General features: G+C 43.6%; 47 protein-coding genes and 1 other RNA gene (1 of these 48 running past the window's edge). 16 read left to right on the top strand and 32 right to left on the bottom strand.

The window, feature by feature from the left end; translation table 11 throughout:
* A protein-coding gene (locus N0824_RS03755; protein WP_108935768.1) for a serine/threonine-protein kinase crosses the window boundary here: on the top strand, positions 1–300 show its 3' end. 1,239 nt of this gene lie to the left of the window's left edge; only the last 300 of its 1,539 coding nucleotides appear in the window; its start codon lies beyond the left edge, outside the window; it ends in the stop codon at positions 298–300.
* A gap of 72 nt (positions 301–372) precedes the next feature.
* Here the strand turns inward: N0824_RS03755 and N0824_RS03750 are convergent, their stop codons facing one another.
* Positions 373–1,962, bottom strand: a complete 1,590-nt coding sequence (locus tag N0824_RS03750; protein WP_002748569.1) for a glycoside hydrolase family 57 protein — start codon at positions 1,960–1,962, stop codon at positions 373–375.
* A gap of 147 nt (positions 1,963–2,109) precedes the next feature.
* On the opposite strand from N0824_RS03750, the gene N0824_RS03745 reads away from it, so the two are divergent.
* Positions 2,110–3,264 (top strand): histidine kinase, encoded by a 1,155-nt coding sequence (locus N0824_RS03745; RefSeq protein ID WP_108935767.1) that lies wholly within the window; start codon positions 2,110–2,112, stop codon positions 3,262–3,264.
* Here the strand turns inward: N0824_RS03745 and N0824_RS03740 are convergent.
* Positions 3,242–4,069 (bottom strand): alpha/beta fold hydrolase, encoded by an 828-nt coding sequence (locus tag N0824_RS03740; RefSeq protein WP_108935766.1) that lies wholly within the window; start codon positions 4,067–4,069, stop codon positions 3,242–3,244. The genes N0824_RS03745 and N0824_RS03740 overlap by 23 nt on opposite strands.
* A 348-nt stretch (positions 4,070–4,417) precedes the next feature.
* On the opposite strand from N0824_RS03740, the gene rnpB reads away from it, so the two are divergent.
* Positions 4,418–4,944, top strand: an RNA gene (rnpB, locus tag N0824_RS03735) — RNase P RNA component class A.
* Between the two features lie 269 nt (positions 4,945–5,213).
* Positions 5,214–5,918, top strand: coding sequence for a ribonuclease III (rnc, locus tag N0824_RS03730; RefSeq protein ID WP_108935765.1), 705 nt, complete (start codon positions 5,214–5,216; stop codon positions 5,916–5,918).
* A 16-nt stretch (positions 5,919–5,934) separates the two neighbouring features.
* Here the strand turns inward: rnc and N0824_RS03725 are convergent, their stop codons facing one another.
* The gene (locus tag N0824_RS03725; protein WP_108935764.1) at positions 5,935–7,005 is read right to left on the bottom strand and encodes a WD40 repeat domain-containing protein; all 1,071 of its coding nucleotides are present in this window, start codon (positions 7,003–7,005) and stop codon (positions 5,935–5,937) included.
* Between the two features lie 87 nt (positions 7,006–7,092).
* Positions 7,093–7,386 carry a hypothetical protein gene (locus tag N0824_RS03720; RefSeq protein WP_108935763.1) on the bottom strand — a complete coding sequence of 98 codons (294 nt, stop codon included), beginning with the start codon at positions 7,384–7,386 and terminating at the stop codon, positions 7,093–7,095.
* 352 nt (positions 7,387–7,738) lie between these two features.
* On the opposite strand from N0824_RS03720, the gene N0824_RS03715 reads away from it, so the two are divergent.
* A complete protein-coding gene (locus N0824_RS03715; RefSeq protein ID WP_108935762.1) occupies positions 7,739–9,979 on the top strand; it encodes a glycoside hydrolase in 2,241 nt (746 codons plus the stop codon).
* A 143-nt stretch (positions 9,980–10,122) separates the two neighbouring features.
* Here N0824_RS03715 and N0824_RS03710 read toward each other — a convergent pair whose 3' ends face one another.
* Positions 10,123–11,316, bottom strand: coding sequence for a HEAT repeat domain-containing protein (locus N0824_RS03710; RefSeq protein ID WP_108935761.1), 1,194 nt, complete (start codon positions 11,314–11,316; stop codon positions 10,123–10,125).
* Between the two features lie 41 nt (positions 11,317–11,357).
* Here N0824_RS03710 and N0824_RS03705 point away from each other — a divergent pair, with 41 nt between their 5' ends.
* Together N0824_RS03705 and N0824_RS03700 are read left to right on the top strand one after the other, a co-directional pair.
* Positions 11,358–11,609 (top strand): DUF6883 domain-containing protein, encoded by a 252-nt coding sequence (locus N0824_RS03705; RefSeq protein ID WP_108935760.1) that lies wholly within the window; start codon positions 11,358–11,360, stop codon positions 11,607–11,609.
* 20 nt (positions 11,610–11,629) lie between these two features.
* Entirely contained in the window at positions 11,630–11,851 is a 222-nt protein-coding gene (locus N0824_RS03700) for a DUF4926 domain-containing protein (RefSeq protein ID WP_108935759.1), read from the top strand.
* A gap of 128 nt (positions 11,852–11,979) precedes the next feature.
* Here the strand turns inward: N0824_RS03700 and N0824_RS03695 are convergent, their stop codons facing one another.
* The 4 genes from N0824_RS03695 to N0824_RS03680 form a co-directional block, all read right to left on the bottom strand.
* A complete protein-coding gene (locus N0824_RS03695; RefSeq protein WP_108935758.1) occupies positions 11,980–12,762 on the bottom strand; it encodes an energy-coupling factor ABC transporter ATP-binding protein in 783 nt (260 codons plus the stop codon).
* 14 nt (positions 12,763–12,776) lie between these two features.
* Entirely contained in the window at positions 12,777–13,550 is a 774-nt protein-coding gene (gene cbiQ, locus N0824_RS03690) for a cobalt ECF transporter T component CbiQ (protein WP_108935757.1), read from the bottom strand.
* A gap of 101 nt (positions 13,551–13,651) precedes the next feature.
* Positions 13,652–13,975: a PDGLE domain-containing protein gene (locus N0824_RS03685; protein WP_108935756.1), complete on the bottom strand. Its 324-nt coding sequence runs from the start codon at positions 13,973–13,975 to the stop codon at positions 13,652–13,654.
* Positions 13,976–14,003: 28 nt separating this feature from the next.
* Complete coding sequence (locus tag N0824_RS03680; RefSeq protein WP_108935755.1) at positions 14,004–14,732, bottom strand: energy-coupling factor ABC transporter permease; 729 nt, start codon at positions 14,730–14,732, stop codon at positions 14,004–14,006.
* A gap of 428 nt (positions 14,733–15,160) precedes the next feature.
* Here N0824_RS03680 and N0824_RS03675 point away from each other — a divergent pair, with 428 nt between their 5' ends.
* Positions 15,161–15,697 (top strand): dCMP deaminase family protein, encoded by a 537-nt coding sequence (locus N0824_RS03675; protein ID WP_002743086.1) that lies wholly within the window; start codon positions 15,161–15,163, stop codon positions 15,695–15,697.
* 652 nt (positions 15,698–16,349) lie between these two features.
* Here N0824_RS03675 and gyrB read toward each other — a convergent pair.
* From gyrB to N0824_RS03640, 7 genes are all read right to left on the bottom strand, one after another.
* Positions 16,350–19,016 carry a DNA topoisomerase (ATP-hydrolyzing) subunit B gene (gene gyrB, locus N0824_RS03670; protein ID WP_108935754.1) on the bottom strand — a complete coding sequence of 889 codons (2,667 nt, stop codon included), beginning with the start codon at positions 19,014–19,016 and terminating at the stop codon, positions 16,350–16,352.
* A 474-nt stretch (positions 19,017–19,490) separates the two neighbouring features.
* Positions 19,491–20,201: a response regulator transcription factor gene (locus tag N0824_RS03665; RefSeq protein ID WP_108935753.1), complete on the bottom strand. Its 711-nt coding sequence runs from the start codon at positions 20,199–20,201 to the stop codon at positions 19,491–19,493.
* 153 nt (positions 20,202–20,354) lie between these two features.
* Positions 20,355–21,704: an ABC transporter substrate-binding protein gene (locus N0824_RS03660; protein WP_108935752.1), complete on the bottom strand. Its 1,350-nt coding sequence runs from the start codon at positions 21,702–21,704 to the stop codon at positions 20,355–20,357.
* An 11-nt stretch (positions 21,705–21,715) separates the two neighbouring features.
* Positions 21,716–22,435, bottom strand: a complete 720-nt coding sequence (locus N0824_RS03655; protein WP_108935751.1) for a PspA/IM30 family protein — start codon at positions 22,433–22,435, stop codon at positions 21,716–21,718.
* Between the two features lie 107 nt (positions 22,436–22,542).
* Positions 22,543–25,152, bottom strand: coding sequence for an ABC transporter substrate-binding protein (locus N0824_RS03650; RefSeq protein ID WP_108935750.1), 2,610 nt, complete (start codon positions 25,150–25,152; stop codon positions 22,543–22,545).
* 32 nt (positions 25,153–25,184) lie between these two features.
* Positions 25,185–26,549 (bottom strand): DUF1822 family protein, encoded by a 1,365-nt coding sequence (locus N0824_RS03645; protein WP_108935749.1) that lies wholly within the window; start codon positions 26,547–26,549, stop codon positions 25,185–25,187.
* Between the two features lie 22 nt (positions 26,550–26,571).
* Positions 26,572–27,714, bottom strand: coding sequence for a sigma-70 family RNA polymerase sigma factor (locus N0824_RS03640; protein ID WP_108935748.1), 1,143 nt, complete (start codon positions 27,712–27,714; stop codon positions 26,572–26,574).
* A gap of 244 nt (positions 27,715–27,958) precedes the next feature.
* On the opposite strand from N0824_RS03640, the gene N0824_RS03635 reads away from it, so the two are divergent.
* The 3 genes from N0824_RS03635 to N0824_RS03625 all read left to right on the top strand — a co-directional run bounded on the left by N0824_RS03635 (position 27,959) and on the right by N0824_RS03625 (position 31,259).
* On the top strand, positions 27,959–29,053 hold the full coding sequence (locus tag N0824_RS03635; protein WP_108935747.1) for an acyl-CoA desaturase: 1,095 nt from the start codon (positions 27,959–27,961) through the stop codon (positions 29,051–29,053).
* 182 nt (positions 29,054–29,235) lie between these two features.
* Complete coding sequence (gene pgsA, locus N0824_RS03630) at positions 29,236–29,751, top strand: CDP-diacylglycerol--glycerol-3-phosphate 3-phosphatidyltransferase (RefSeq protein WP_108935746.1); 516 nt, start codon at positions 29,236–29,238, stop codon at positions 29,749–29,751.
* 155 nt (positions 29,752–29,906) lie between these two features.
* On the top strand, positions 29,907–31,259 hold the full coding sequence (locus tag N0824_RS03625; protein ID WP_108935745.1) for a calcium-binding protein: 1,353 nt from the start codon (positions 29,907–29,909) through the stop codon (positions 31,257–31,259).
* Positions 31,260–31,455: 196 nt separating this feature from the next.
* Here N0824_RS03625 and N0824_RS03620 read toward each other — a convergent pair whose 3' ends face one another.
* The 4 genes from N0824_RS03620 to N0824_RS03605 all read right to left on the bottom strand — a co-directional run bounded on the left by N0824_RS03620 (position 31,456) and on the right by N0824_RS03605 (position 37,178).
* A complete protein-coding gene (locus tag N0824_RS03620; RefSeq protein WP_108935744.1) occupies positions 31,456–33,708 on the bottom strand; it encodes a PBP1A family penicillin-binding protein in 2,253 nt (750 codons plus the stop codon).
* Positions 33,709–33,806: 98 nt separating this feature from the next.
* Positions 33,807–34,331 (bottom strand): acetolactate synthase small subunit, encoded by a 525-nt coding sequence (gene ilvN, locus N0824_RS03615; protein WP_046661561.1) that lies wholly within the window; start codon positions 34,329–34,331, stop codon positions 33,807–33,809.
* 161 nt (positions 34,332–34,492) lie between these two features.
* Positions 34,493–36,112 carry an ABC transporter substrate-binding protein gene (locus tag N0824_RS03610; protein WP_108935743.1) on the bottom strand — a complete coding sequence of 540 codons (1,620 nt, stop codon included), beginning with the start codon at positions 36,110–36,112 and terminating at the stop codon, positions 34,493–34,495.
* Positions 36,113–36,638: 526 nt separating this feature from the next.
* Entirely contained in the window at positions 36,639–37,178 is a 540-nt protein-coding gene (locus N0824_RS03605) for a pentapeptide repeat-containing protein (RefSeq protein WP_108935742.1), read from the bottom strand.
* A gap of 69 nt (positions 37,179–37,247) precedes the next feature.
* On the opposite strand from N0824_RS03605, the gene N0824_RS03600 reads away from it, so the two are divergent.
* Positions 37,248–37,865 carry a DedA family protein gene (locus N0824_RS03600; RefSeq protein ID WP_004161440.1) on the top strand — a complete coding sequence of 206 codons (618 nt, stop codon included), beginning with the start codon at positions 37,248–37,250 and terminating at the stop codon, positions 37,863–37,865.
* A gap of 220 nt (positions 37,866–38,085) precedes the next feature.
* Entirely contained in the window at positions 38,086–38,856 is a 771-nt protein-coding gene (locus tag N0824_RS03595; protein WP_108935741.1) for an FkbM family methyltransferase, read from the top strand.
* A 28-nt stretch (positions 38,857–38,884) separates the two neighbouring features.
* Here N0824_RS03595 and N0824_RS03590 read toward each other — a convergent pair whose 3' ends face one another.
* The 4 genes from N0824_RS03590 to menB all read right to left on the bottom strand — a co-directional run bounded on the left by N0824_RS03590 (position 38,885) and on the right by menB (position 43,035).
* Entirely contained in the window at positions 38,885–39,970 is a 1,086-nt protein-coding gene (locus N0824_RS03590; protein WP_108935740.1) for a glycosyltransferase family 4 protein, read from the bottom strand.
* A 734-nt stretch (positions 39,971–40,704) separates the two neighbouring features.
* Complete coding sequence (locus tag N0824_RS03580; protein ID WP_108935739.1) at positions 40,705–41,007, bottom strand: RNA-binding protein; 303 nt, start codon at positions 41,005–41,007, stop codon at positions 40,705–40,707.
* A 272-nt stretch (positions 41,008–41,279) separates the two neighbouring features.
* On the bottom strand, positions 41,280–41,918 hold the full coding sequence (locus N0824_RS03575; RefSeq protein ID WP_108935738.1) for a PEP-CTERM sorting domain-containing protein: 639 nt from the start codon (positions 41,916–41,918) through the stop codon (positions 41,280–41,282).
* A gap of 283 nt (positions 41,919–42,201) precedes the next feature.
* The gene (gene menB, locus N0824_RS03570; protein WP_108935737.1) at positions 42,202–43,035 is read right to left on the bottom strand and encodes a 1,4-dihydroxy-2-naphthoyl-CoA synthase; all 834 of its coding nucleotides are present in this window, start codon (positions 43,033–43,035) and stop codon (positions 42,202–42,204) included.
* 187 nt (positions 43,036–43,222) lie between these two features.
* Between menB and N0824_RS03565 the strand changes: the two genes are divergently transcribed.
* The gene (locus tag N0824_RS03565) at positions 43,223–43,396 is read left to right on the top strand and encodes a type II toxin-antitoxin system HicB family antitoxin (protein WP_108935736.1); all 174 of its coding nucleotides are present in this window, start codon (positions 43,223–43,225) and stop codon (positions 43,394–43,396) included.
* A 48-nt stretch (positions 43,397–43,444) separates the two neighbouring features.
* Here N0824_RS03565 and N0824_RS03560 read toward each other — a convergent pair whose 3' ends face one another.
* From N0824_RS03560 to bchD, 6 genes are all read right to left on the bottom strand, one after another.
* Positions 43,445–44,386, bottom strand: coding sequence for a glycosyltransferase family 2 protein (locus tag N0824_RS03560; RefSeq protein ID WP_108935735.1), 942 nt, complete (start codon positions 44,384–44,386; stop codon positions 43,445–43,447).
* A 54-nt stretch (positions 44,387–44,440) separates the two neighbouring features.
* Positions 44,441–45,124 (bottom strand): 2-C-methyl-D-erythritol 4-phosphate cytidylyltransferase, encoded by a 684-nt coding sequence (gene ispD / locus N0824_RS03555; RefSeq protein ID WP_108935734.1) that lies wholly within the window; start codon positions 45,122–45,124, stop codon positions 44,441–44,443.
* A 173-nt stretch (positions 45,125–45,297) separates the two neighbouring features.
* Positions 45,298–45,696, bottom strand: a complete 399-nt coding sequence (locus N0824_RS03550) for a DUF1824 family protein (RefSeq protein ID WP_108935733.1) — start codon at positions 45,694–45,696, stop codon at positions 45,298–45,300.
* Between the two features lie 364 nt (positions 45,697–46,060).
* Positions 46,061–46,951: a hypothetical protein gene (locus N0824_RS03540; protein ID WP_108935732.1), complete on the bottom strand. Its 891-nt coding sequence runs from the start codon at positions 46,949–46,951 to the stop codon at positions 46,061–46,063.
* Positions 46,952–46,961: 10 nt separating this feature from the next.
* A complete protein-coding gene (locus N0824_RS03535; protein ID WP_108935731.1) occupies positions 46,962–47,465 on the bottom strand; it encodes a hypothetical protein in 504 nt (167 codons plus the stop codon).
* A gap of 715 nt (positions 47,466–48,180) precedes the next feature.
* Positions 48,181–50,178, bottom strand: a complete 1,998-nt coding sequence (gene bchD / locus N0824_RS03530) for a magnesium chelatase ATPase subunit D (RefSeq protein ID WP_108935730.1) — start codon at positions 50,176–50,178, stop codon at positions 48,181–48,183.
* A 190-nt stretch (positions 50,179–50,368) separates the two neighbouring features.
* On the opposite strand from bchD, the gene N0824_RS03525 reads away from it, so the two are divergent.
* Positions 50,369–52,051 carry a hypothetical protein gene (locus N0824_RS03525; protein WP_108935729.1) on the top strand — a complete coding sequence of 561 codons (1,683 nt, stop codon included), beginning with the start codon at positions 50,369–50,371 and terminating at the stop codon, positions 52,049–52,051.
* Positions 52,052–52,311: 260 nt separating this feature from the next.
* Here N0824_RS03525 and N0824_RS03520 read toward each other — a convergent pair whose 3' ends face one another.
* Together N0824_RS03520 and ltrA are read right to left on the bottom strand one after the other, a co-directional pair.
* The gene (locus N0824_RS03520) at positions 52,312–53,595 is read right to left on the bottom strand and encodes a TldD/PmbA family protein (protein ID WP_108935728.1); all 1,284 of its coding nucleotides are present in this window, start codon (positions 53,593–53,595) and stop codon (positions 52,312–52,314) included.
* 280 nt (positions 53,596–53,875) lie between these two features.
* Positions 53,876–55,720: a group II intron reverse transcriptase/maturase gene (gene ltrA / locus N0824_RS03510; protein ID WP_108935726.1), complete on the bottom strand. Its 1,845-nt coding sequence runs from the start codon at positions 55,718–55,720 to the stop codon at positions 53,876–53,878.
* 883 nt (positions 55,721–56,603) lie between these two features.
* Between ltrA and N0824_RS03500 the strand changes: the two genes are divergently transcribed.
* Positions 56,604–57,119 (top strand): type IV pilin protein, encoded by a 516-nt coding sequence (locus N0824_RS03500; protein WP_108935724.1) that lies wholly within the window; start codon positions 56,604–56,606, stop codon positions 57,117–57,119.
* Positions 57,120–57,671: the final 552 nt, after the last annotated feature.

Here is a 57,671-nt window from a genome sequence, read left to right as displayed (position 1 = left end):
TTGCCCTGTTATTTGGACTTAAAAACCCCCCAGGGTCAAAAAATGACCAAAACCCTCGGCGAAACCGGTCAATACTGGATTTTATTTTTCTCCCTCCAAGGCGGCCAGATCTGCGAAAATGTGATCACCGCTAATATTCCTCCCAATCAATGCCAAATTTTGCAGCAATGGGTGAGAGATAGTCAATTAGCCCCAGTGGGCAGCCCGCAAATTAGCAAGCGGACGTTAAAACGGAAACTTGATGAACTTAAACCCAAAATTCTGGCCAAATTAGCCTCAGAATTAGCCCAAGACACATAAATTTAACTTTCTAAAAAATCAAATCGGGGGGGTATTAACTAACCCCCTTTTTATCTATACTACTCACCCAGATTACAGAGGTCGATAGACGCGGTAATCAATATTGGGGAAAATATTGTCGATTTCCTCGACTTTTTCCAGCCAACCAGAGTCAATCTTCTCGGATTTTACATCTTCATAGATTTTATTTAACCGCAGCAGGTGGGAACGAGTACGCCGGACAGCATAGGGAACCATCGTACCGGTTCGCATAATAAAAGCCCAGTCAGAAGATTGTGCTAATAATAACTCCCGGGCCGCCTGATTTAAAGCCCGTTCCTGTAATTCATCCTCCGCTTCATGATGACTTAATTCAATCATCCGTTCCGTGCCTTTGTGCAGGTGAGGATAGATCCAGGCGTTAGTTTCATTTAGCCAGTATTCATGGAAACCCTTATAACCCCAACTGGATTGGGAAGGACGACAAACCTGCTGGGTCGGGTTAGCCCGGAGATAATCGGCTAAATGGGTCATTTGGTAGATATTTTGGTCATACCAGGACTTGCGGAACAGAAAATCAATAAACCAGGGTCCCTCATACCACCAGTGACCGAATAACTCGGCATCGTAGGGAGAAACAACCAGGGGGGGACGGCCCATAATTCCCGCTAAACTCTCCACTTGTCGCTCGCGATTATACATAAAATTGCCCGCGTGTTCGGCGGCTTTTTCTTTGGCCCAGTAGGGGTCATAAAGCCCTTTTTCCGATAAACCGCCGTCCCGGCTAGTAATTTTGTGGTATTTAATGCCTATATTCTTGCGTTGACCGTTGGGCATGATATAGGGCTTAATATACTCGTATTCCGCTTCCCAGCCCAAATCTTTATAGAATTCCCGATAAACTATATCCCCCGGATAACCGACTTGGGAAGACCAGACCTGTTGGGAAGATTCGTGGTCACGACCGAAAGCAGCCACCCCAGTTTCCGTGAAAATGGGCGCATAACTGCCGTAACGGGGGCGAGGACGACCGTAGAGAATACCGTGGCCATCGACGAGGAAGTAACGAATGCCCGCATCGGCTAACATTCTCTCTACCCCTTCGTAGTAGGCACATTCTGGCAACCAAATGCCCTTGGGACGACGACCGAAATTTTCCTCGTAGTGTTGACAGGCCACCTCAATTTGCGCCCACACCGCTTGTGGGTACATTTTCATCAGGGGCATATAACCATGAGTCGCACCACAGGTGATAATTTCTAGGTTATTACTGTCGAGGAATTGTTTAAAAGCTTTGACCAGATCTCCATCGTATTTTTCCCAAGTTTGTCGGATACTTTGGAAGGATTCAGCGTAATATTCGGCTAAGTAGCGAATATGGCCATTATGTTGATTATGGTCGATTTCTTTAGCAATTAATTCTTCTAACTTGCCTAAGTGTTCTTCATAGCGCTCTTGCAGTAACGGATCCCGCAGCATCGACACCAAAGGCGGAGTCATGCTCATGGTCATTTTAAAATCGATACCGTCCCGTTTGAGACCTTCAAAAACTTGCAGCAGAGGGATGTAGGTTTCTGTGATTGCCTCGTATAACCATTCTTCTTCGAGGACGTAATCGCTTTCGGGATGGCGGACGAAGGGGAGATGAGCGTGGAGAACTAGGGCAACATAGCCAAAAGCCATAGGATTTCTTCTTAGAATTAAGGAATAAAACTTTAAGATTAGGTTGAGTAGATTTTATACTATCTTAAGCTTCTACAATAAAGAATATGATAAAAGTCGATCGATGATCGATCGATCTCGTCAATCCCTAGGTTTACTAATTTTCCGATGCTCCCATCTAACGAGGCACTGACTGCTTTAGGGAGAGAGACGATAACGCCTCTCTCGATTCAACTTTTGCTGTTTGTTGATGACCGTCCCAGTTCTCAAGAAATTATCCGTCAAATTCAGGCCTATCTCCAGTCTTTAAGGTCTGATTACCCGATTGACCTACAGATCATCGAAATTCGCCAGGAACCTCATTTAGTCGAACATTTTCGCCTTGTAGCTACCCCTGCCTTGGTCAAAATTGCTCCTGGTCCCCGCCATACCCTCGCGGGCAGTAATCTGGTGGAACAGTTTAAAAAATGGTTGGTACGTTGGCAAAAAGCGATTAAAGAGGAGGTCAAAAATAATCACGCTGAGGATGCACAACGTCAAGAGATGGAACATTCGGGCGAACTCATCCGCATCGCCGATGAGGTTTTTCGTCTCAAACAAGAAAAGGAAGAATTATTAGAACAATTAAAATTTAAAGACCAAATTTTGGCTATGTTAGCCCACGATTTACGCAGTCCTCTTACCGCTGCTTCCATCGCTGTGGAAACCCTAGAATTAGCCTATCATCAACCGGATACGGAGCGCAGTCTGCAATTACGAGAACAACTGCACCAACAGGCCCGCAAACAGTTCCGGATTATGAACCGTTTGATCACGGATATTCTGCAAGCTTCTAAGAGCATGGCGGCGCAATTCACTCTCCACCAGAGTAAATTTTATCTTCAAGCTCTTTGTCAGGAAATTTTGTCTCAATTTACCGATATTTTTCAGGAAAAGACTTTAACTCTCCAAAGCGATATCCCCCAAGATCTGCCCCCCGTCTATGCTGATGAGGAGTTAATCCGACAGGTGATTATTAATCTCTTGGAGAATGGCATCAAATATACTCCCCCCGGCGGCGAAATTACCCTTTCTGTCCTCCATCGTACTACTCAAAAAGTACAAGTGAGCATCAGTGATACTGGCCCCGGCATTCCCGAAGAAAAACAAGAGCATATTTTTGAGGGTCATGTGCGTCTCAAACGGGATGAGGGTAAAGAAGGTTATGGCATCGGTTTATCGGTCTGTCGTAAGATTATTCGCGCCCACTACGGTCAAATTTGGGTGGATAGTGTCCCTGACCACGGCAGTAGTTTTCACTTCACCCTGCCAGTTTATCGCTAAAATGCTCCGCTAACCAAGCATCAATGTCCCCTAAAACTAAGTCCTGGATTTCCCAGGGGAACAAATGGGCCGTATCTGGGTAACATTTCCACTGAGACAGTTTTAGTTTTTCGGCTGTTTCTTGGCTAGAAGCACTGGTAATATGGCGATCATTTGCCCCCGCCAGAACCAAGCAGGGAATTGTGATTTTGTCAAGAGATTTTAAACAATTGTAACCTTTTTTTAAAGCCCGATTTAAAGCGCGATCGGCAAAGGGAGAAGTGCCTAAGTAGGCGGGAACAGCATCTTGAGCGAGATAGCGATAGGATATCGCTTGATGTTGTGAAAAAAGGTACTGAAACAGGGAACGACGAGCAAAAGTATCAATATTCCAACGCCATCCCGGTTTGATCTGATTGAGAATTGCCGCCATCCCCGTCAAGATCAGAGCCTTGGTGGTGATAGGAGGATGACTACCCCAAGGCCGCGCGGCCGAGGCCACGAGAATTAAACCAGGAAAGCGATCGGGATGCCGCAATACTAATTCCAGTGCGATTATACCCCCCAAAGACCAACCGAGAATTAAACATTGCTGGATTTTTTGGCGATCGAGCAGCTCGATTAAATCCTCTAGATGTTCTTCTAGCTGAAAATCGCGGCGATAACGACTTTTACCGTAGCCGCGCAGATCCGGGGCCAGGGTTTGCCAGCGTTGGCAAAAATGATCGGTAAATACAGACATACTCGCTGCCGAACCGGGATGACCGTGCAGACAGAGGATCGGATAGCCATTACCTTTGATATTAACGTTTAGAGCGATCGACATTGAGCAGTTATCAGTTATCAGTTATCAGTTATCAGTTATCAGTTAAGCTAAGACGTATTTAAACCGCTTATTCTTAGATTAGCCGAATCTCCTCCAATTCCTTTACTGTTGCAAGAGTGCAAGAGCGCAAGAGCGCAAGAGCGCAAGAGTGCCTCGTCTCAACAAGCAATTTAAATTACGAACAGCTTAAGCGAGCAGTATTAAATAGCAGTTTCCTACTGTCTTTTCACTGTTCAGTTCACTGTTTACTGTTTACTGGACGGCTACGCCGTGCCTTTGGCAACACTGATTATTGACCGGGATATATGAGCGATCAAGTCTCTGGTAAGTCATACTAGAGAATGGGAGAGAGTTGGTCTAGAGGTTGCGGGATCATTTGATCAATGATTCCGAGGAAAGTCCGAACTCCTGAAAGACCACACTTGCTGGATAACGTCCAGTGCGCGTGAGCGTGAGGATAGTGCCACAGAAAAATACCGCCCCCTTTTTTCAGTGTTGCCAAAGGCACGGCGTAGCCGTCCAGTAAACAGTGATCAGTAAACAGTAACGAAAGTAAATTCACTGATAACTAATAACTTTCCACTGATAACTTTCCACTGATAACTTTCCACTGATAACTGATAACTGATTGGGGGTAAGGGTGCAAAGGTGCGGTAAGAGCGCACCAGCAGTATTGAGAGGTACTGGCTCGGTAAACCCCGGTGGGGAGCAAGGTGGAGGGACAAAGGTTGGTCTTTTTCCTGTCCCGTTCTTAGGAACCGCTTGAGGTAATTGGTGACAATTATCCCAGATAGATAACCTCTATTCCAACAAAGGTAAAAGCAATTTTACTGCTGTTGGGAAATACAGAATTCGGCTTATGTCTGACTCTCTCCTTTATCAGTTATCAGTTATCAGTTTACTGATCATTGAAAAAAAGCTCCCCAATTCATAATTCAGGCTCTACCGAACCTGTCATGCAAAACTATCAACAACTTATGCTTGTAAAGCTTGTACAATAAGGCTTTGAGTTTTTGTTAGATTGATATTTATCAACTTTAGAACATTGCTGGACAGAGAGGGAGCTTGGGGACTTTTCTACAGTGTAAGTTCGGAAGAACCATAATTCATAATTCATAATTCATAATTTATAATTCCCGCTCCCATGTCCTTAAGTGATCCGCGTCGCCAAAAACAATTAAAAATCCTAGTGGAAAAGCTGGGTTTATCGGCTGATGTCCCCGTCAGATGGGATTTATTAGATTTGGCCCTAACTCATCCCAGTGTTTCCCGTGATAAGAATTATGAACAATTGGAATTTGTAGGCGATTCTGTGGTAAGGCTCGTGGCGGCGGAGGTATTGTTAGAAACCTATCCGGAGGCGCTAGTGGGAGAATTTGCCGCCCTGCGATCGATGATGGTTAGCGATCGCACTCTGGCGGAATTTGCGGATCGCTACGGTTTCGAGCGTTATTTGTTGGTATCAAGTAGTACGAGTATTGATCAAGCGGGGCGAATTTCCCGACTAGCAGACGCTTTTGAGGCGGTCTTGGGAGCATTATATCTTAGTACGCATACTATGGTTTTAGTGCGTTCTTGGTTAGATGAGCCGCTACGGGAAAAAGCGGCCGAAATTCGTCGAGATCCGGCCCGACAGAATTATAAGGATGCCTTGCAGGAGTGGACACAAGCAAAATACAAAAAACTGCCGCAATATTTAGTAAAAGAAATCAATGGTTTAGATCAAGAGCGTTTTTGTGCGGAAGTGTGGTTAAATGAGCAGAAATTAGGAGTGGGAACAGGGAGAAGCAAAAAAGCGGCGGAACAGGCAGCGGCGAAATCGGCTTTTCTAGAAGTGGTTAAAGGCTAAATGCGGGCATTTTTGCCTAACGAACGAATTGCCAGAGGCGAATTTTAAAATCATAATTACCACTAGCCAAATACTGCCCATCGGGACTAAAAGCTAGGGATTCCACCCAGTCGGAATTATTATCAAACCAGGCCAACTGTTTACCCGTCGTCACATCCCATAAACGCACACCGTCATTACTGGCACTAGCGAGAATTTGTCCGTTAGGATGGAGTGCCAGGGAACGGATTCGGTCCGTATGACCGATGAGGGTAAATAATAACTTATTATTGCTCGTATCCCAGATTTTAATCGTGCGGTCTAAACTACCCGTAATTAAATTTTTACCGTCGGGAGTGTATAAAAGCTTGCTCACCGCTTGGGGATGGGCAGCAAATTTCGATAAAAATTTGCCCTCGCGGATGTCCCAAAAATTTACCTCACCGTTTTCATGACCACTAGCAAGGGTGAAACCATCGGATTTCACCCCTAGGGAATAAACAAAATTACCCACCCAATTTAAACGATAGAGGGGACGGCGGGGGGGTTGCACTGTCCAGAGGCGAATTCCTTCCAAACCGCCACTAATTAAAGTTTTACCATCGGGAGTAACGGTGAGGGCGAGGACAGTATTACCGTGTTCGAGGGCAATTCCTAAATACTTCCCTTCCACCAGATTCCAAAAATTAATCGAACCATCTAAACCGCTACTAACTAATAATCTTTCGTTGGGACTAATGGCTAAAGCTTTGACGCTGGTTCTTTGGGCCCGAGTTTGGGAGACTTTTTCTCCTGTTTTTACTGACCAAATTCTCAGGAGAGGATCCGTATCACTACCACCGGCGAGAACCAATTGGTTATCGGGGCTGAAAATCACAGCATTAGGGGTGGATTGTTGCCCTTCTAGGGTTTTAGCGAGGGTAAGTCTGCCTAAACCTTCTACTAGGATAGTTTCCAGGGTTTTTTCGCCACTTGCAGCCGCGGGTTTAGGGGGGGCAATGGGACTTTGGGCCTGACTAAGCTGATGTTGCCCGATTGTCAGCGTGGTTAGAACACTGACCACAATTGCCCCGACAAGTTTCTCCCCACCCATAAATCGGAATTTCATAAATTTAGTTGAATATTAACAAATGAACGGTGCTATAGATTCTAGCCTTTGAGGGGATTGATTGCCAAGCAAGGTGGGATTTTTGAGCTAAGAAGGTCGATTTTTTTCGTTTTTCAGGGTTGGTAAAGCTACTTGACCCGATTGGGGCGGTAAATAATATCTTGCTGCTTCTTCTCTGTTGATTTGCTCGGTTTTTTGGCCCTGTTGCCACCGGGCGAATATAGCGATCGCCATAATCGTTGCCCCTAAAGATAGCAGTGTCCATCTTTGTCCTAGAACCCCGATGATGACATCTACTGCCGCTACGGTAAAGATAAAGCTAGTTATTGGTTCTTGACGGTAAGCTTTCTTGAGAAAACGCGGCCAGAGGAGATTACTCATTTTATCTATTACTTCTACGGTTTCGATAATTCCAGCTTATCCTATCATCCTAAAAAATGTTGTCGATCGAGTGATGGGGGGTTTTTCAGTGAACAGTAATCAGTAAACAGTAAACAGTAATCAGTGAGGCCGAATAATATTAGAGATTCTACTGCTGAACTGCAAATAATCACCACTAGAGGAGCCGATCCTTTAACAAATACAAAGAGACGATACCCCCTGAAAACCAGTTGATAGGATTATGGTAGTGACCGAAATCAACTTTTAAGAATCTAGAATGGGCTTTATTGTCCATTATTATCTAATATAACGGCTTTAAAGCCTGTTATATGCACTTTTCCTCGGTATTATCATGGCCTATCCTCTCTACGTCGCTTTTATTTGGCATCAACACCAACCCCTCTACAAATCCTCTCAAACTCGCACCGATGCTTCGGGACAATATCGCTTACCCTGGGTGCGACTGCATGGGGTGAAAGATTATCTCGATTTAATCCTGATTCTAGAACGTTTTCCCAAATTACATCAAACTGTCAACCTTGTCCCCTCTTTAATCCTGCAATTAGAGGATTACGTCAACGGACTAGCTATAGACCCCTATCTTGCTCTCACCGTCACCCCGGAAGCGCAATTAACCCTGGCACAAAAACACTTTATCCTCGAACACTTTTTCGATGCTAACCATCGTACCCTGATCGATCCGCACCCCCGTTACGCCCAATTATACGCACAGCGTCAAGAAAACGGTCATAGTTGGTGTATTAGTCATTGGAATCTCCAAGATTATAGCGATCTCTTGGCTTGGCATAACCTCGCTTGGATCGATCCTATCTTTCACAGTGACCCAGAAATCGCAGCCTGGTTAGAACAGGGAAAAAACTTCACTTTAAGCGATCGCCAGCGCATTATCTCCAAACAGCGTCAAATTCTGCGTCGTATCTTGCCACAACACCGGTTAATGCAGGAAACCGGACAACTAGAAATCATTACCAGTCCCTACACCCATCCAATTTTACCCCTGCTGGCCAACTCGGAAGCCGGCCGGGTAGCGGTGCCGAATATGACCCTTCCTCGTCAATATTTCCACTATCCTGAAGATATTTCGCGCCATCTCCGGAAAGCTTGGCAAATCTATATCGATCGCTTTGATAAACATCCTCGAGGACTTTGGCCCTCGGAACAATCCGTTAGTCCCGCGATTCTCCCCGCAATCGCTAAACAGGGTTTTCAGTGGTTATGTTCCGATGAGGGGGTGTTAGGTTGGTCCCTGGGACATTACTTTCATCGCGACGAAAAAGGCAATATTAGCGAACCGGAATTGCTTTATCGTCCCTACCGTCTGGAAACTAGCAACGGCAATTTATCGATGGTTTTCCGCGATCATCGTCTCTCGGATCTGATCGGATTTAGCTATAGTGGCATGAAAGCGCAAGAGGCCGCTACAGACTTAGTTAAACACCTAGAAGCGATCGCCGAACAACTGAAAACCAACGCAGAAACCACGACCCTAGAAAAACCCTGGTTAGTTACCATTGCGCTAGATGGCGAAAACTGCTGGGAAAACTATCATCAAGACGGTTTACCCTTCCTAGAGAACCTGTATCAACTTTTAAGCGACCACCAAGCGATCGAATTAGTCACCGTCTCCGAATATCTCGATCGCTTTCCCGCTAATGCAAAAATCCCCAGCCATCAACTTCATAGCGGGTCTTGGATCGATGCCAATTTTACCACTTGGATCGGCGATCCCGCTAAAAATAAAGCGTGGGAATATCTAATTTTAGCCCGTCAAACCCTCGCTAATCACCCGGAAGCGACGGAAGATAATAACCCCGACGCGTGGGAAGCATTGTATGCAGCGGAAGGTTCCGATTGGTTTTGGTGGTTTGGTTATGGCCATTCTTCCAATCATGACGCAATTTTTGATCAACTTTTCCGCGAACACCTGATCACTCTTTATCAAGCTTTAAATGAGCCAATTCCCTCCTATTTGCTCGAACCGGTGGAAGAACACGGGGATAAACAAGGTAATCGTCCACTGGCCTTTATTCACCCCATTATCGACGGTTTTGGGGACGAACAGGATTGGGATAAAGCCGGACGGCTCGAAATTGGCGGCGCCAGTGGTACAATGCACCAGACTTCCTTAGTACAAAGGCTGTTTTTCGGTTGGGATCATCTCAATTTTTATCTGCGTTTCGATTGGAAACCGGGGGCAAACTTAGGAGAAGAAATTCCCGCAGAAGTGCATTTATATTGGTATTATGACGAAGTCCATCGTCTGCAAAGTCCAATTACCCTAGCAGATATTCCCCCTCGATCGCCCCTCGATTACGGTTATCATCATCATCTGGGAGTTAATTTAATCACGGAATTTACTTGGTTAGAAGTTGCTCAAGAATATTTTACTTGGCAACGAGTTCCTAGTAGTGCCAAAGCTTCTTTTAATCAATGTTTGGAAATTGCTGTCCCCTGGGAAGGATTACACATTGAACCCGATGCTCGTCTCCATTTAATCGTAGTTTTAGCCAATCAAGGTCAATACGATGATTTCCTCCCCGTTGAAGAATTAATCTTCCTGCAAAGACCTTAAATCAGTGAGCAGTGATCAGTTATCAGTTTTTTAGTTATCAGTAATCAGCTTCTGAAGGCAAGAGGCAACAGGCACTCGTGCAAAAGACAGGCTCTGGCAATTCTCCTACTTGGGGTTTGCGGCAAAAAGTTTTTCAGCCAACCCTATATAGTCCCATGATCTAGCTTTTTTAGGGCGCTGAGAGCATGGAGACGGACAATCGCCTCCCCATCGGCTGCTAAAGTCAGCAAAATACTTTTATTGTCCCGATCTAATTCTCCTAAAGCGATCGCTAAAGACTGTTTAACTCCTGTATCAGCGAGGATCGCGGGATGGGAGTGATAAAAATTACCGAGAATTTCCCCTGCTTGTCGGCGTAATTTCTGGGAGGTTTGCCGGCCGAGAATAGCGATTATTTCCCGACAAATCAAGACATTTTCGCTATATAAAGCCTTTTCTAAGTAATTTAAAGCTTCTCCGTCCTCGATCCAGCCCAAGGCTCGTACTACAGTTAATTTTAAACTATCGGGAGTTAAGGAAGATTGCAGCAGTGGATTTAAAGCTTTGGCTGAGGTTGCTGTGCCGATACGACCTAGAGCGATCGCCGTTTCTTGACAGATCTCGAGGTGGATATCGAATAAGAGCGGTTGCAGATGGTTAACTAAATCTGCTTGGGGATAACTTGGCGCTAGGTAACTACTAGCTTTAATTGCTTCCCGTCGCACCTCGATGGCTGGATCCTGTAAAGCATCGAGGATAATCGCAGTAATCTGGGGATGGTGAAAACTGCTTAAAGCTTCGATCGCCATGGACCGAATGGCACTAGATTGATCCTTAACTACGGTTAAAAGCGGTTCGATAATTTCTGGCCGGCGAATTTGTGATAAAGCTTGTACGGCTAAAAAACGCGTCTTCGAGTCGGACAGTAATTGCCCTAAACTAGAGATCGCAGAACTGCCGATATTGGCTAAAGCTGCCGCAGCCATTTGGCTGAGTTCCTCCTCCTCCTCCGATCTTTGCAATAATTGACTGAGAGCGAGAATACAGGCTCGATCATCAAATTGACTGAGAATTCTCGCCAGAAACCAGCGCATTTCCCCATCTTGCTCCTCGGATTCTAACAGGGCAATTAAAGGTGCGATCGCCGATTGACCGATTTGAGGAAATAGTTTCGCTATCTCCCATCGCTGTTGAAAATCACATTTTTGTAAAGCTTCTAGGGCTAAATCGAGGATTTCATCGTTAATAATTGGTTCAATAGCATCTTTTTGGGTTAAAAGTCGCTGTATGCTGGCGTTTACTGTCTCCCAGTCCTTTTTATTCAACGCTATCTGAGCTTTTTCTAGCAGAGCTTGCATCGTGAGAAATGGCCTCGATTTTCGTGCTACCTATCCTAAGAATGTCAGACTTTCTTGCTTTTGTCTTCTCTTCTATGCAAGAAACCGATAATAAATCTCAAAATTGTGCATCAGACATCAGTATTTACTCAGGCAAGCTATCCACAGACTTCTTGCAGAAGTGGGAATATGGACAAAAGTATATTATTGACTTTCCCCTGAATCATCAAAACAAAACGGCTATTATTCCCAGTGTTTGGATAATCAGAAATGATGAAAATTTTCCCCGTTTAGTTACTTGTTATGTATTTTAAGGAGATAAGGAGATAAGGAAATGAAACTCTTAGATGTGGTTGCTTTATTAGAAGACTTACCCCAATTGGGATTATATCGCGGGCAAGTGGGAACAATTGTAGAAGTCTATGAGCCAAATGTTTTTGAAGTTGAATTTAGCAATACTTCTGGCCTTGCTTATGCTATCGAAATATTACAAGAAAATCAATTAATGTTATTACATCATTCTCCCTTAGAATCCCAAAAATTAACCGCTAAGTAGCGGTAAGCTGTTGACTATCTCAATTACTCGTTAAGACTGTCTATGAGAGGGGAAAAGGGAGCTTTTTTCAGTGATCAGTCAAGAGTAATCGGTGAACTGAAAACTCACATCTGATAACTGATCACTGATCAGTGATCACTGACTTGTGAGGGCGCATCAGCGATCGCACAGTAGGGACGACTATAACAAAGGGGTGTTTCGAGGTCGTGTTGTTCCAAAAATTCCCGATTACTTAAAATCTTAGCGGTTTCTCCCGCTGCTACCACCTGACCACGACTTAACACCACCGTGCGATCGCACAACTCTAAAGCCAGATCGAGATCATGGGTGGCAATCACTTGGGTTTGGGGTAAAGTGGCCAACAGTTGTATTAATTGCCGACGGGACCGGGGGTCCAGTTGGGCGCTAGGTTCATCAAAAACTAAGACCTCCGGCAACATGGCTAAAACCCCCGCAATTGCCACGCGTTTTTTTTCACCCCCCGATAGATTCTGACTATTTCTCTTACTGTAATGCTGGGAATCCAATCCCACCGCGTGTAAAGCATGATGACAGCGATGGTTTAAATCCTCTCCCCGAATTCCCTGATTCATCGGGCCAAAAGTGACATCTTCCCAGACAGTGGGCATAAATAGCTGATCGTCGGGGTTTTGGAAGACTAAACCGACAAAATTGCGGATATTTTCTAAATTCTCCGGTTTAACTTCGTAGGGACCGACGGTGATTCTACCGGTTTGCGGCGGGAGAATACCGTTAAAATGCAGTAATAAGGTGGATTTTCCCGATCCATTTGCCCCTACCAACGCCACCTTTTCCGTAGCTTCAATGGCTAAATTAATACCTTTTAACGCTTCTGTGCCGTCAGGATAGGTATAAGCTAGGTTTTCAATAAAAATCGGGTTGTGGTGCATGAAAAACGAGACTTTTACCTGAGTAGATGTACCATTTGACCCCAGAGGATCAGAATTACTATGCCAATTATAGCTAGATAATCGTTCAGCTTGTTTTGGGGAACCTGTACAGAAGGCAAGGAACCAGTGTAACCCCTCGATAACATGGCTTGATAAATGCGATCGCCACGTTCGTAGGTACGGATAAATAAAGCGCCGATCATGTGTCCCACTAGCAACCGTTGCCATCGGGGACTACTCATTAAATTGCGCGCAATTGCTGCCCTTCGCATGGAATTAAATTCAGCGATCAAAACAGCTAGATAACGGTACATAGAAGCCAAAATTGCCACCAATAAAGGGGGAGTTTTCAGGGTAACTAATGCTTGCAACAGGTCGGGAATTGCTGTGGTTAAAACCAGAATATTGACCGTACAAAGACAGAGAAAAGCTTTTAGGGCGACACTGCCTAAAACTAGCAATCCCTCGCTAGTTATCCGCAAAAATCCCCAAGACCAAAGAATTTCCCCGCCATCGCGAAAAAGGGTTCCTAATAAAACCACACCGATAAAGACAAATTCGATCGCTACTCTTCGTAAAAGTATGGGAATAGTCACCCGACTGATCAGAATTAAAATAATTAATCCTAATGCGTAAATCCCCCAAGTTTCCCAGCTACCATTGGGAGTTAAGGCTGTGGCAAAAACTAACAAAAGAGTAACTAAAACCCTGGTATGGGGCGCAAGTCTCTGCCAAAAACCAAAATTTTGGCAATCATTTTCGCGAGAAAAAGTAGCAATATGTAGCATTTATTCAGTTATCAGTGATCAGTTATCAGTTATCAGTGATTTAGGGGTTTAGGGATTTGGGGAAATTTCAGCTAAATGCCCCACTCCCGACTCCTGATTCCTTACTCCTGATTTTGGGATTTTGGAATGACTAATTTACCGATACCCCAAGCAATGCCGAAAGTGGCAAGAGTTCCCAGAAAACCGGCGAGGGGAGTGGCCACACCTTGGGGAACACCTTTGAGGGCATAACCATCAAAAATTCGGGCGAAGGGTAATTGACCACCGAGGGCGTTAGGGTCTTCTTTTTCGCTAAATTGCAAGTCTTCCGCCACTCGATCGAGTCCGTCGGGATCGGGACTGGCAAAGGGAGAAAGAAAAACGGCGATAATTAGGGATAATACTAAGCCAATAAGAAAAAATTGGCTATTTCTGCGAATATTCATCGACTTAATTGCTTTATTGACGAGAAGCTTAGGAAGGGGAAACAGAAGTATTAACGGAATGGGGCGGATCGTAGAGGAGATCGGGACGGGTTCGCCAGATATAACCGACAGCGAAAACGGTAATCACCGCTTCCCCGATACCGATGAGGATATGCCAAGATAACATGGCAAAAAGGGCGACTAAAGGCGGTACAGTACCCGATAAAGCCAATTGCAGGGCGCAAAACAACGCGGCTACCACCACACTTGTCCAAGCGGCCAGGGCAACAGCGATCGCCATACTGCGCCAACGATGAAAACCGAGGGCTTTTCTAATCCCCAGATAGAGATAATAACCGCCAAACGTGCCGATCAGACCCATATTGACGATATTCGCCCCTAAAACCGTTAAACCGCCATCTTGAAAAAATAAAGCTTGCACGATAAAAACCACCGCCATCACCAGAGAACCCGCCCAGGGACCGAGTAAAACTCCCGCGAGAGTCCCCCCTAACAAATGTCCGGAGGTTCCCCCCGGAATGGGAAAATTAATCATCTGGGCGGCAAAAATGAAGGCGGCACAAACTCCCATCAAAGGTACAGCCCGTTCAGCGTAGTGACCGCGCACTTTTTTGAGAGAAAAGCTAATCAGGACAACGGCAATTATCCAAGTAAATAGACTCACCGATGGACTCAAAAAGCCGTCGGGTATATGGAGGGCGAGATAAGGGGTCAGCAGAGGGTGAAACAAACCAACTCCTAGAAAATTAACAGACATTAAAACTCAGTCTCCTTGGCAATTTGGGTTAAAGATTTCAAGAGAATTGTTTGGCTGGGACGGAAAAGTCCTCTCTTCTAGTAGATAACTAACCGCTTCATTCTACAATGCTCTCTCTGGGGATTTAACCCCTTTGGCTTCTTAAGAATTTCTGTTATTTTTCTGGTTGTCAGGGTTTAGCTATCGGCCAAAATCTCAATTATTCTCAAGCAGTCAAATTATTTAAATTATTATTAACTTTCGAGTTTTTTGTCGTTTTTATGCTACTCCTTAATCAGTGAGCAGTTATCAGTTAGAAGAGGCTGGTGACTACATTGACTACGCGATCGGTAGTCAGGGCAGTGCTTTAATTGGTTTAGAGGTCATCTAATGATAAGCTATCAGAGATAACTCCCTCTTTTTCGCTTTTTCTAGCTTGGTATAAAACCGTGATCAACTCTGAAGAAAAAAGACCGACTTGGGACGAATATTTTTTAATGATCGCTAAATTAGCCGCCACCAGATCCACCTGTTTAGCTTTTCCCGTCGGTGCGGTAATTGTCAAAGATCGGCAGGTTTTAGCTACGGGGTACAATGGTTCCCCATCGGGAACGGTTCATTGTACTGCCCAGGGTTTTTGTTATCCCGGTTTGGGAACCTGTCGAGAATCTGGAGAAATTCCCTCTCGGGCAATTCATGCTGAAGCTAATGCGATCGCTCAAGCGGCTAAACACGGTATTTCTACCCAAGGTGCTAGTATCTACGTTACCTTAGAACCCTGTATTTCCTGTTTAAAACTAATTATTTCTTCGGGAATTAAAGAAGTTTTTTATGAGGCGGACTTTAATAGTGGGACAAAAGCCATTTTAAGGGATTCTTTTCTAGAAACGGGGATTATTAAATATAAAAAGATTTATTTATCGGAAGAAATGGCTAGTCATGCGGCCTTATTTTTATTAAATCCCATTTCGATCGATCCCAGGTAGTTCTCGTCATCAGGCTAATTAGCAGCAAAACTCTCTCAGTTGTTGACTATCTAAATTACTCGTTAAGACTGCACCAGAGTGCCGGAGTTGGGAGCAAGGAGAGAAAGTTCAAGCATTTGTACTAAAATTCTCGATACACAGTTTTAAGTCATTGCATCTTACACAATTCTGGCTTTAAGTCAATACCCTTTACAAAACTTCAAAAATTGCCTCACAAAAAAATGTCACCTTTAGCGGCTTTTTTTGGGGAAGGGAATCGATACAGTCCCCTGATTGTCTTGGTTTTCCGTTGATTTGACGTTTAACGCTTAAACTAAGCCCACAGCATACCACGATCATACAATATTAATAAATGTAGTCAATCCCGATTTACAGCCAAATTTTGGCAAATTCTGGGAAAACTTAGATATGGCAGCTTCATTGTTACATTTAACTAATTGGCTAAAATATTTAAATATTTTAATTGTTTATTGATAAAGCTATAATTTTTACTTATTCTTGGCGACTGATTAACTAGGGTTGGGCAAAAAAGCTTGTAAGCTATATTTCAAGTCAGTCGAATCGGTAATGAATAATCAATCTTTCGTAACTGGATTTAGGGATTTTATCGGGGGCTGTATTAGCCTAGACTAACACAGCCCAAAGTTACGGTTTAAATGTCCAAATCCGTAAGATTTAAACGCGGTCCGTGGGTTTCGATAAATTCTCGCCGGGGGGCAACTCGATCGCCCATAAGAATGGTAAATAATTCCTCTGCTTTGGCTGCATCTTCGATTTCCACCCGTTTTAAAGTGCGAGTTTCGGGATTCATGGTAGTATCCCAAAGTTGTTGGGGCATCATTTCTCCTAACCCTTTAAAACGTTGGATTGTGTAGTTAGCATTAGAGGGAAATTCCGCTATCTTTTGCTGTAATTCTCGATCGCTATAGCAGTAGGAATGATTTTTACCGCGTTCCAATTTATAGAGAGGAGGACAGGCGATATATACATAACCTTGGTCAATTAAATTCTTCTGATAACGATAGAAGAAAGTTAACAACAAAGTTCGGATGTGGGCGCCATCCACATCAGCGTCAGTCATTAAAACAATGCGATGATAGCGCAATTGTGAGGGGTCGAAATCTTCTCCTTTAATTCCTAAACCGAGGGCTGTAATTAAGGATTGAATTTCCGTATTTTTGTAGATTTTGGCATCATCGGTTTTTTCGATATTGAGGATTTTTCCCCGCAGAGGTAGAATCGCTTGAAAACGACGATCACGCCCCTGTTTGGCACTGTTATGGACGAAAACGCCGGAAGCAAGGGCAAAGTTATGGGTATGAGGAACCTCGATATCATAGACATCGAATCTTGTTTCTAATCGCTCGATCGCCACAACTCGATGATTGTAATTAGCCGCCGCTTCTAAGGCTTTATTTTTATCACCATCAAAGTAGCGATCGCAGAAAGAATCAAATCGCAATATTGATTTATCCCGCGTCTGAAGCCGATATTTTTGATAAGCTTCCAAATCAATATAACCTCGATCGATCTCAATTTGTTTTAAGGTCGCTAGGGTTTTTTGATAGTAAGTTTTCTTGATCGTGTTAATTCCCTGCCAACGATTATACCAATCAGCGATCGCATGAGTGAACAACCAAGAATCGGAAGCGGGATTCCAGACCATTTCATAACCGTTAATGGTGATTCCGGGGTCACGAAGAGCGGACAATTTGCGATACAAAGGCATTAAAGCATCTTCTGGAGTTAAAGCCGCAGCAGGTTTATAGCTACCATCTCTTAACAGGAAAAGATGGTCAGGAGTACAAATAATCGCTTCACCATGATCGAGAGTAATTTTAATTACTTCTGCGTCTTTTTTGGTGATGCGGGCATTAATAACTCGTTCAACCCCGATCGTGCCATTGTCGCGAATGGTATAACAAAAATGTTCCTTTCCTTGGGCTTGTTCGGTCACTAGCTGTTTAAAACTGAGGTTGCGTCCATCGACAAGGGCGATTTCTGTATCACCATGAAAACAACCGCCGGCGCTGTCCCCTTCAACGATGTAAATTTCTGACTTTTCTGGGTCTCTTTCGCTACAATCAGCCAATTTACCAGGTAAAGGTGAGGATTCCAGAACCGATTTCCGTCGTACTAAGTCCCGGGCCCGACGGGCCGCTTCCGCCGCTTTGTACGCTTGTACTGCTTTTTCGATAATCGTGTCGGCCACTTGGGGATTTTGTTCTAAGTATTCGTTGAGAGTTTCCCCCACCAGCGAATCAACAATACCCCGGACTTCAGTGTTACCTAATTTGGTCTTGGTTTGTCCCTCGAATTCCGGTTCGGGGACTTTTACGGAAATAACGGCGGTTAAACCCTCACGGACGTTTTCCCCCGCTAGATTAGGCTCGTTTTCTTTAATTTTATTGCGTTTACGAGCGACATTATTTAAAGTACGAGTTAGGACTGCCTTTAATCCTTCTAGGTGAGTTCCCCCGTCAATGGTGCGGATATTATTAGCAAAACCGAGAATATTGTCGCTATAGGCATCTATACACCACTGAAACGCCACTTCGATATTAATTCCGTTCTTTTCCCCCGATACATAGATAATATCTTTGTGCAAGGTTTCTTTTTCCCGACACATATAGGCGACGTATTCTTTAATACCCCCCTCATAACAATAGGTTTCGATGTGGGGTTCTTCGGGACGGTAATCGCTAAAGGTGATTTTAACACCGGCATTTAAGTAGGCTAGTTCTCGTAAACGTCCGGAGAGGGTACTGTAATCAAATTCGATGCCTTGGCTAAAAATTTCGGTGTCCGGCAGGAAATTAACCCTAGTTCCCGTTTTTTCCTCTTGACTGGGACTGCTGACCAATTCTGTGACGGGGATACCTCTTTCGTAGCGTTGGGTATGTACTTTATGATCGCGCCAGACGGTGACATCTACCCATGCAGAAAGAGCATTAACGACGGAAATCCCGACTCCGTGTAACCCTCCCGACACTTTATAACCACCACTGCCAAATTTACCGCCAGCATGAAGTATAGTGAGAACGGTTTCGAGGGCAGATTTACCCGTGGTGGGGTGGACATCGGTGGGAATACCCCGGCCATCGTCGGTGACGCTGACGGAACCATCGGCCTTGATATCCACTTCGATATGAGTACAGTAACCCGCTAGGGCCTCATCGATCGAGTTGTCCACCACTTCATAGACTAAATGATGTAGTCCCCGCGGCCCAGTCGTACCGATATACATCCCCGGCCGCTTCCTGACTGGTTCTAACCCTTCGAGAACTTGTATCTGTTCCGCGCCGTAGTTACTTGTCATAAAATTTCCCTGAAAAGGCTGTGATCCCTGATTGAACCTAAATGAATGGCAAAATCTTCAAAAATTCTAGCACATAAGGGTTAAAGACTGCTTAAATGCCTTTAGGGAGAATTTTTTATTGGGGTTGGGGTGTGGGGTGTGGGGTGTGGGGAGGGGAAATTATGAATTATGAATTATGAATTATGAAGTGGGGAGAGGGGAAATGGGGAGAATAAATAAAAGCCATCTCCTAAGTAGGTAGGCGTTAAAAATTATCAGACACCACCCTTATCAAGGGGGGACTAAGGGTAGGGTTGATTCATGAATCAACCCTACTATGAATTCACCCTAGGACTAAGGGGGGATCGAACCTAAAATCTATTTTTAATTTAATTATAACCAGCTACTGATCTCCTGAATACTGCCGACCGTCTCCTGAATACTGACTCCCGACTCCTGACTACTAACCCCACCAACAAACTTTTTCAGCAGCTCCTAAATAATGTCATCCTCAAATTTATAACCGACACCGACTACAGTTTTGATAAAGATCGGATTAGCAGGATCGGGTTCTACTTTTTTGCGTAAGCGTCGGATATGGGTATCTACTACCCTTTCATCGCCAAAAAAATCATTTCCCCAGAGATTATCGATTAATTGGGTGCGACTCCAGACGCGATTGGGATAACTGACAAAGGTGGCTAATAAATTAAATTCTAAGGTGGTTAAATCGAGGGTTTCCTCTGGCATTCCCTCTAATTTACGAAGAGCAGAATGTTGATCCAAGTCGATAATAAAATGACGGCTGCGATGGAGTTGTTGGGGTTGACTATCGTGTCTTAAACTACGTCTTAATAAGGCTCTTACGCGAGCGGTTAATTCCCGGGGACTAAAGGGTTTGACCATATAATCATCGGCTCCCGTAGATAGACCGATAATGCGATCAATTTCTTCTCCCCTAGCGGTTAACATTAAAATATAGGGGTCTTTTGCCCCGGGTTTTTGGCGAATTCTAGCACACAATTCTAGGCCGTCTAATTCTGGTAACATTAAATCTAAAATCACTAATTCTGGTTGCTTTTGATAAAATAGTTCTAGTCCTACCCTACCATTATAAGCCAGATGACAAGTAAATGATTCCCGCTCTAAAGTTTGCTGAATCAAATGGGCGATTTCAATTTCATCCTCGATAATAACGATATCCATACAAAGGAAAAAGTTTACAAATATCTAGGCATATTTTAACATATTAGCCATTCATTTCTTACTCAAGCTTGAACATTGAAATAATCGTAATTTTTGATCATTTTTTGGGGGGAGAGTTGGCAACTCTCCCAACTTTTGTGGACTAGGGACTTTTTACGGTAAAGGGACAAACTGCTCACCGGAGGGAGTTGATTGCACTTGAATTAAGACCGGTTGACCAATGCGATCGCCAGTATTAGGATCAAAGCTAATTTTTCCGGTGGACCCTGTTTGATGAAAACTGCTGGAGCGCAGCAGGGATTGTAGGCCCTGACGATGGGTATTTTCCCTTAAACCGGCAATAATCACCCGTGTAGCGTCAAAACTGGTGGCTGTGCGCCAACTAACTGGACCGCGCCACTGTTCCTGCATAAGATTAGCAAAAGTCTGGTTAACCGAGGGGTGCCAGGGTGCGGCAAGGGTTAAACCTTGGGCGTTTTTGCCGCCATCTTCGAGGGTGCGAATATTGTAGAGGGTGGGACTACTAAACAGAGGCAAACGCTGACGATTGGAGCGAATAACCTCAAAAACGGGATCGAGACGATCAACATGAGCGACGACAAATAGACCGTTAGCACCCCCAGAAATCGCCTGATTAAGGGCTTGATCGGCCTTAAAATTGGGGACACTCAGATCGCAGACAATCAGCACAATTTGACCGCCTTTTTTCGCCACATTAGCCATCAACTCATCTTTAAAGGAAATATTATCGGGAGCTTGAGAATCGTAGCAAAAAGCAATTTTCTGGACTTTAGCAGTATTTACTATGTAATTTGCTAAGGTTTCCGTAATTTTGCCGTTAGAAGCCACCAGACGAAAGATATAATTTCCCGCACCAGAGAGATTATTAGCCAGGGAGGTGGGAGAAATCATCACCAAACCGCCTTTTTCGTAGATGGGAGCGGCGGCTAAACTGGCATCGGAGGCATTATGACCGATAACGGCGATAATATCGGGATTTTTGACTAATTCACCAGCTACCTCTTTCGATATCTGTGGCTGATTATCGTCATTAACCACGATAACCATCAGTTTTCTGCCGTTGATCCCTCCCTGTTGATTGATCTGGGTTTGTGCGCTGGCGACTCCTCGCAATATTTCCTGAGCGACGTTGGGATTAGTTGTCGCCGGCACAACAACGGCGATTTTAAAGGGATTTGAGCCAGTTTGCAGGTTGCTGAGATAAATTACGCTTTCGGGATCGTTGGGATGTTGAGCGAGGGATTTTTGCAGGAGTTGCTCTGCTTCTTGGTGATCACCTTGAGCAATGGCAGCGATCGCTGATTCTTTGGTGGTGTTAGAATTAGTTTTGATCAGGAGATGATTGCCGTAACTCATGCGGGGATTATTATCGGCTTTTGGGGCAAATATTGCCAATATTTGGGGAAAAAGAAACCAACCGATCAACCCCAGTAAAACATAGGAAATTGGCGGTAAACCCGCTTTTTTGCCAGTCTTTGTCATCGCTTTACTCCTTAACTTTGCTGATTTAATTCAGCTAAACGGCGGTTAATTTCGTCATCAAGGCTTAAGAAATCGATTTCTTGAGCTAATTTCTCGCTATAGTTCTCGCTTAATTCACTATAGGCGTTTTCTTTTCGATAACGGTCTTTAATCGCTTCATTGGCATCCTCAAAGCGATCGCGGGAGTTATTGAGGTTGAGACTACTATCAAATTCGTTTATTTTGCCTAAAGCCTCATTCATGGAACTAATCGCTTTTAAGTTGCTCATTTCTAATTTATAATGTTCGATTTTTTCCTGCTCTTTACGAAGTTTTTCCTTAGCAGCAATGACCACTTTTTCGGCATTATCGACCCGATCTTTCATGGCGGGTAGAATTTTTTCTAGGGAGAGAACCTTAACCATAGCTAGTCTTGCCGCTTCTTGAAGACCTTTTTTTTGAGCGGTGACAGCCTGTTGCAAGTAGTTTGTGTGTTCCTGTTTTTTTGCCTCGTATTGTGCTTGGGCTGATTGCTGGGCTGCTACTACTTGCGCCACCGATTCTGTTAATTCCGCTAGGGATTTTTGCATCGATTCTAGGGATTCTCTGGCCGATTCTACGGCAATTTTGCCGCCGGATTCGATGGGAATACCCCACAACCAATTCCAGATCGCTAGGAGAGAATTTCCTGCCTTATCACCGATCAGCCAAAAAATCAAGGCTTTTGGGGTTAATTTTTTTAACAATTTCATGCCGTTTGTCTCCTAGAGGTATTACCTGTTAATTAGGAGCGATGGCTAACTTTGATGCAGTGGATAAGGTTAAGTTTTGTAAAAAGTCTTGACAAGGATAGGAAGGTTTAGACTGGACCGGCAGATTTAATGGGAGCGAGGGGGACAAATTGACCATTTTTGACCTGTAGAATCAAGTAGCGGCGATCATCAGGATTATTATTCATGTTGCGGACACCATTCTCATCGAATCTAACAGTGCCAGTCATTCCTTCAATAGAAAAATCGTCTCTTAAAACTTGATTTAATGATTCTCGATCGAATTTTTGTCCTTGTTGGGATAACTGTCGCAAAGCGTTGAGGATAACTTTGGTCGCATCGTAGGCCATGGGAGTGCGCCAAACATTGATCTTATTTTGCCAAAAACTGTGGATATAATTATCTTCTTTGAGATCATACCAAGGCACGGTGATAACTAAATTTTCTACTCCTTGTTTACCTTCTGCAAGGGTGAGATAACTTTGAAAGGTGGGGGAACCTAAAAGCACTAAGTTTAACTGTTGTGCGGGACGTTGCTTAAAGATACTGACGGCTCTTTTCAGATCGTCAATATAGGGAGCAACCATGAGAATATTTACTTGGTATTGAGCGATTTTTTGATAAATTTCCTGTTCATATAAATTATTTTTTGGTTCGATATTGCAGTCAAAATCTGCATCTTTAATGACTTTTTGAAACTGTTGACCGAGAAGAATGTTTTTATATTTTTTAGCGAAGTTATAATTATCCCCAGAGCGATTATCATAACAAATTAAATTAGTGGGGTTTTGGATAATTAGCTTGTCAGTTTGTTCGCGGATATATTCACTTAAGCTTGTGGCAAAAGTTTCCAGATCGGGAACCATCTTATATACATAGCCATTGCCAGAGATTTTCGAGGAAAAGCTGGTGGGAGATAGGGCAACAATTTTCCCTTGTACATAGATATCTTTGGCCGCTTCACTAGCAGCAGAAGCATTATGACCAACCACTGCTATGATTGACGGATCTTTAACAAATTTTTTGGCTCGATCTTCGGCATCTACGCCACTATTATTATCATTAGCTACCACTACCTGTAGAAAGTGAAAATCGGGGTTGTTGGCCTGTTCATCATTTAACTCCTGTTGCAATAAAGCAATACCTCGTAAAATTTCTTGAGCTATTTCTGGATTATTACCAAGCGGAATACTGGTGGCAATTTTTAAGGGATTTCTGTCTTGATAGGCCGCACGAGCGTTATTATAATAGATGCGAATCTCTGGATTATTGGGCAAGCGATCAAGGGATTTTTTAAAAAGCTGAATTGCTTGTTTATATTCTTTGTTTTTAAAAGCTTGTCTTCCCCGTTCAATAATGTTATATTGTCGGTTTGTCTTTAATAATATTTCTTCACCTAAGCTAATTTCTGGGTATTTACTAGCATCATCGGAAAATACTCCTCCCCAATATAAAACTGATAAAGTTACCAGAAGACTTAAAATAAATAACAGAGCTTGTTTCCAGCGACTAGATAGACGTGAAGGCCAACTTTGCTCATAACTATTTTGGTGATTTTCCTCCGTATTTTCAGGGGGTAAAGGTAAAATTAACGGTGGTTCTTCAGGATTTTCTATCAAACGAGGCAGTAAAGAAGAACTAGCAGCATCCACCTCAAATTCGTGTAATCTTAATTCTTGTCGAGCGATTGTTAAGGATTTTTGTAGGGATTTATGTTCAAGAAAATTGGGAAGAAAAACTTCTAGAAATCTCAAAGCAACCCGCACGGCGATGGGTTCTTTCATAACAATAATATGAGGTACTCCGATATTAGCCAACTGACGACCAATACCCAACCCATCGCAGGAATTACAGATCACAAGTTTTAAGCCTTTTTTAACAGCTATTTCTAGGGAATTTCTTAAGTTATGTGCAGGAGATAAAGCCGTATCATTATCAATGATAAAAACTCCATCGTGACCGTCGCTACTGGTTTGACTATGACCTAAATAAACTACAATATCCCATTGATTTTTGATCAACTCATTGTGAATATTTTTCGTTGAAAGAGGAACTTCTGAACTGGGACTCAATATTTTCATAGAAACCTTATCTTGGTTTCCTAGTGCTGTTTGCAAACTGGATAAACACAGGGAAGTCTGCTCGCTTTCGATGTCAATATTACCCAAAATTACTAAAATATTAATCGGAGAAGTCAGGTTAATTATCGGAGGATTTCTCTGGATAGTAAGAGCAATTTCCACATCAGGACACCATTGGTGTAAAAAATTCCAACACTCCCAGGGAATTTGTTGTAAATCAAAGTGGGTAGTTTGGATAAAAAATCTTACTTCTGACTTAGTACCTATATGGAACAAGATATGATTTTGTATCGAACTCAGATAACTAGAGTTTAGCCATTCATTTAGGCTATCTGTTAAAGTTTGAGTAGCTTGTCTCAGGTTGTCTCTAGGATCACCTACCGCTGCATGGGTGATCATACTATGAGGAACGGTAATTCCTAAACTGGGTTGACTTGCTACCCAATGATAATAAGCTCGACGATAATTTTGCAAAGCGTCAGCAATGTCAAGGTTAGGGACTAATTTACCCTCAGCAAAAGGCGCTATCAAGAGATGATTGTCACGAATTTCTAGAGTGACGGAAAATCCCGTTGCAAAATTTCCCTCCCCAATTTTCAGAATCACAACTCTGCTCATGTCTTTATCCTTGACATTTTCTGCTATCTCTATTAAATACTAAACTGTTCGGTAATGCTACTATCCCCTAAACTTAGGTTAACATTAAAGTGATCGTCGGTATCAGCTAGAAAATAAAGTTGCAGATAGCTATCTAAGGGTTTCTCCCTTGCTATTGCCTCTAAACTGGGGATTAATTGGCCTATTTCATCGCTAATTTGCAAAGATAAACCGGGGGGTAGCTTGGCAAAATTGTCCATGGCATAGGCACGAATTAAGACAGCAATTCTCTGGTCACTGGTCGATAAAACTCCCACCATTAAAGCAATTTTATAACCCATTAATTGACTACCCACATCGAGCATTTTACGGATAGCAGCATTGGGATAATGAGGATCGATATTCCAGAGATATTCGGCCGCTTGCCAGCGAATAGTTTCATCTTGGGTTTGATGTTGTAGTTTTGCTAAAGCTTCCTCTGGGGTTAAATGTTCCGAAAATTCCACCTCTTTTTGACTAGCATACAGTTGTCTAATTTCTCGCTGAATATCTGTCGGAGATTCTCGGCTGCTGATTTTTTCGGCAGCCAACAAAAAACCCGGATTAATTGGACGATAACTGTCGATAGTGTTGAGGATTTCCTGCCATTTCTCTGTAATAATTCCCTGCAACCATTGACTAAGTTTAGTGGTGATTATTTCTAGACGCTGCTGATAAATTTGTTCTCGCCATTGCTGATTATTCAACAAAGCTAACCACTGCTGACAACTAACATCTAATCTCGGAGAATAGGGTGAAGCTTGAGCTAACTTTTTAATTAAATTTTCTGCTGTTGCTGGCGATAAATTTGCTAAAGATTCCAGCTTTCCTTTTTCACTCTCTCCCTCTAAACAACTCTGCCAAAGAATATCTAAATCATCAATTATTTGCTCACTATCTAAATAATATTGATGGTAAATTGAATCGTATTCTGCGAGATTTTTAACATCTTTTCTAGATATAAAACCCCAGATATTGAGGAATTTTTCTGCTAAATCTACCTGCACCGCTAGATAAAAATCCGCCGCTAAATCGGGAATATCAACCCATTCTTGCTCTATTGTTAATCCCTCAATGTCAATCGCTTGACTGGGAATAGCAGTAACCTTTTTGTCTTTAATTTGCCAAGTAAACCCGTTAATAAATTCCCAAAGATACTGATGGTTTTTAGGTGTTATTTGAAGGGAACAATCAAAATTATCTTTTAGCCAATTGCTTAGGCATATTTGCACTAAGTAATTAATCAAAGCCTGATTTTTGGCGGTTTGATTAGAGTATTGACCGAGAATCGATCGAGCTTGTTTAATCTCTGTTTCCGAAAAAGTTAGCCAAAGGGATTTCGGGTTAATTTGTTGCAAAATATCGAGGTTGACTTTCATGGTATCTCCTAACAGATTAGATTTAAGTTAAGTAGGACTGACAAAAATATTCTAGATAAGCATCGATCTCTTGTTTTTGCCGAGATTTTAATTTAATCTCATTTAACAACTTAGGACAATCTTTGCCTTCCCTTGCACAGAGTAGCTGATAAATTTTTTTACATAATTGGGTTATTTCTCGACTAATAGTAGATGAATGGACTCCCAATCGATTAGCAATCTGTGTTTGCGTCATCTTTTGATGATAGTAACAATATACAATCTGTTTAACTTCCTCCTCAAGAGTGATTAATAACTTATTAATATCTTCCTGGATTTCTTGTTGTTGTAGTAAGTCTTGACTTGACTTTTTGCTGGGGAGATTTTCCCAAAAGTAATTGCTATTATGGTCATAATTAGTAGGCTCAAATTTAGAGTAAGAAGGATCGATATGATTACGCATTATCTCCCCTATTTGATTCAGTTTTGCCTGCACTTCCTCAATGGTGAGAATAACTTGCGGTTGTAACTGCCGTAGGCGATCAATTACCTGTTGCCAATCCTCCTCTTGCCACTTATCCAATGATCGAAAAGAAGCTTTTTTTACCTCTCGAAAACAGTTAAATATTAGCAGATAATTCTCGTTAAAGATACCTGATGTTCGTAAAACTTTTTGAATTTTATTCGCACTAAAAAGACTGACTATACCGAGATTAGTCCTGCCGATAGTTTTATACTCTCCTCGCAGGAAATTATAGAGAGTATTTCTTAATTTTTTATCTGTCCATTTTTCTAAGATTAAGCGAAAAAATCCCGGTTTGGTCTTTTGCTCCTGAAAATTACCGTAAAAATTGCTAGGATTATTGATAATTGCTGTGGCCAGCAAATTCAGCAAATAGTAGAATAGGGTTTCATAATCAGCATCGATCCGATGGCCAACATTTTGATAGACCCTTTGCGTTACCATACAGGAGCGATATTGTAAAAAAACCATCCAATGGGACTTGACTAATTGGTTATTAGGATCATTCTGTAACAATTGCCACAGATCAAGATACACCGCTTCGTCATTTGCCACCTTTCCAGCGATCGCATTAATCGATCTTCTTAATTGTGGCACTTCGTACCAGAAAACTCGATCGCCTTCAATGGTCTTAATAGTAGTATAAAAGTACCTAACGCTCATCTCTATCACCGGCTACAGGTATCTGCTATCTGATTAGGTAAAAACCGAGGATTTTCTGCAAGAGTAGCAAAGAAATTGAGCGATTGCCTTGCCAAGCGCACCTCTTTCTCTGACAATAGATGAGAGACTGATGAGAAACTATCAGTTATAGTGAGACAGCCTTAGCAAACCAGCAAAAGACTCATAAATTCACTCTGAGCTGCTACAAATTGCCGTCATACCAACTTCTAGGACAAAAATAGGAATGCGAGTAACTTTTACCGAAAATCAGGGTTTTAGAAAGGAATTGAATAAACGGGTTGATGCTTATTTTACCGAAAACGGCATCCCCACCAGAGATAATTCTGCCATGTACGTGAAGACGATCACGATTTTAACTTGGGTAATTGCCGCTTGGCTTTTTGTGCTTTTTGGTCCGGATATCTGGTGGCTAAAAATTATCGGTTGTCTGGTTTTAGGAGCGGGATTAGCAGGGATTGGTTTTAGCATTGGTCATGATGCCAACCATGGCGGCTATTCTAGTAAAAAATGGGTTAATTCTCTCCTTGGTCTGACCTACGATTATATCATTGGTACTTCCAGTTATCTCTGGCGTTTTCGTCATAATTATCTCCATCATACCTACACCAATGTTTTGGGGTACGATGTGGAAATTCACGGCGATGGTGTGGTGCGAATGACTCCCCATGCCGAGCATAAATGGTATCATCGTTATCAACATTTATTTATCCCGATTCTCTACGCTATAATTCCTATCTATTGGTCATTTTCCGATGTGCGCTCCATCCTCTTTCGTCATCGTTTTGGCGAAATTAAAATCCCCAATCCTAAACCGATCGATCTATTCGTTTTATTGAGCGGGAAAGTTGTTTATCTCTTTTGGTTTATTGGCATTCCTCTCTTAGTTGGTTATAGTCCCCTAGAAATAGCGATCGGTTTTCTCATTGCTTTTATGACCTATGGATTGCTTGCCTGTCATGTATTTATGTTAGCTCACGTTTTGGAACCTGCCGAATTTATTCAACCCTCGGAAACCAACCAAATCGAAGACGAATGGGCAATTTTTCAAGTGCGAACTACCGTAGATTTTGCTCCTAAAAATATCTTTTTAAATTGGTATTTGGGGGGATTAAATTATCAAGTAGTTCACCATCTTTTTCCGCAAATTTGTCATATTCACTACCCCAAAATTGCCCCAATTTTAGCGGGAGTTTGCCAAGAATTTGGCGTTAATTATGCCGTTTATCCCACCTTCTGGGGGGCTTTAGCTTATAATTATCGTTGGCTCAGAAAATTAGGCAATAAACAGAGTAATTTCGATCTCAAATTAGCCAGCTAAAATCAGTTATCAGTTATCAGTTATCAGTTATCAGATATAAGTTTTAAGTTAATTAGTTAGTTAGTTATCTTTATCTTTATACCTGTTTACTGTTTACTGATCACTATTTACTGGTCACTGATTACTGATTACTGTTTACTGTTTACTGGACGGCTACGCCGTGCCTTTGGCAACACTGAAAAATGAACCTACCCAACTCGATTACCCTATCGCGACTCTTGGGACTGCCATTGATATTATACTGGTTGCACCAAGGCACAGACATCGATCGCTGGTTAAGTTTAATTATCTTTCTGATTGCTGCCAGCACCGATTGGCTCGATGGTTATCTAGCGCGAAAATTGAATCAAATCACCGAATTAGGTAAATTTCTCGATCCTTTGGTCGATAAATTGCTGGTTCTCGCTCCCCTCTTGGCTCTCATTGAAATGGATTTAATTGCTGCTTGGGGAGTCTTTTTGATTCTTGCCCGCGAATTAGCGATCGCTGGTTGGCGAATTAATCCCAATTTAACGGGAAATAGCGACATAAAAGGGGCTAATTGGTGGGGAAAAAGCAAAACAGTCAGCCAGATTATCGCTATCGCTCTCTTAATTGCTCCCTTGCCCTCTGAATACAATTTGATTGCTCAGTTCGCTTTTTGGCTATCGGTGACATTAACTTTAATTTCTGGTGTGATTTATGTCACACAAAATTGATAAAAACTTGACAAAATGTAAAATAACGAACATTAGCAATAATTTGCGGAAACAAATCGAGAAAAAGGGGTTGCATTTTTTTTTCTTGGTATATAATGGTCGGGAGAAAGATTGTCAAAATCTTCGAGTGCAAACATACCATTTAAAGAAAAACTATGTCCACCCCAATCATCACTATCACTGCTTTGCCTCTCAACACTGGTCTTACTTTCACTGCTGGTGAACACGAGTCAGTTAATTCCCTATTGGAAAACACTCCTAATATCTCTGTTTCTATCCAGACTACGACCAGTGCCAGTGGATATAATCTCACTTCCATGGGCGTTATTCCAGGCGGTACGTTTTGGAGATTACGCAACGGAACGGGCACTACTGCCAACGGAACCTTTTCCGCCTACAAGTCAAGCCTACCCTTTTCTACGCCGGTTACTCTGCTGGCAAATACCGATACCTATATTTCATCTCCTATTGCATCTACTCCAACTAATCCCGCCGCCACTCATATACTAGAAATCGGCACTACCAAAATCCCAAAAGCCGCCAGTCAGTCCACAACTACGGTAGGAATATCCACTTCTGGCCAACGCTATAATATCACAGGTAGCACTTTCGCCGATAACATAGCTGGCGGCGAACTAGAAGATACCCTATTTGGCGGAGACGGATCTGATACCCTAAGAGGTAACCAAGGAAACGATAGCCTACTTGGTGCTAGCGAAAATGATAGCCTACTTGGTGGCGACGGACTCGATACCCTACTTGGTCACGACGGATTAGATACCCTACTTGGTGAGGGCGGAAACGATAGCCTAGATGGTGGCGACGGAAACGATAGCCTAGATGGTGGCACGGAAAACGATACCCTAATCGGTGGACTCGGGAACGATACCCTACTTGGTATCAGTGGCAACGATAGCCTAGATGGTGGCGACGGGAACGATAGCCTCAATGGTGGCACGCAAAACGATACCCTAATTGGTGGAATCGGGAACGATAGCCTAATCGGTGGCACGGAAAACGATAGCCTAGATGGTGGCACGGGAACCGATACCCTAGATGGTGGTTCGGGAATCGATACCCTACTTGGTGGCGACGGAAACGATAGCCTAACTGGTGTTGCGGGAACCGATAGCCTAGTTGGTGGAGACGGAGACGATATCCTAAATGGTGGCTTGGATGCCGATACCCTAACTGGTGGCGCTGGTGTTGACCGTTTTCTTTACACTGCTTCCAGTCACGGTAATGACCTCATCACCGATTTTGACGTCGCTGTCGATTTCATCCGAGTTTCTAGCGCTGGTTTCGGTGGTGGACTGACTACCGTTGGCGGTACTTTGAGTCCTACCCTATTCGGGACAACTGAAGGCGGTGGTGTCAGATTTATCTATAGTGGCGGTGTTTTATCGTTTGACTCAGCCCCTGCTACTAATGGTACTACTCTGACTACAATCGCAACCCTTACTGGTTCGCCGCTCCTAACTGCAGCCAGTATTGAGGTTGTTGCCTAATCTATCCCTGTCCGTCCCCTGCGGTGGGTTGGGCAGTTGTGGATTTTTAGTGTAAAATCAGGCTACCAGAAATAATCTCTGCGGGTGTGTTAGCTAGAGCTAGGACACCCTTATTACTTTAATGGTGAGGTGGGAAGTCTCTGGTTTGAGGGAACTCTGGAACAGGCAACGGGAACAGTAGCTAGTCCTATTGGGATTAGTTTTGTGTAGTGATTAACTGACGGTGATAATCGCCCCATAACTTGGCTGCCTGTTGACTACTGCCGGAAGTGGGGGAATTGTTATCATTCCCTAACCAAATGCCCGTCACCCAGTGGCGACGGGGAAGATAACCGATAAACCAGAGATCCACATAATTATTAGTAGTTCCCGTTTTACCCGCTTCTCCCATGCCAATACTGGCAGCGCCTCCTGTACCATTGGTTATCACCCCCCGCAATAAGCTATTCATCGTCTCGGCGGTTTTAGGGGAGATTACCTGCTGATTTCTCTCGCTATCGTCGCCATAGTCATAAATAACCCGACAGGTACTCAAATCCTCCACATTTTCACAGTCGGAAGCGTCGAGAATGCGTTTAATGGCGTGGGGACGATTCCAGCGCCCACCGTGGTCAAAAACCCCATAAGCGCCGGTCATTTCCAAGACATTTACCTCGCTTTGCCCTAAAATTAGCCCCGGTACAGGATTTAAAGGTGATTTCACCCCCAAACGTTCCGCCACATTGACCACATTACTTAATCCTGCCTCGCGAGCAATGCGAAGGGCAACGCTATTTTCCGATTGCGCTAAACCTTGAAACATATTGACTCCCCCGCTACTGCGTTCACAGGGAGAATAGGACTGTCCTTGCCAAGAAAGTCCAGCGCAGGTATAGGTTTTATAGGGCGATATTCCCTTTTCTAAGGCGGCAGCATAAGCAAATACCTTAAAAGTGGAACCGGGTTGACGTTTAGCTTGGATAGCGCGGTTAAATTGGCTTTTTTGATAATCAACTCCCCCGACTAAAGCGAGAATTTCCCCGGTTTGACTGTTTAGGGTAACTAAAGCCCCTTGGGAGTATCGATAGCGGGGTCCTTGGTTTAAGACATTATTTTTTAAGCTTTTTTCTGCGATCGCTTGCAGCCGGCGGTCTAAACTGGTTTCAACGATAAAATTGCCTTCTTTCGCCACTTCTTCCCCTAAAAGGTCCCGTAATTCCTCGAAAACGTAACTATAAAAATATGGTGCAATCGTACTAGATAGGGATTTTTTGGCTTGGGGACTGATTTCAATGCGGGATCTGCGGGCGCTGGCCGCCGCTTCCGGGGAAATCATGCCTAATTGGGCCATGCGATCGATGACACGATTGCGATATTGTACGGAAGTGTCGTAATCTTGAATGGGATTGAATAGATTCGGGGCGGGTAACATAGCCACAAGGGTGGCAGCCTCGGAGATATCTAAATCTCTAGCGGATTTATCGAAATAAAAGCGGGCCGCATCTTCAAAACCGTAACCGGCCAAACCGAGATAAACTCGATTGAGATAGGTTTTGAGAATTTCATCCTTACTATACACCGCTTCTAATTGTAGGGCGACCACAGCCTCCCGGAGTTTGCGATCGGCAGTATTTTGGCGACCGACTTCGGGGAATAAACTACGCGCTAACTGTTGAGTTAGGGTACTGGCCCCTTGACGAATGCCTTGACCTTGCCAATTAATCATAACAGCCCGGACAATCCCCAAAGGATCGATGCCAAAATGCCAGTAAAACCGACTATCTTCGGAAGCGACAACCGCCTTGGGCAAATAGGGAGAAAAATCGCCCAGATTATCTAATTCTCGGTGAGTTTCCTGTCGAATGGGATTGAGGGGAGTTTGACCATCCCTAGCATAAACCACCACCGGACCGCTCACCCCGGAAGGGAGTGGATAAACATTAACTCTACGACTTTCCCAGATAATCCCTAGAACTAATAAACCGAAAATACCACCCGCACCATAGAAACCATAGCGCAAAAGTCGCGCCCACAGGGGAGGGGGACAATAATAGGAAATGGTGACACAATTGGCTAAGTCTGGGGGGGCCAGGGTAAAAGTATCACCATGACGCAGGGAAACGCTTTTCAGACGACGTTTACCCATATAAACCCCGTTAGTGGAGTTTTCATCTGTGAGCAGGAAATTATGGGGATTTTTCGGGTCACGCTGTAGGGAACAATGAATCTGACTCACCACGCTATTACGGATAGTAATATCACAGGAACTGGAACTACGACCTAACAAATAGCGATCGCCAATGAGGGGATATTTGCTTTCCCCGCTGCCATTCTCGTTTTTAAGGCGTAATTCAGGAACTCTCGCCCCTTTTTTGAGATTTACCGCCTGAAAATTCACCTTTCCTTGCAATTTCTGCACGGCAACGGTGACAAGTTGACTAATTTGGGTTTTTGGCGACTGGTTAGACATAGTTTTTATCAGCTTCTGAAGGCAATAGGCAAGTGGGGAAGTGGGGAATTGCAACTAAAACCCTAACACCCCATCCCCCTAATTCACACCCAATATCCCTAAATTGACATTTTAGCCTCTAAAGCTTTCAGGTATTCCGTATTGACTCCCGACTCGCGAATCAGAGCAATTTTACCGGTACGCGCCACCTCGCGAATGCCAAATTTATTCAGCATTTGCATAATCGCCACCATTTTACCCGGATCCCCCACCACTTCGATGGTCAGGGTTTCCTCAGAAATATCCACAATCCGGGCCCGGAATACCTGCGCTAATTCGATTACTTCGGCCCGGCGCTCGGCGGTAGCATTAACTTTAATCAGCATTAATTCCCTTTCCACACAAGGGGTTTGGGTGATATCCTGCACCTTGAGGACGTTAATTAATTTGTAAAGTTGTTTGGTTAACTGTTCGATGCTGTTCTCGTCCCCCGGTACTACCATCGTAATCCGAGAAACTCCCATCTGTTCGGCAGGACCGACGGCTAGACTTTCAATATTAAAGCCGCGACGGGCGAATAATCCAGCAATACGGGTTAAAACTCCCGCTTCATCTTCAACTAATACGGATAATGTATGTTTCATGGCGATTTATCTACACAACCTATATTTAACCATTGTAAGACAGGAGGCAAGGCCAGAACAGCTTGTTTTCACCTCACGACGACAAGAAATTTTAACAGATAAAACCCCCCCAGCAGCAGGGCGAGCCGGGGAGCAAAAGCTGACGGCTAACTCATAATTAATTATCGGGATTTTTTGGCGATTGTCCAGAAGGGAAAAGTTTGACTGGGATTGATGATAACTCCCGTGATGCCATGGCGAGCAAAAGCATATTCTTTGGTTTGCCAAAGGGGAATATAGGGAACTTCATCGGCGAGAATTTCTTGAATTTTGCCAAAGATTTGCTTTCTTTTGGCTGGGTTACTTTCCTGACGGGATTGGGCGATTAATTGATTCATTTCTTGACTATAAAAAAATGATCCTTGACTTTGTGATCCTCCCTCTTGGCAGCCAGTTTCTGGGGAACCTTTAGCACAATCTAAAAAGGGATAAATATAGTTATCTGCATCCAAAAAATCGGGATACCAATTAGATAGAGCAGTGGTATAAAGTCCCCGGCTAATATTACGGAAAAAGGCCGCTCCTAGGATACTATTGGGTTCAAATTGAATCATATTATCTAAATCCCTTTTCGCTAGAGCTTTCATCACTGCCGCCACGCTGCTGGAAGTGATCGATCCCGAGGAGTGCCAAACTTCTACAATTGCAGGGTTTTCTGGACTATAACCGGCGGTTTTTAGTAATTGTTTGGCTTGCTCTATGTTATGATTGCCATAGCGCTCTTTAAACACCGGTTGTGACTCGGAAAAAGTAGTAGGAATCAGACTAAAAAGAGGGATGCCTTGACCTTGTAAAATGCGATCATTAAGTAAATCTCGATCAACTAGAGAAGCAATTGCTTGTCGCACTAAAATATTATCGGTGGGTTCACTTTTGAGATTGACGCTCATAAAGTTAATTGCTGCCCCAGAAGATTCGATCGCTTGCCATTTTCCCTGGGCTGCTTCTGTGCGTAATTTTCTCACTTGAGGAGGGAGTAAAGATTGATAGGCAATATCCACCGCACCCGTCTGAAAACCGTTAAATAAATTGGCAGGATTCGAGAGATAAATTTGCACATTAACTCCCTTATTTTTGGCTGGTTCTCCCCAATAGCGATCGAAGGGTTCTAAACTAAAAGAATCGCTAGTAACTGCCTTTAAGCGATAATGTCCTGTGCCGATAAATTCTTCGGGTTTAAATTTACCCTCGCCAATTTGATAAAATTTGGGTGAAACCGCACAGGCTCCGGGATAAGCTAAAAGAGCAGGAAAAGCGGCAAAAGGTCTGGTTAATTTAATAGTAATTTCGTCTTCTTTGCTGGCGGTAATTTTATCAATTGTATCCTGGAGAAGAAAGGAAGGTTCACCACCATTTTTGATAAATCTTTCTAGGGAAAACTTCATCGCCTCTGCGTTAAAAACCGTGCCATCATGAAAGATAACTCCTCGACGTACTGGGATAGTATAAGTCAAACCATCGGGGCTAATTTGGGGCAATTCCGTGGCAAGGAGAGGCTTTAAATTAGTGGTTCCTTCGGCGTAGGTGTAGAGAGTTTCACCGAGATTATAAATAATAAAAAGTCCCGCTAACTCATAACTATCAGCAGGATCGATCGAGCGTGGTTTTAGGGTTGTCCCAATTATTAGGCGATCGCTATTCCCCTGGGGTAAATTGGAATTAGTGGACTGACAGCCCACGATCAGAAGAAGACAGAGGCAAAATAAACTTAAATAGCGGTAAAGTTGGCGTAAAGATCTCATCGATGGGGATTAACGGCAGCTAGGTATCGATCGATCCTATCATTTTTGTGCATAATCTTTTCTTCTAGGTTCCCTGAAGGAAGTAGGTTAATTGCTTAATTGGTCGGGTAAAATTATTCAATAGCCGGACTGATTACCCCGACAATTAAATTAAATTTTCTGGTGGAGGATGGCAAAAACTTGATAAATTTAGCCAAGAAAAAGACCCAGGGCAGCAAAGGGGTTAAATGGTTCAGAATAGCTGGAGCTATGGAGGCCGATAAACAGGGAAATGGTCAAGATTTTTCAATCTAGAGCAGGTGACAGCAACTGATTAGAAACTCATCTTCTTTTATAAACCTCTTGCATAATTAATTTTTTCAGAGTTCAAAAACGGCATAAATGAGGATTAAATGGCATAAAGTCTATAAATAGACCATTTAACTGATTATTGTTCATTCTTAATTCTCCTGACTCCTGACTACTGGCTATTGACTCCCAACCCTAACAACAATTTTTGATTTTTACAAGAGGTCTTATCAGCCATTTAGGTTAATCCTGTCCCCTCTAAACAAGCTCGATCGAAAATTGCCCCCGTGGTTACTGCCGAGGCTAAACTAGCACAAAGAAGATTGGCATCAGTAAAATTTGTTCCGCGTAAAATCGCCCCGAAAAAAATTGCTTCCTCTAAATCGGTGGCCGATAGATCTGCCCCGGACAGATTAGCGCTAGTAAAATCCGCGTGGGTTAAAATCGCCCCGACAAAACTCACTCCCCGGCCATCGACACCGCGAAAATCCGCCCCGGACAGATCTAGATGATTAAAAACCGCCCCGGCTAAAAAAGCACCGGCCAAACTTGCCCCAGTCACGATCGCATCGAGGAGAATTGCCCCGCGTAAATCGGCATTACGAAAATCTGCTCCCCTTAAATTTGCCCCCGTCAGGTCAGCACCGCGCAAATTTGCCCGTAAATTCGCCCCAGCTAGGTCTGCACCCGCTAAATCAGCCCCTGACAAGTTCATGCCCGCCAAATCTTTTATCTCACCCTGACGAATTGCTAATAAATCAATACTGGGAAAAGTCATGTTCAGCCACGGTTAAATACTGTAAAAATATCTTAGAATATTCGTAAACCTTTGTTAAGAAAGCGCTCCATGTCCCTAGAGCTATTATCCCTAGAAAATATTGAAGAAATCGCCCACCAATACGGATACTGGGCAGTATTTATCGGCATCACCCTGGAAAATATGGGGATTCCCATCCCGGGAGAAACCATCACCATTGTCGGCGGCTTCCTTGCCGGTAGCGGTGATTTAAACTATTGGTTAGTTTTAGTCAGCGCAATTACAGGAGCAGTTTTAGGCGATAATTTTGGCTATTGGCTCGGTCGCGCTGGAGGTTGGCCGTTTTTGTTAAAAGTTGGCAAATTCTTTCGGATTCCGCCTCAAAAACTAGAATTAGCCAAGGATCAATTTAGTAAAAATGCACCCCGGGCGGTCTTTTTCGGTCGTTTCGTGGCTTTGTTAAGAATCTTTGCCGGTCCCATGGCGGGAATTGCCCGAATGCCCTACGGTCGCTTTTTCCTCTGTAATCTCGGTGGAGCGACGGTGTGGGCGACGATTATGGTGACATTATCTTTCTTTTTAGGCCGTTTGTTCCCCTTGCACCAGTTAGTTAGTTCTATGGCTCGTTTTGGTATCTTGGCTTTAATTATCGTCCTAGCCTGGACAATTATTCACCCCATCCTTGAGTCACGGAAAAAGGTGGCTTAAGTCCGTCATTTCAGTTATCAGTTATCAGCTTTTGAAGGCAAGAGGCAAAAGACAGAATCTGACAATTCTCCTACCTAAAAAGAAGGTTAAAAATTAGAAACTAGGCACATCAAAGCTTTTAGCTATCCCCCAGAAAGGGAGGCTTGTCACCTCATTCTTGACGGGGAGCGATTCATGGTGTTAATATAATTTTGTCCAAGATTACAACTATACATCGACGGTGATTGCCAAAAAAATTACTTTTTCTAATGGATTGGAATGTTACTACAGTAGTAGCAAAGAGGAAACAGAATACATTTTTTCGGAAATATTTACTGAAAGGCAATATGAAGGGCATGATATCGTCATCAAAGAAGGCGATGTGATCTTTGATGTTGGAGCCAATATCGGTCTATTCTCTATTTTTGTCAAGGGAGTTGAACCAACAGCAAAAGTTTTCGCCTTTGAGCCAATCAAGCCAACTTTTGATGTGTTGCAAAAAAATATTCATTTGCATTCTTTAGAGGATGTTGTTTTATTTAACTGTGGATTAAGTTCAGAAAATAACCCAGCAAAAATCTTTACTTTTTATCCGAATATGTCTGCTAATTCAACCACAAAGCCAGAGGATACCCTGGCTGAATTAGAAGATATTCAAGTGGATCAGAATTACCCAAAAATAGAAAATTTGTTTGAAGAGTTTTTCCAAGAAAAAGAACAAGTAGCCTGTGAAGTAAGAACTCTATCCTCGGTAATTAATGAACTCGGTATTGACTCCATCGATTTATTGAAAATTGATGTGGAAGGAGAAGAATACGAAGTATTTGAAAGCATCGAAGCTAAAGACTGGCCAAAAATTAAGCAAATAGTGGCTGAAATTCACGATAAAAAGGGGCGCTTAAAACAAATAAGCCAAATGCTGGCAGATAATGGCTTCAAAATTCAACTAGAAAAAAGAGACTTGCTACCTTCGACATTCGTGGATATTTTCCATTTATACGCTGTGCGTTAGGGGTTAAATTTTTATTGTCAAAGTTAATCTATTTTTCCAGAAAATTGGTTAATAACTGACTGAAGCGTTGGGCAATAATCGGTGCATCAAATTCTGAAACTTTCGCTCTACCTGCCTTCCCTAAGGAACGAGCTTTTTCTGGATTGAGAAGCACTTCCGCTAATTTACTGGCTAAATCTTCGGCATCTAAGGGATTGGCTAATAGACCTTGTACACCATCTTCAATCAACTCCGGTGTCGAGGAGGAACGACTAGCGACAATCGGTTTATAACTGGCCATAGCTTCAGCAAAAACTATGCCAAATCCTTCTTGCAGACTAGGTAAACAAAAAACTTGACAATCAAGATATTCTTGGATCAGTTCTTGATAGGAAAGATAGCCGAGAAAAGTAACATTTTGCCCTAAATTGAGTTCTTGTGCCAGACGGCGTAAATTATTCCATTCAGGACCTTTGCTGGCAATTCTTACCTCTAGATCAGGTATTTGACGGCGGAGAATTGCGGCGGCGCGGATCAAAGTGACAACATTTTTGCGGGGATACTGGACACCGACACAAAATACCGTCGGCCTCCTCTGCTCGAGGTTTCTTTCCTCATACTTGACTGAGGCGACCGCTGCATCCCACCCTTTAAGATCAATTAGAGGATGAACAATTTCGATATTGCCATCGTACTGATAAAGTTGCTTGAGTCTAGTACGGGAATACTCACTGGTAGAGATGACCATATCAGCGCGATGGACGCTCACTTTCTCGGCTTTTGCCATCAATTCTAAGGAAGTTCGCACCCAACCCCGCTCAAAGGTAGCTTCATCGGCAATAATACCGTGAATATAAACGATAAAAGGGACTTTCAGGCGATCGCTGATGGCGTAACCATCCATATCGTAACCCACCACCACATCATAGTGGTCAAAGCGACGGGGATCGAGTCGCCAATTCCAAAGAAAGCGATGCGCCATATAGCCTAACGGCCCCGATGCTTTGGTTGGCGAGAAGACATCAACCAGATGACCCTGGGAGCGCAACTCGTCATTCAGTTGGATATTGGTGACGAAGGTACCACTTCCAAGCTTGACATTTTGGGGAGTTGCTGTGATGATTGCTATCTTCATTTTTTGTCAAAGTTTATGGCAGCGGTTGGATGATGATGGGAAAATCAGAACAAATAAGGTGGACAGGAGTGGGTGCGAATCAAATCTTGATTTTCCCTGATAACATTCTCAAAATCTATCTTTCTTAAAACTTTCTCATTTTAGCTGTCCAGCCAGACAAATGAGCAGTTTTAAAGAGATTTAACGAGGATTTGGTTCTGTATTTACCCCCGACAAACTGGATATTCAGAGGCAATTTACGGGTAGAGAAGAACGGATATCTTTGCGTCTGTTAGCCTTTTTTTGTCAAAAGGATGAAATGTCCGTATCGAGTATCTGGAATCATGTACTCATAGACCTTTTCCCGATCATTTTTATCGTGAATAAATTCATCTACAGCCGTCTTTGGTCCCGAAGAAAAGAAACCGTAGTCATCGACGATGATAATCGCTCCGGGGGGGGGTGATCGGGTGGAGAAACTCTAATGCTCTATTACGGGATCGGACTCGTTGAGCCTTCCCTCGTAGGCCTGTGCCAGATTAGCGAAATTATCGAACCAGATCGGCAGCTCCGATGTGCGGTGGAGCGGTTCATCCTCGATCAAGGACGAAATCGGGGCAATGGATTCATCATTCATAGCTGTTACCCATTTAAAATGGGTATTAGGATGTTAGAAAAGAAACGCAGATTTATTAATTATCGATAAGAAAGCGGTTATCAGAAATAACCGCTTCTGGAATTTTCCAAGAATCTCTTTAACGTTCGCGGCGCCCGAAGTTTTTCCGCTCACCGCCGCCACCACCACCAAAATTATCTTCTCTGGGACGAGCTTTGTTGACTTTCATCTGTCGTCCCATCCATTCGGCCCCGTCAAGAGTTTCGATCGCTTTTGCTTCTTCCTCATCGGAGGACATTTCCACAAAACCAAAACCGCGCATTTTACCAGTTTCCCGATCTACAGGCAAGTAAACGCGACTAACCGTGCCGTATTCAGCGAATACACCCTGCAAGTCCTCTTTCGTGACTTCATAAACCAGATTACCAACGTAAATCGTCATGGATTGTCTCCCAAGATCATGGCCATTTTGAGAAGGAAATCGGACACAACCCAGTCAAGGCCATCAGGGAAAAACCACTTCTGTTTGAAACCAATGCTGCTACCGAACCTAACTACTCTCTCTAAACTAGCATAGCTGATCAGTGATCAGTGGGAGTAGGGAGTATTAATAGCATTTTTCTTTATTCGTCGCCCTCTCCCTCTCCCTCTCCCAGAACGGGAGAGAAGGTGAGGGCAATTAACCATCTCTGGCATTACTTGTCAAAAATGGTCTTAGGCGGCATTATCTTGGGAATCTTTAATCCCTAAAGGCTGAGATTTTTTCTTGAATGTGGCCATGGCACCACCAAGAGTTAAAATTGCCAACACTGTGCTAGGCTCTGGTATAGGTTCAAATGCTTGTGAACCTATACTTGTTCCGTTTAAATTAAGAGAAGCAACAATCCCATCCCCTGCAACTAAACCATCGGTTTCCAATTCAAAGGATAAATTGGCGGCTAATATATCTGAGCGAGTAATTCCGAAATCAAAGGGTACAAAGCTATTGGTTATAGCAAAAGCATCGAGACCAGCTAAGGTCAGATCGGCACCATCTGGAGAGGTTGAACCGGGGGGAGTTGTAAAATTAGAAGACGATCCCGATGACAATTGTTCAAAGAACAATGGAATGAATATATTAGGGAATAGAGGAGTTATAATATGATAGATGATCCTGACGATATGAATTGGTCTTGGTCTGTTAGGATCATGAATTCTGAAACTCAAATTAAAAGTATCGCCTGGATTAAAAGTAGAAGGCAAAAAGCGAGAAAACTCAGTTTGATAACTGACAGTAGCGGCATCTGCTTTGGCACTATTAACCAATGCCAAGCTAACACCCAATGCAAGACCTAGTGCAGAGAGTTTTTTCATGCTGATATGAAGTTGTTGTAAGTCGATGTGACACCAGATTATAAGTTTTTATTCAATCTGTCAAGCAATTTTTAGTAAGTTTAATATTTTTGATTGAATACCATTCTATTGATAAGATCTATGGCATTGAAATTTTAATAGCGATTTCAGCGAGAAGATAGCTTGCGAGCCTGAATCTGAAGGGGCAGCCAGCCTTTTAGCTATCAGCCATCGGCTTTTTTTCTTCCCATATCCCCACTTCCCACTTCCCACTGATTACTGTTTACTGCTCACTGCTCACCGATTAGGGTAGCCAAGGATATTGACTAAAATCGGGGGGACGTTTTTCTAGAAAAGCCTGTTTACCTTCGGCTCCTTCGGCGGTCATATAGTAGAGTAAAGTGGCATTGCCTGCTAACTCCTGTAAACCCGCTTGACCATCACAATCAGCATTAAAAGCCGATTTCAGGCAGCGAATCGCCAAGGGACTTTTTTCGAGAATTTCTAAGGACCATTTAATCCCTTCCTGCTCTAATTCCGCCACCGGGACGACATGGTTAACCAAACCCATTGCTAGAGCTTGTTGGGCGTTATACTGCCGACAGAGAAACCAAATCTCGCGAGCTTTTTTTTGACCCACCACCCGGGCTAGATAACTAGAGCCAAAACCGCCGTCAAAACTGCCCACTTTCGGACCGGTCTGGCCAAAAATGGCGTTATCCGCTGCTAAGGTTAAATCACAAACCAAGTGTAAAACATGACCACCCCCGACCGCATAACCCGCCACCAGCGCGATAACTACCTTGGGGATGGAGCGAATTAATTTCTGTAAATCCAGCACATTGAGCCGGGGTACGCCATCATCGCCAATATAACCCGCCTGACCCCGCACCGTCTGATCGCCGCCGGAACAAAAAGCATATTTGCCGTCCCTGTGGGGACCTGCACCCGTGAGCAATACTACCCCAATGCGGGCATCCTCGCGAGCATCACAGAAAGCGTCGTAAAGCTCAAAAACTGTCTTCGGACGGAAGGCATTACGCTTATGGGGGCGATTGATGGTAATTTTGGCGATTCCCCCCCATTTATGGTAAAGAATATCCTCGTAGGTTTTGACGGATTGCCATTCAACGCTCATAGTCTCGGTTATAGGCACAGCTTTTTTACCTTACCTCATTTTGTCCCTCACTTTGAAGCGGGGAGCGCCAGAATAGGGGAATGGATAGTTGACGGACAAGGTTTAAAGCTGATTCCCTTCTTGATATTTTCTGAGTGTTTATTCAAAATATATTGATCCTATTTGCTAACTTTAAAGAGGTAAAAATATGAGTAAAAGTAATAAAACTAAGCTTGAATCATTAGAGTTTTATTTGGGGTTAAAATATCCCATAACAATTTATCCTGATGATGACGGTGGATATGTATCAGAAATTAAGGATATTCCAGGATGTTTCACTCAGGGAGAAACCATAGAGGAAACCTTAATCAGTAAACAGTAATCGGTGAACTGATAACTGTTTACTGATAACTGATAACTGATAACTAAATTAAAGCCATTCGATTTCTTTAGCTTTTTCGGGTAATTTAGCCGTGGCCTGTCCTTGACTGCGGGACTGAAACCCAATTAAATCGAGGGGAGTAGCCAATAAATCTACTATATCAGCTTTACCAAACAGTAACTTGAGGGTATTTTTTGGTAGCTCTTTTAATAACCAACGACCGAGACGAGAAATTAATTCGGAACTGGTAAAATTCCTTTGTAAATCACAACCATGTAGTTCATGCAGATAGCGATTTGAACGGCCGTAGCGTTGAAATTGACTGCGAAAACTCTTGATAGTCGAACGATGACGATGGGAAATAACGGCGGTGGGTGCATAGGCTAATTGCCATTGAGTTTCTCGTAAAATTCGCCAGCAGATATCGGCATCGCCACCCGTGCTTAAATAGGGACGAAATAGACCAACTTTCTCAAAAGCGGCTTTTCTAATTGCTAGATTAGCTGTTTGACCGTAGGGAGAAAAAGGGTGTTCTAAGAGAAATTTTTGCGAGAGAATCTCTCGACGTTCAGCATATTTTTCTAGGATTGAGTTACCAGTTAAGGCGAATATTTCCCCCGCAACGATACCGATATCAGCATCACTAAAGGGTTTAACTATTTCTTCTAACCATTGATAGGAAGGACGACAATCGGCATCGGTAAAAACTAACAGATCATAACGGGCATTTTTTATGCCTAAATTACGAGCCGCGTAGGAACTTTGAATCTGATTTTCTGTAAGAACAACTAACGGAAATCCTGACCCTTTAGTCTCAATCACTGCCTGTTCTAAAATAGACCCGGTTTGATCGCTGCTATTGTTATTTACGAGAAGATACTCCACTTGCTCTCGGGGATAGGTTTGACTTTGCAAACATTTGAGCAAATCGGGAAGATCATCTTCACTATTGTAGATGGGAATGATTACTGATATAAAGGGAAAAATCATCGGAGACCGCCTAGAGTTGACCGCTACCTAGTCTAATACAATTACTGTAAACTTTTATGGCAAACGTTGACTTAAAATATATTCGGCAATTGCCAGATCCCCCGGAGTAGTAATTTTTAAGTTAGTTTCTTCACCGACGACAATTTTGACGGGAAAACCACATTTTTCTAATAAGGCGGCATCGTCGGTGACTTCCCAATCTAATTTTCGTCCCTGTTCATGACATTCTTTTAATAATTTTACCTGAAAACCCTGGGGCGTTTGGGCTGCCCACAACCGCGAGCGATCCGGTGTATCCTCAATCCAGCCCTCGCTATCGACAATTTTAATCGTATCTTTCACCGGAACCGCCGCAATGAAACCCTGACAAGTGGCTAAAGCGGCGGCACAGCGATCGAATAATTCGGGGGTGGCTAAACAGCGCGCCCCATCGTGAATTAAAACCGTCTCAGCCCCCTCTGGTAGGGCTTGTAAGCCATTATAAACCGATTTTTGTCTGGTTTCGCCTCCTTGAATGATTTGCACGGGTTTAAGGGCATTTATAGGGGTGATAATTGCTCGGATCTCCTCAAAGTCTTCCGGTTGTGCCATGATGCCAATCCAGATAATTGCCCTGGATTGCATGGCAGCCAGCAAAGTCCAAGCGAGGAGCGGTTTTCCGTGCAGGCTGAGCAGTAACTTATTGCGATCGCTGCCCATCCGTTTACCCATTCCCGCTGCTGGAATTAACAAATACATATTTTTTTCAGGTAAAAAGTTAAAAAGATTCAGGAAAGAGAATTCAGTGGACAGGAGTGGGGAGCTTTTTGCTGGTTAAGTAAGTGGTTTCAATATATCCCCCCTTAATCCCCCCTTGATCAGGGGGGTGCCGATGATTGTTAATCGCTTCAATAACCCCAAAACTATGGCTCTTAAGAGAATAAATCGAGGGGAAAGTGACCATAAGTACCGACTAATTGATCATTTTCTGATTGACAAGAAACCAAGACACCGCGATAGGTTCCCGTATAGGAATCGAGATAGGAAGCTTGTCTTTGAGTATTATATTTAATATACACCGCTCCCTGTTCTGGGTGGTCTTCTGGGAGACTATTAGGGAGGGGGTATCCTAGGGCTTGTAGATAACTTTTTAGGGCTTTAAATCCCTCTTCATTGTTATCGGCACAGATACCTAAATTAATTGATTCCGAACCTTGGTTAACTAATAAAATTGCCTGTCTTAGAGCTTCTTCTTCTGCAGAAGATGGGGCAATTTTTAGTTGAATACATCCATATTCTTTTAGGAGTTTCAAGGCTTCTTCCATAGACATGAGCGGTTAGATATGCGGGGCTAAAGATCAAAAATAAGCTGGTGCTGCTGTCCTTAACGACAAATTCCCAAGAAAAAAAGCCCTAAATCATTGAGATTTGGAGATAGGAAAATTTTGCATTGGTCTTAATCGTAAGCCGGGCAATCCCGATCATATCAGGTTGGGGACAGGAAAATTTATCGGGGTTGTTTGATCGCTCCATTTTGTGCGGGCATTTCACTTGCTGCTTTTTGATAGCTGAAGTAAGCACCTACATCCTGAGGGGAAAAGAGGAGCATTTCTGGTGAGATAGTATCTCACCAGCTTCAGTCAACTCCTCCCATTTTTCTAGGGCTTTTTCTTCGCTTGTTTCAGAGTCTTGCAGTTAAATTTCCGCCACGGCTCTTTCGATTAAACGACGAGCCAAGGTTTGAATGCCGGTATGTTCATAGTAATTAGTCGTCATATCGAGGAATGCCCCAACATATACCAATTTATCGGCAGAAAAGTCGATAAATCCCTGAATTTTGCTCAATAATCCCTGCTGGCTCAAACTGCGATCTCTAACAAAACCACTCATCCAACCTTTAGTCGAGTCGAAACTTTGACCGATAAAGTCTAATTTTCTGGCAGTATTTCCCCCCGGAATCAATTCTTTAATACTGGCGAAAGTAGAGTTAGATTCTAATTCTTCTGGGTGGAGAATGCTCAGGCTCGATTCCACTTTGCGGATAAAACTGCCCCCTAGGGGAATTAAACCATCCAAACAAACTAACGCCGCCATCCGCATCAGGGATTCGCCGCTATAATCTCCCAGAGAAGCGACGAAATCCCCGATACTATCCCCCGGAATGCCATTAATTTGACAAAAAGCGACTAATTCGGTCACTAATTTCAAGGTTAGATCGATGGTTTGCGCTTTTTCGGGGGCAGGGGTTAATTTTTCGATTAAACCGCCCATGAGGGGAATTTTACCACCGATGGCATTGGCCAGAGAGGCGGTAGCTAAGGCATTATCGGCGCTGTCGATGGTTTGATAGAGCCAGAGCGCCCGTTGATAGCCCTGGGATTTATCATTAAACAACCAAACGGCTCGATCGCCAATCTGTTGGATCATGCTTTCGTCGGTTTCGCCGGTGACTTTGATAATCGTATTTTTAAACCCGACTAAGTTATCCCACTCTCCCGGCACCACATAATCAAGGGTTTTGAGAACTTTGACGGTGAGATTATTAGTCGGTAATTCGTCCACCAGTTGAAAAATTGGCTTACTCACGGATGTCTCCTTACTTTAACTTTGCTAAACCATCTAAATCGAACTTAGCTAACCAAGCTTGGCGATCGCTGGCGGTAAAATCCGGCTCCCGCGATAAAACCTTGACTTGATAGCGATTATTGACTAAAACGGCGGTGGCGGTTGCACCCTGTTTCACAGAGGGAAAACCTTTAATCGTGGTTTGACTGTCTTGGAATTTATTGGCCGCGGCGGGATTATTGCTAATGTCAGATATGGCTAACATAGCCACAACTTTGCCCTCTTGCTTCAGTTTTGCCTCGGCAAAGCCTTTTTTCTCTTGGGTATAGACGCGCTCGTATCCTCCCCCAGAAGGTGGAAAAAACTGATTAAAACTGCCGCCAGAGGTGGATTCTTTCACCACTGCCGCCGCCCCACGAGCGGTGCTTTCTTGTTGCGCTTGGTCAAATTGCGAGGGAGCTTTAGCACAGGAAGTTACTAGCAAAAGTGTCGCTAATACCCCTGCTATCAAGATTTTGCCAAATCGAAAGCTCATAGTTATCTTAATTAAAACTTGCTCATGTTTGTTTGTAGTATATCTCTCGCTTATTGCTGATTATTGTTAAGTTTTTCTAGATGCTGTCACACTGGACCGAAAAAAAACAGAAAATCAGCAAAATTCGAGTCAATAACTAGGGTTTGCTGAAAAAGTTTGTTGGTGGGGTTAGGAGTCAGGAGTCAGGAGTCAGGAGTCGGGAGTTTCAGGCTTTGTTGCCCTCTCTTGTTGTACCAAGCTTGTACTATAAAAAGAATAATGCAAGGTTTTTGGGGGTCCCAATCCGATTTTCGCAGCATGAACATCGGACTTTAACAGGTCAAAAGCCTTATTTTAAAAGGGTTTTACCATAGACCTCTTGTAAAAATCAAAAATCGTTGTTAGGGTTAGGAGTCAGTAGCCAGTAGTCAGTAGTCAGGAGAATTAAGAATGAGCCTTAATCAATTAAATACTTTATTTAGGAATTTTAGGCAATTTAATCCTTATTTTTGCCGTTTTTAAACCCTCAAAAATTAGTTATGCAAGAACTCTCATTATTCAGCAAGCCCTAACTAATTTTTAGGAGTACATCTCAATATTAGCTCTCCTGCAAAAATCAAAAATCTGACCTTAGGTGAGGAGACTCCGAGACAGAAGAACTCAAAAAAGCCGCCTCTCCCCCACACCTTACACCCCACACCCTGCCCCCGGGAAACCCTTTTTTGGTAAACCCTAGCTACAGTCCTGCAATTGCCCCCCGGGCCATAGATGCGATCGCTTGTTCCGTGGCCCGGGGTAGATGATAATATTTACCCCCGGCTTTTAGGGCTAATTCTTTGGCAAAACCAGTGGAGACGAATTTTTTCTCCGTATCGATAACCAGCAGTTTAATGCCTAAAGAGCGAATTTTAGCGGCAATATCGAGCAGTTCTGCCTTAATATCGGGTTTTTCCCCCTCTGGAATCGGTTCGCCGAGAGATTTCGCCAAAGGAATATTACTTCTCCCGTCGGTAATCGCCACAATCACCACTTGACCGATATCCCCCGATAAACGGGCATTCATCCCCACATGAACCGCTTGGGTTAAACCGTGGGCCAAAGGGGAACCGCCGCCACAGGGCAGGGTTTCTAGACGTTTTTTCGCTAGGGTAATCGATTTGGTCGGCGGTAATAGTACATCTGCTCGCTCACCCCGGAAAGGAATCAGGGCAATCTGGTCGCGATTTTCGTAAGCTTCCGTTAACAGACGCATAACCGCACCTTTGGCCGACTGCATCCGATTCAGGGCCATGGAACCGGAGGCATCAACGACAAAGACAATTAAAGAACCGGCCTTGCGGGCCAGCCGTTTTGAGCGCAGATCCCCTTCTTCTATAATCACATGACGTTCGGGATTCCTTAAGCGACGGGCTTTTTGATAGGGGGCGGCCGCCCGGAGAGTGGCATCGACGGCGACTCTTTTCACCTTGCCCCGGGGTAACATCGGCTTAATATAACGTCCCCTGTCTTCCGAGAAAATCAGGTTACGCGCCCCCGATTTCCCCTGACGCTGGGCCATCTGGGCAAAATACAGCACACTGGGATCCAGTAAAACCCCTTCCGGGTCGAAAACAAATTCTTCCGGCAGATTATCCGGCTGTTCCGGTTCTTTTTCCTCCTCTTTCTCCTCCTCTTTTTCTTCCTGTTCCTGCTGGTTTTCGTCTTGGGGCGGTTCCGGTGGTGGCGGTGGTGGCGGTGGCTGTTGTTCCTGTTCTGGAGGTGGCGGCGTAATCAGCGATCGAGGTACAATAACTAATTCGACGGCTCTTTTTAAGTCATCGGCACTGACTAAATCCCGACCTTCTAAAGCGGCGGCCGCCTTGGCTACTCTCACGGCAAAAATCTCGGCGCGATGACCTTCTACCTTACCTCGCACCGCTTCCTCCACTAGATAACTAATTTGTTCGGGTTTAATTTTTACCTCTTTTAACCATTCCCTCGCTAGGATAATTTCGGTTTTTAGATCATCGATTTCTTGGGCATATTGGGCGATAAAAGCGGTGGGAGACACAGCATACTCGATCGCCTGATTGACGGCGGTGACTCGTTGGTCTAAACTGAGGACACCATCGGCGGAAAGCGCAATGGCAATTCTATCTAATAAATGGGTTCGTAAATCCCCTTCTTCTGGGTTATAAGTAGCGATCAGGATCGGTTTACAGGGATGTTGAAAACTGATGCCTTCCCGTTCGATTTGGTTACGTCCTTCGCTTAAAACCGTTAGTAATTGGTTAGCAATTTGGTCATCGAGTAGATTAATTTCATCGACGTAGAGAATTCCCCGATGAGCGCTGGCTAATAAACCGGGTTGAAAGACCGGTTCCCCCTGTTTCACCGATTCTTCCACATCGACGGAACCCAATAAACGATCCTCGGTGACTCCTAGGGGAATCTGCACGAAAGGGGCCCGGATAACTTCCGTGGCGACCTCTCCACTGCTATATTCTTCTTTAGTGCGATCGTCCCATTCGTCGGGATTATTGGGATCACAATTAAAGACATTACCTGCAATAATTTCGATCGGTGGCAGTAAGGAATGTATCGCTCGCGCCATGACTGATTTGGCGGTTCCCCGACGACCGGCAATTACCACACCCCCTAGGGCGGGATCCACGGCGGCTAAGAGTAGGGCTAATTTAATCGCTTCTTGGCCGACAACGGCAGTTAGGGGAAAATTGAGGGTCAGAGTGGGCATAGATCTAGATTCAGGCGGCCAAATTCTAGTGTAAAACAGAAGCTCCTGGGTCCGGCACTTTTCCCTTTTTGATTCCCGAACCCAGATTTTAGCTGCATCTCGATCGAGTTCTTTCTCCCCGAACCGATCGAGAAGTTACTGAGTTAATCTAGGATTAGCTCCTAATAACGGCTGTAGAGAGGAAAGAAATATGATAACGACAATAATCGATCGCCTTACGGAAACCAACCCGCAAATTATGCGAGAATGGCAAGGAAGATTAACCCCGAAAAATATCTCGATCGCCTCGGTCATCTCCTTAGTTGGTCAATTATTAGTTTATTTATACTATCAAAATCTCTTGCCAGTAGGGGCGGGATTTAATCGTTACTGTACCGCTAATCCCCCCCATAACAACGATTATGATCCCTATAGTGGGCTTAAATACTGTATCCAAGACCTAAATGGTCAATGGATGATTATCTCCCGGTTATGGTGGTTAGATATCTTCACTTTTCTGAGCATTACCGGCATTTTCGCTCTTTTAGTGGTGGGAACCTATCAATTAATTGCGGATCTTTCTGGGGAAGAGCGCCGGGGTACACTTAATTTTATCCGTCTGAGTCCCCAACCCGCCAAAACGATTTTTATCGGCAAAATTTTCGGGGTTCCCATTCTCCTCTATCTCGTCTGTCTTCTCGCTTTACCCTTTCACTTGGGGGCGGGTTTATTAGCAGGTATTCCCTTGTCGTTAATTTTAGCCTTCTACGCGGTTCTGATCGCTAGTTGTGCCTTTTTCTATCATGCTGCCCTTAGTTTCGCTTTAGCCACGCCATGGTTAGGGGGATTTCAACCCTGGTTAGGCAGTGCTGCAGTCTTAATCTTTGTGTTTTATAGCAGTATTATTACTTTATCGGGCTATGGCGGTTTCCGTACCCCCTTTGATTGGTTAATTCTCTTTAATCCTAGTTTTTTCCTTCCCTATCTAGTTAAATCTACCTTTCTCCCCCCCGATGCGGTACGCTATCTAGGAATCTCACAAATCTTCGATCTGCGTTGGTACGGTCAATCTCTCTGGCAATCGGTTATAATGGGTATTAGCTTAATTTTGCTCAATTTCGCCCTCTGTGCCTACGGTTTAACCAGAATTATCCAGCGTCGCTTCCATAATCCCCTCGCTACTCTTGTTAGTAAACCCCAAAGTTATTGGATGATGGGCTGTTTTAGTGCTATTAGCCTAGGTTTTGTTTTCCAAACGCTGGAACCGAGCTATCTTTTCGATAATTTTGTCATTCTTAGCGTTTTTGTGGCGATTTTTGGCTTGTTAATCCTTTTTGCCCTCACTCCCCCCCGTCAAACTCTCCAAGATTGGGCGCGCTATCGTCATCTGCAAGGAAAAACAGGCATTAGTCTAGGGAAAGCTTTAATCTTTGGCGAAAAAAGTCCTTCTACCCTAGCCATGGCTGTTAACCTCGCCATTGCCATTTTATTCATCCTTCCCGCTATTTTTATCGCCCCTCTCCATCAATATAAACTAGCCACTGCAGCCGGGTTTCTCTTGGCAATGAACATGATTTTAGTCTATGCCGCTATCGCCCAATTATTGATGTTAGCCAGCACGAATAAACGCGCTTTGCTGGCAGCCACTAGCATCGGCATTTTGATTATTTTCCCTTTCCTCTGTTTCGCTGTCTTGCGGGTTAATCCCAGTCAATCTCCGCTTTTATGGTTGTTTACTTTTCTTCCCATTGCCGCTACTAAATACGCTACACTTCCCTCTTTTGCTTTGGCAATCTTCGGTCAGTGGTTGGGTTTAACCCTCGTCGGATGGCAAATTAATCGGCAATTAAATCGCCTTGGTGCCTCGACAACTAAAGCGTTAATGCCAGGCTAAAAAATACCGACTCACAGGGGGAATTAAATAATATCTCTGCTGACAATTTTCTCCCCTTGAGTGTCGCTTAAATTTTTTTTCCTCAAAGGCTTGACAAAACCCCACGACTTGACAGATAATTTCTTATAGAATGGGAATCCGTGCCTGCCTGCGAACTCCCTCTTTTCAGGTCAAATAAAGCCCCAAAGAATTAACCCCAAAAAGTAGGCTGAGTTAATCTCAGTAAACAGTGAACTGATAACTGATAACTGATAACTGATTTAACCCACCACCGATAAACTATCAACAATTAGCGAGGGAGTATAACAGGAGCCATTCCATTGATTATCGGACCCCAAAGCGATTAAATTCTGCAAAGCGGTATAAACATTTCCCGTTACCATTGTATCTTTAACTCGTCCGGTGATTTTGCCCTTTTCTATGCGATAACCCAGATCGATATTGACAGAAAAATCGCCCGAAATATCGGCCCCATGACCTAAAATTTGGTCGATAACTAGGCCCTCATCTATTTGCGAGATTAAATCCTCTAAAGTTCCCTCTCCCGGTGCCACGATTAAATTAACTAAATCCGGCATGGGATAAACCCCTAAACCGGGACGAAAACCGTTTCCCGTCGGAGTAGTTTTTAACAATCTGGCCGTGGTAAGATCGCTATAGAATTCCTTAACTCTACCTCCCTCAATTAAAGATAAAAATTTGGTAGGAGTTCCCTCATCATCAAAGGGACAACTATAGGGTTCTTGGTCCGGTTGTTGGGATAAAGTTAACTTTTCTGACATCACCAATTGACCGATTTTATCACTCCAGGGCGAAGACTTTTCTAATATCTGTTTACCATTTAAAGCCATCTCCACCGTACCCCATAAGAGGGTAACTGCATTAGAGGTCAATAAAATTGGTAATTTTCCCGTGGGACTATCCACATTATTGGCTGCCCATTGTAGTCGCTGCAATAACTGTTTAATTACCGTTTCGGGATGGGGTGTACTGCGGGTATATTCCCCATCATAAACCGCGAGAAAATCCTCCCCCCGTACCCATTCAATCCCCAGATAATAACTCAAAGCTGTATCGGTATATTGACAATATAAACCCTGGGAATTAACCAAACGGGTGATTTCCCGTTCACATTCCCATTCACCACTACAAATAACCTCAGGATAAACTTGGCGAATATGGCCAATCATTTGATTACCCATCGCGATTAAAGATTCTACCGCCACATCCTGACCAATCGGGTCATAAACTGCCCGTCGTGGTGCCGAAAATTCGATTTCTTCCGGGGCATTGAGATAGGATAAATTTAACGCCGTTTCTACTAAAATTTCTGGTTGTACATCACCATAACCCACCGCTAACCCCGGACAACCCTCGCGCCATAATCTTAAGGCAGTTCCCACGGATTCGGAACTTTCTAGCTGTTTGAGACGATTAGCCTCAAAAAAAACAGGATGGGAAAGGGAGGAAGATTGATAAACTTCGGCTGCCACCGCTCCTGATTTGAGAGCCAGTTCGATGAGTTGTTGCGGATCGATCATCATGGTGATAAGCTGTTCGTAATTTAAATTGCTTGTTGAGACGAGGCACTCATGCAAGAGGCAAAAGGCAACAGTAAAGGGATTGGGGGAGGTTCGGCTAATTTAAAAATAAGCGGTTTAAATGCGTCTTAGCTTAGTTTTTGAGATAATGGCTATCTGATTATCGAAAATTTGGGTTTAAAACCCCTTCGTTTCACGACAGCATTATTAGGGGTCGAGAAGGTCGTCACCGACCTCCCCTCCCATTCAGAACCGTGCATGAGACTTTCACCTCACACGGCTCCTAGTTTGACTGTTCCCTTGTTAAGGATACAGCTTGACTTCCTTTGGTTAACCTTGTATTATCTAGTTTGACTTCTGTAATTGTCAAACCAGATGGATTTAGGCTTCCATCAGATGCCGATTTATTATCGTGACAGTGGCGGTGTAGTAGTTGAAGGTTTTTATATTCATCCTTCCCGCCTAAGCTGAGAGGATGAATGTGGTCAACTTCAATTAAATCCGATGGGGTGAAGTACTGCCCACATCGGCTACACTTGCCTTGTTGCTTCTTAAGTAGTTTGGCTACTCTTGTCGGTGTGTCGATTGCTTGTCCTCGTCTGGTCGCCCAGTAAGTCCAATTTCCGTCGTATGGTGAAGCGTCGGGGCGTACTAGGGTGTGTCTGACGATTGGTGTCCAGTTATGTTTCCATAAATAAAGACCGCCTTTGGCTTGGAATAACCAAGATTCTTGTCTTTCTTTTCCGTTGCTGAGTTTAACTGTACCCGGTCTAAAGTAGTTTCTCAGCTTTTCGTAATCCGCTTTACCGCATCTTGATACTGTCCATGCCCTTAACATTAACCAGATTGTGTAGTCTAGTTTATTGAAGGTATCCATAGATACTACTCCTGAGTAGTAGTTAGCCCAACCTCTAATGATTGAGTTTAGTTGACTAATCAGGGCTGTTTGGGGTGCTGTTTTGTGTTTTTTGATTACACCTTTAATCGCTTCTGTGTGGGCTTTAACTGCTTTTTGACTGGGTTTAATGTGGGTTTTGTGACCAATTAATTGGCTTCCTCTCCCTCCTGTTTTCCCAGATTTGTATTTTCCTGTTGGGTATTGCCTGATATTGAATCCTAGAAAATCAAAGCCGGGTTCCTCCGTTTTCCCATTGTACTCGATGGGGTTAAGTGTATGACACACTCTGGTTTTTTCTGTTTTGAGTTCTAATCCAATAGGTTTTAACCATTCGGAAATAGCAGTTTTGCACTGTTCAATGATTTCGAGTGATGGGGATATTACTACAAAATCATCGGCGTATCTTATTGAGACGGCTTGAATATATCTCTTTTTGGGAAATAAAGTTTCAATTAATCTCATCATTCCATCCAGTGCGATGTTGGCAAGTAGTGGACTTATTACCCCTCCTTGGGGTGTCCCTGTTTCTGTTTTTTCAAATACGCCGTTATCCAATACTCCTGCTTTAAGCCATTGTTTAATGTCTTTTTTCAGGGAACTTGGACCATGAATTTTTGACAGTAAAAAGTTGTGATTAATTCGGTCAAAACACTTGGCAATATCGGCATCTAATACAAAGTAGTTACTTTTATTGATGCTAAGGTATATCCTCGATATTGCATCATGGGCTGACCTTCCCGGTCGGAAACCATAGCTGGTTCTTTCCATTTTTGACTCCCATTCTGGTTCAAGTGCCGATTTAATCAACGCTTGGCTAGCTCTGTCTTTGATGGTTGGTATTCCTAATGGGCGTTTTTCGTCCCTACCGGGTTTAGGAATCCATACCCTTCTTAGCGGTTTTGATTTAATTGTTCCCTTGATTTCTTCGGTTAGTTTTAGCCTTTGTTCAGGGGATATTGCTATCACTCCATCGACTCCTGCTGTTTTCTTTCCTTGATTGTCTTGGGTTACTTTGCGAACTGCTAATAGACGAGCATAGTACGATTTCACCAATAGACGTTGCAACCTTCTAACCTTTGCATCCTGTCCCGATTTAGCCGCTTGGTATATTCTCTTTTGGAGCTTGAAAACATATCTTTGGATTTTACCCCAGTTGATAGCTTTCCATACATTCGTAGTCTTAGTGGTTTTCGGTTTTCCGAATCCTTCACCTTCTCTCGATTTCGTCATATAGACTCCTACTAGACTCTATCCTTACAATCAAACCGTAACCCGTTAGCATATCTTGACTATTACCGTCAAGCGTTGGCTTTTGGTTACATCTCACACCCTTTAAGGTTTGCGCTTACACTTATCACTACTGGGTGTTTCGACCGATACCAGAGCCTTAAAGGGTTTATTACGTTCCGTTTATATGGGCATTCCATCTATAGATTTGTCCTCTCCACCGGGGTACTTTAAAAGGTCTGTGTGAGTGAAACAAAAAAGTCCTTACTTTTCCCCTTATTCTTTTGAACGCAGTGTATAAACCTATTTCACTGCTTATTGGTTACGATGGTTCAGGTCGGACATTCGGTTCACACCTAATCATGGATGGTTGGCAGTGGTCTCGATTCTGGTGTTAGGTTACACCTCGGAGCCTTCCGTTCCCCGCTTCAGTCCCAGAGTTGTGATTTCTGAATCTGGGGGTGGCTATCGCCGTTACTCTCACCTTGTAAAGGTTTATTACAAGTGTATTGACCTTGAGTCCCCTTGCCTGATTTGGTATCGTGTGATACTAAACGTCGGGACATATAAACAGTTATAAGGTTGGTCAGGGTCAAGGTTGACCTGTTGGATTCAGTCAGGGGACTGAAGACCTTACTAGGCGGTTATTTCAGGCATTTCAGCCCTATTTCATGCCTAAACGTTTCGCACTCTTGATCCCTAATATAGCACTCAAAACCTAGACCCAAACCAACTTTTGGATAGGATGTCCAGTTGGCATCTCATAGTTAGTAAAAGTGTACGTTGATTCAGCAAGGTAAAAACTCTTTGCAAGGGTGATAGGTTTTCTGAAACAGATGGGTAAAATGTTCATATAGAACAAAAAACATCCATCAAGCACACAGCCATGAACTCCGCTTTCAAATTCAAACTCATCCAAGCTCTCAACAAAAAGAACGGTAACAAGGGTTTCACCCTCATCGAACTCCTAGTGGTCGTTATCATCATCGGTGTACTGGCCGCCATCGCTCTCCCCAACCTCCTCGGTCAGGTGGCCAAAGGCAGACAAGCTGAAGCTCGCAACAACCTCGGTACCATTAACCGCGCCCAACAGGCTTACCGCTTAGAGACTGGTAGTTTTGGAACATTCTCCACCACAGCTGCTAGTAACCAGTTGCCCGTATCTATACAACCCACATACTACACCTACCCCGACTCTACCGGCGTTAGTGCCACCTCTGCTATAACTGATGCTTCCGCTATCAGCACCTACACCAGCGATATTCGCGACTACTCTTCTTCTGTAGGTCAAACTAGTGAAGGTGTTTTCAGTTCAATTATTTGCGAGTCAACTAGCCCTACTACTGGAGCGACAGCGGCAGCAGGCGGCGGTTCCTGCACTACTGGAACACGAGTCCAATAGATATTCTTCCCAGATTGCTTAAAAGCTTTCTGGCATAACAACCAAAAATTGATAGTTAGCGGAAGGTGACAGGGAAATATTCTCTTGGAAAATCTGCGCTCTTGGTTATTTTGGGGATAGGATTTTAGTCAGTGAACAGTAATCAGTAAGCGGTGAACTAAAAACTCACATCTGATAACTGGTCCCAATCTTAAACCTAATTTGTTAAGCTAAAAGCCTTGACGTACTGACCTTCTTTTTAGGTAAGGGAATTGCCAGATTCTTTCTTGGAGTCCCTTGCCTATTGCCTTAAGAAGCTGATAGCTGAAACCTCCAACGCCCAACTAGAACAATACAGGCTATAAGCTGTTAAAAAAATGGAGTTTGCCTTTAATCCCCCCTGCCCCCCTTAATAAGGGGGGTGCCGATAGGCGGGGGGATATACCCTTAATAAGGGGAGTGCCGATAGGCGGGGGGATATACCCTTAATAAGGGGGGTGCCGATAGGCGGGGGGATATACCCTTAATAAGGGGGGTGCCGATAGGCGGGGGGATATACCCTTAATAAGGGGG

It is taken from the genome of Microcystis sp. 0824 (assembly GCF_003112475.1).
GTDB lineage: Bacteria > Cyanobacteriota > Cyanobacteriia > Cyanobacteriales > Microcystaceae > Microcystis > Microcystis aeruginosa_C.
Note: the sequence above shows the minus strand (reverse complement) of the source record. Positions and strands in the feature narration are given on the sequence as shown.

Excerpts from the sequence above, each read along its gene's own strand:
- cbiQ (WP_108935757.1), bottom strand. The coding sequence starts at position 13,550 with ATGCTACATATTGCTACTTTTTCTCGCGAAAATGATTGCCAAAATTTT.
- N0824_RS03640 (WP_108935748.1), bottom strand. The coding sequence starts at position 27,714 with ATGAGCGTTAGGTACTTTTATACTACTATTAAGACCATTGAAGGCGAT.
- N0824_RS03590 (WP_108935740.1), bottom strand. The coding sequence starts at position 39,970 with ATGAAGATAGCAATCATCACAGCAACTCCCCAAAATGTCAAGCTTGGA.
- N0824_RS03500 (WP_108935724.1), top strand. The coding sequence starts at position 56,604 with ATGAACTCCGCTTTCAAATTCAAACTCATCCAAGCTCTCAACAAAAAG.
- ltrA (WP_108935726.1), bottom strand. The coding sequence starts at position 55,720 with ATGACGAAATCGAGAGAAGGTGAAGGATTCGGAAAACCGAAAACCACT.
- N0824_RS03645 (WP_108935749.1), bottom strand. The coding sequence starts at position 26,549 with ATGAAAGTCAACCTCGATATTTTGCAACAAATTAACCCGAAATCCCTT.
- N0824_RS03605 (WP_108935742.1), bottom strand. The coding sequence starts at position 37,178 with ATGACTTTTCCCAGTATTGATTTATTAGCAATTCGTCAGGGTGAGATA.
- N0824_RS03750 (WP_002748569.1), bottom strand. The coding sequence starts at position 1,962 with ATGGCTTTTGGCTATGTTGCCCTAGTTCTCCACGCTCATCTCCCCTTC.
- N0824_RS03550 (WP_108935733.1), bottom strand. The coding sequence starts at position 45,696 with ATGTCTATGGAAGAAGCCTTGAAACTCCTAAAAGAATATGGATGTATT.
- pgsA (WP_108935746.1), top strand. The coding sequence starts at position 29,236 with ATGAACCTACCCAACTCGATTACCCTATCGCGACTCTTGGGACTGCCA.
- N0824_RS03560 (WP_108935735.1), bottom strand. The coding sequence starts at position 44,386 with ATGATTTTTCCCTTTATATCAGTAATCATTCCCATCTACAATAGTGAA.
- N0824_RS03610 (WP_108935743.1), bottom strand. The coding sequence starts at position 36,112 with ATGAGATCTTTACGCCAACTTTACCGCTATTTAAGTTTATTTTGCCTC.
- N0824_RS03625 (WP_108935745.1), top strand. The coding sequence starts at position 29,907 with ATGTCCACCCCAATCATCACTATCACTGCTTTGCCTCTCAACACTGGT.
- ilvN (WP_046661561.1), bottom strand. The coding sequence starts at position 34,331 with ATGAAACATACATTATCCGTATTAGTTGAAGATGAAGCGGGAGTTTTA.
- N0824_RS03715 (WP_108935762.1), top strand. The coding sequence starts at position 7,739 with ATGGCCTATCCTCTCTACGTCGCTTTTATTTGGCATCAACACCAACCC.
- N0824_RS03660 (WP_108935752.1), bottom strand. The coding sequence starts at position 21,704 with ATGACAAAGACTGGCAAAAAAGCGGGTTTACCGCCAATTTCCTATGTT.
- menB (WP_108935737.1), bottom strand. The coding sequence starts at position 43,035 with ATGAGCGTTGAATGGCAATCCGTCAAAACCTACGAGGATATTCTTTAC.
- ispD (WP_108935734.1), bottom strand. The coding sequence starts at position 45,124 with ATGTATTTGTTAATTCCAGCAGCGGGAATGGGTAAACGGATGGGCAGC.
- N0824_RS03665 (WP_108935753.1), bottom strand. The coding sequence starts at position 20,201 with ATGGATATCGTTATTATCGAGGATGAAATTGAAATCGCCCATTTGATT.
- N0824_RS03635 (WP_108935747.1), top strand. The coding sequence starts at position 27,959 with ATGCGAGTAACTTTTACCGAAAATCAGGGTTTTAGAAAGGAATTGAAT.
- N0824_RS03620 (WP_108935744.1), bottom strand. The coding sequence starts at position 33,708 with ATGTCTAACCAGTCGCCAAAAACCCAAATTAGTCAACTTGTCACCGTT.
- N0824_RS03655 (WP_108935751.1), bottom strand. The coding sequence starts at position 22,435 with ATGAAATTGTTAAAAAAATTAACCCCAAAAGCCTTGATTTTTTGGCTG.
- gyrB (WP_108935754.1), bottom strand. The coding sequence starts at position 19,016 with ATGACAAGTAACTACGGCGCGGAACAGATACAAGTTCTCGAAGGGTTA.
- N0824_RS03650 (WP_108935750.1), bottom strand. The coding sequence starts at position 25,152 with ATGAGCAGAGTTGTGATTCTGAAAATTGGGGAGGGAAATTTTGCAACG.
- N0824_RS03725 (WP_108935764.1), bottom strand. The coding sequence starts at position 7,005 with ATGAAATTCCGATTTATGGGTGGGGAGAAACTTGTCGGGGCAATTGTG.
- N0824_RS03565 (WP_108935736.1), top strand. The coding sequence starts at position 43,223 with ATGAGTAAAAGTAATAAAACTAAGCTTGAATCATTAGAGTTTTATTTG.
- N0824_RS03520 (WP_108935728.1), bottom strand. The coding sequence starts at position 53,595 with ATGATGATCGATCCGCAACAACTCATCGAACTGGCTCTCAAATCAGGA.
- N0824_RS03700 (WP_108935759.1), top strand. The coding sequence starts at position 11,630 with ATGAAACTCTTAGATGTGGTTGCTTTATTAGAAGACTTACCCCAATTG.
- N0824_RS03705 (WP_108935760.1), top strand. The coding sequence starts at position 11,358 with ATGTCAGACTTTCTTGCTTTTGTCTTCTCTTCTATGCAAGAAACCGAT.
- N0824_RS03710 (WP_108935761.1), bottom strand. The coding sequence starts at position 11,316 with ATGCAAGCTCTGCTAGAAAAAGCTCAGATAGCGTTGAATAAAAAGGAC.
- N0824_RS03535 (WP_108935731.1), bottom strand. The coding sequence starts at position 47,465 with ATGAGCTTTCGATTTGGCAAAATCTTGATAGCAGGGGTATTAGCGACA.
- N0824_RS03680 (WP_108935755.1), bottom strand. The coding sequence starts at position 14,732 with ATGTCTGTTAATTTTCTAGGAGTTGGTTTGTTTCACCCTCTGCTGACC.
- N0824_RS03720 (WP_108935763.1), bottom strand. The coding sequence starts at position 7,386 with ATGAGTAATCTCCTCTGGCCGCGTTTTCTCAAGAAAGCTTACCGTCAA.
- N0824_RS03745 (WP_108935767.1), top strand. The coding sequence starts at position 2,110 with ATGCTCCCATCTAACGAGGCACTGACTGCTTTAGGGAGAGAGACGATA.
- N0824_RS03580 (WP_108935739.1), bottom strand. The coding sequence starts at position 41,007 with ATGACGATTTACGTTGGTAATCTGGTTTATGAAGTCACGAAAGAGGAC.
- bchD (WP_108935730.1), bottom strand. The coding sequence starts at position 50,178 with ATGCCCACTCTGACCCTCAATTTTCCCCTAACTGCCGTTGTCGGCCAA.
- N0824_RS03600 (WP_004161440.1), top strand. The coding sequence starts at position 37,248 with ATGTCCCTAGAGCTATTATCCCTAGAAAATATTGAAGAAATCGCCCAC.
- N0824_RS03575 (WP_108935738.1), bottom strand. The coding sequence starts at position 41,918 with ATGAAAAAACTCTCTGCACTAGGTCTTGCATTGGGTGTTAGCTTGGCA.
- N0824_RS03740 (WP_108935766.1), bottom strand. The coding sequence starts at position 4,069 with ATGTCGATCGCTCTAAACGTTAATATCAAAGGTAATGGCTATCCGATC.
- rnc (WP_108935765.1), top strand. The coding sequence starts at position 5,214 with ATGTCCTTAAGTGATCCGCGTCGCCAAAAACAATTAAAAATCCTAGTG.
- N0824_RS03695 (WP_108935758.1), bottom strand. The coding sequence starts at position 12,762 with ATGCACCACAACCCGATTTTTATTGAAAACCTAGCTTATACCTATCCT.
- N0824_RS03685 (WP_108935756.1), bottom strand. The coding sequence starts at position 13,975 with ATGAATATTCGCAGAAATAGCCAATTTTTTCTTATTGGCTTAGTATTA.
- N0824_RS03525 (WP_108935729.1), top strand. The coding sequence starts at position 50,369 with ATGATAACGACAATAATCGATCGCCTTACGGAAACCAACCCGCAAATT.